Raw genomic sequence first — 52388 nt, 5'->3', positions numbered from 1 at the left:
CTTGCCGCCGACGAGCTTGCGCACCTCGGAGATGTGCAGCAGGCCGTCCTTGCCGGGCAGCAGCGAGACGAACGCCCCGAAGGTCGTCGTCTTGACGACGGTGCCGAGGAAGCGCTCGCCGACCTCGGGCATCTGCGGGTTGGCGATCGCGTTGATCGCCGCCCGGGCCGCCTCGGCCGACGGGCCGTCCGTCGCGCCGATGAAGACCGTGCCGTCGTCCTCGATCGAGATCTCGGCGCCCGTGTCGTCCTGGATCTGGTTGATCATCTTGCCCTTCGGGCCGATGACCTCACCGATCTTGTCGACCGGGACCTTGATCGTGATGATCCGCGGTGCGTAGGGGCTCATCTCGTCAGGCATGTCGATGGCCTCGGCCATGACCTCGAGGATGTGCAGCCGCGCCTCGCGGGCCTGGGTCAGCGCGCCGGCCAGGACCGATGCCGGGATGCCGTCGAGCTTGGTGTCGAGCTGGATGGCGGTGACGAACTCCTTGGTGCCGGCGACCTTGAAGTCCATGTCGCCGAAGGCGTCCTCCGCGCCGAGGATGTCGGTGAGGGCCGCGTAGCGGGTCTCACCGTCGACCTCGTCGGACACCAGCCCCATCGCGATGCCGGCGACCGGGGCCCGCAGCGGCACACCGGCGTTGAGCAGCGCGAGCGTCGAGGCGCAGACGGAGCCCATCGACGTCGACCCGTTGGAGCTGAGCGCCTCGGACACCTGGCGGATCGCGTAGGGGAACTCCTCGCGGGTCGGCAGGACCGGCATGAGCGCACGCTCGGCGAGCATGCCGTGGCCGATCTCGCGGCGCTTCGGCGAACCGACGCGGCCGGTCTCACCGGTGCTGTAGGGCGGGAAGTTGTAGTTGTGCATGTAGCGCTTGCGCGTCGTGGGCGAGAGGGTGTCGAGCTGCTGCTCCATCTTGAGCATGTTGAGCGTCGTCACCCCCATGATCTGGGTCTCGCCGCGCTCGAAGATGGCCGAGCCGTGGGCCCGCGGGACGACCTCGACCTCGGCCGAGAGCGCCCGGATGTCGGCCAGGCCTCGGCCGTCGATGCGGACGTTGTCGCGCAGGATCCGCTGTCGCACCAGCTTCTTCTGCAGCGCACGGAAGGCAGCGGACACCTCCTTGTCGCGGCCCTCGAACTCGTCCGCGAGCTTGGCCTTGACGCCGACCTTGATCTCGTCGAGCGTGTCCTCGCGCTCCTGCTTGCCGGCGATGGTCAGTGCCGCGGCGGTCTCGTCGGAGACGGCGGCCTCGACGGCGGAGTAGACGTCGTCCTCGTAGTCGAGGAAGACGGGGAACTCCTCGACCGGCTTGGCCGCCTTCGCGGCGAGCTCGGCCTGGGCCTCGCAGAGGACCTTGATGAACTTCTTCGAGGCCTCGAGGCCCTCGGCCACGACCTCCTCGGTCGGCGCCTGCTTGCCCTCGTTCTTGACGAGGTTCCAGGTCGCGTCGGTCGACTCGGCCTCGACCATCATGATCGCGACATCGTCGGAGCCGTCCTGCTTCGTGACGACGCGGCCGGCGACGACCATGTCGAAGGTCGAGCGCTCGATGTCGGAGAAGCTCGGGAAGGCGACCCACTGCCCGTCGATGAGCGAGACACGCACGCCACCGATCGGGCCCGAGAACGGCAGCCCGGAGATCTGCGTCGAGGCACTCGCGGCGTTGATGGCGAGGACGTCGTACTGGTGGTCCGGGTTGAGGGACAGGACCGTGATGACGACCTGGACCTCGTTGCGCAGGCCCTTCTTGAAGGTCGGGCGCAGCGGCCGGTCGATGAGGCGGCAGGTGAGGATCGCGTCGGTCGAGGGACGACCCTCGCGGCGGAAGAACGAGCCGGGGATCCGGCCCACGGAGTACATCCGCTCCTCGACGTCGACCGTGAGCGGGAAGAAGTCGAACTGGTCCTTGGGCTGCTTGCCTGCAGCCGTCGTGGACAGGAGCATGGTGTCGTCGTCGAGGTAGGCCGTCACGGCGCCCGCCGCCTGCCTCGCGAGCCGGCCGGTCTCGAACCGGACGGTGTGGGTGCCGAAGCTGCCGTTGTCGATCACGGCTTCGGCGTGGGTGATGTCTGGACCCTCCATCTGGGCCCTCGCTTTCTTTTCTCTTCGCGTGCCCTCGCACATCGTCGTTGTGTGCGGGGTTCCTTCGTCGCCGGCGAGACCGGCATCTATGACGAAAGGCGGTCACCGCAGCACGTGCGGCGACCGCCTTCCGTCATGAGTTCATCGACGCAGACCGAGCCGCTTGATGAGGGAGCGGTAACGCTCGATGTCGGTCGCCTCGAGGTAGCGGAGCATCCGCTTGCGGCGGCCGACGAGCAGGAGCAGGCCACGACGGCTGTGGTGGTCGTGGGCGTGGCTCCGGGAGTGCTCGGTGAGGTCCTTGATGCGCTGCGTCAGCATCGCGATCTGGACCTCGGGGGAGCCGGTGTCGCCCTCGGTCGTGGCGTACTCGTCGATGATCTTCTTCTTCACGTCAGCGTCCAAAGGCATGGATGACCGACTCCTATCTCACTCGTTGCGCGGCGCCCCGGGGCAGGTTCACCCGGGCACTCTCGATCCGCGGCCGTTCAGACGGCACCCGTCAGCCTAACAGCGCGGCGGTGCGCCGCCCTAATCGAGCAGCAGGTATGCCGCCCAGCCCGGTGAGCTGAGCGGCATACCTTCCCTTTGCGGTGCGTCAGAGGTTGATCATGTGGCCGGCGATGCCCTCGACGGCCTCCTTCATCGCCTCGCTCAGCGTGGGGTGGGCGAAGACGTTGCGGGCGACCTCGTCGGCCGTCAGGTCCCACTGCTGGGCGAGCGTGAGGGCCGGCAGCAGCTCGGTCACCTCGGGGCCGATCATGTGCGCGCCCAGGAACTCGTTGTGCTCGGCGTCCGCCACGATCTTGACGAAGCCGACACCCTCGGCCATGCCGCGCGCCTTGCCGTTGGCGGAGAAGGGGAAGCTCGCGGTCTTGACGTCGTAGCCCTTGTCGCGGGCCTGCTCCTCGGAGTAGCCGAAGGACGCGATCTGCGGCTGGCAGAAGGTCGCCCGCGGGATCATGTCGAAGTTGATCTCCATCGTCTCGGCGTCGGCGATGGTCTCGGCCGCGACGACACCCATGGCCTCGGCGGTGTGGGCGAGCATGAGCTTGCCGGTGCAGTCACCGATCGCGTAGATGTTCGGGACGTTGGTGCGACCGCGCGCGTCGACGGCGATGGCGCCGCGCTCGGTCAGCTGCACTCCCGCGGCGTCGAGGCCGAAGCCGTCGACCCGGGGGGCGAAGCCGAAGGCCGCGAGGAACTTGTCGGCCTCGATGACCTTCTCCTCACCCCCGGCGGCGGGGGCGACGGTGACCCGGACCCCGGAGCCGGTGTCCTCGACGTTCTTGACCGCCGTCGAGAGCAAGACGTTGACGCCGAGCTTCTTGTACTGCCGGGCCAGCTCCTTCGACACGTCGGCGTCCTCGGTCGGGACCATCCGGTCGAGGAACTCGACGATGGTGACGTCGACACCGAAGTTCTTGAGGACGTACGCGAACTCGACGCCGATGGCGCCGGAGCCGCCGATGATGATCGAGCCCGGCAGGTTCGCGTCGAGGATCTGCTCCTCGTAGGTGACGACGTTGGTGCTGACCTGCATTCCGGGGAGCATGCGCACCGTGGCACCGGTCGCGATGATGAGGTTGTCGAACGTGATGGTGCGCGAGGAGCCGTCGTTGAGGGCGACGTCGAGGGACGTCGGGCCGGTGATGGTCCCCCAGCCGTCGACCTCCTCGATCTTGTTCTTCTTCATCAGGTAGTGGACGCCCTTGGCGCTCGCGTCCGCGACGGAGCGGCTGCGCGAGTGGGTCGTCGCGAAGGACATCGTCGCGTCGCCCTCGATGCCGAAGGTCTTCTTCTCGTGCGTGATGATGTGGGCGATCTCGGCGTTGCGCAGCAGCGCCTTGCTCGGGATGCAGCCGACGTTGAGGCAGACCCCGCCCCAGTAGCGCTTCTCGACGACCGCAACCTTCTTGCCGAGCTGGGCCGCGCGGATCGCCGCGACGTAGCCTCCGGGACCGGCACCGAGCACAACCACATCGAAATCAGCCATGCGCGACAGCCTATCGGTGGCCCGACGACGCCCCGCACCCACCAGAGGCCGGACCGCGCCCACCCTCGCCGCACGCTCATCTCCCCAGCAGGGCTGGTGCGGGAGTAGTTTCCGAAGGGTACGGCCCCACACAAGGGACCCGGACAACGGAGTTCACCATGAGCGCAACGCCGCACCACCATGACGCTCCACCGGCCAACAAGGGCCTGCTCGTCGTGGCGGGGATCCTCATCGCCATTCCGATCGTGGCCCTGATGCTCGTCGGGACCTACGCAAAGGACGGGCCTCGTCTCGGCGACTTCCCGTTCTTCATCTGGTACCAGTTCCTCTGGGTCATCATCTGCTCGGTGCTGACCTATTCGGCCTACCGCGTCGTCCTCAGGGCACGCCCGCACCGGCCGATGAGCACCGAAGGTGACGAGTTCCTCGACGAGGAGGACAACCGATGACCGCCCTCGCCGCTGCCGGCCCGAACCACGGCGTCAACGGCGTCGGGCTCGGGGTCCTCATCTTCTTCTTCGTCCTCGTCGCGGTCGCGGGCTTCTGGGCGGCCCGCTGGCGCCGCCCCGACAACATGGCCAGCCTCGAGGAGTGGGGTCTCGGGGGCCGCTCCTTCGGCACGTGGATCACGTGGTTCCTGCTCGGCGGCGACCTCTACACGGCCTACACCTTCGTCGCGGTGCCCGCGGCGATGTTCTCGGCCGGCGCCGTGAGCGGCTTCTTCGCGGTGCCGTACACGATCATCCTCTATCCGATCATCTTCATCTTCATGTCGCGGCTCTGGTCGGTGTCGCACCGACACGGCTATGTCACGCCGGCCGACTTCGTGCAGGGCCGGTCGGGCTCGCGGGGGCTGTCGCTGGCGGTCGCCGTCACCGGGTTCCTCGCGACGATGCCCTACATCGCCCTCCAGCTCGTGGGTATCCAGGCCGTCCTCGAGGTGGCCGGCGTGGGCGGCGGCGGCAACGTGATCGCGAAGGACGCACCGATCTTCATCGCGTTCCTGGTGCTCGCGCTCTACACCTACACGTCCGGCCTGAGGGCCCCGGCGATCATCGCGTTCGTCAAGGACACGCTGATCTACCTCGTCATCATCGTCGCGGTCATCTACCTGCCGTCGAAGGTCGGCGGCTGGGGTCACGTCTTCGCCGCGGCCGAGACGAAGATGCACGCGACGAACGCAGCCACGGGCAAGCCGAACGGGACGTTCATCCCGCCGGTCGGGCAGTACTGGGCCTACGCCACGCTCGCCCTTGGCTCTGCCATGGCCCTCTTCATGTATCCGCACTCCGTCACCGCGACGCTGTCGGCCAAGGACCGCAACACGATCCGCCGCAACGCCTCGATCCTGCCGGCCTACTCGTTCCTGCTCGGGCTGCTCGCGCTGCTCGGCTGGGTCGCCATCGCCGCCGGCACGAAGCCCATCGGCCTCGACGGCAAGCCGAACCCGCAGCTCGTCGTGCCACAGCTGTTCCAGGACTTCTTCCCGTCCTGGTTCGCCGGGGTCGCCTGGGCGGCCATCGCCATCGGTGCCCTTGTCCCCGCCGCCATCATGTCGATCGCGGCGTCGAACACCTTCACCCGCAACATCTACAAGGCGTGGATGCGCCCGAACGCGACGGTCGCGCAGGAGGCGAGGGTCTCGAAGCTGACCTCTCTCGTGGTGAAGGCCTTCGCCCTCGTCTTCGTCCTCGCCCTCGACAAGACCAACGCCCTGAACTTCCAGCTGCTCGGCGGGATCTGGATCCTCCAGACCTTCCCGTCCGTGGTCTTCTACCTCTACACGAGGTGGTTCCACCGGTGGGCGCTGCTCATCGGCTGGGCCGTCGGCATGGTCTACGGGACGATCACGGCCTACGAGGTCATCAACCCGGCGACGAAGGCCCACTTCGGCGGCACCCTCGCGACCATCCCCGGCATCGGGGAGCTCGGCTACATCGCCCTGACGTCGTTCGTCATCAACGTCGTCGTCGCGGCCGTCCTCACGGTGATCTTCCGGCTCGCGAGGGCCGGCGAGGGCGTGGACGAGACGATTCCCGCCGACTACTTCGCGGACGCCGGTGACCCCAAGGTGCAGAAGCTCGAGTTGGGCGCACACGAAAGGACGCCGTCCGCCTGACCGTATGCTGCCCAGCCCCCTCCCCGGCGCCCACGCCCCACGCCTCGGCTAGTCGCGTGGGCGCTCGGGGGGCATCGCGGCAACCGCCTCGTCGACGTCCATCCCGGTCAACTGGAGCAGGTCGACCACGACCGACCGCAGCTGCGCCAGGACGGTCTCGGTCGCGAGGCTCGGGGTCCGCGGCAGCGCCGCACACGCCCGCGCGACCCGCTCGACGGCGAGGCGTCCGGCGTATGGCGCCGCGTTCTCGGCGAGGGCGCGCGCGATGACGTCCGTGGCCGCGGCGAGCTGCCGGAGCACGTCGACATACCCCTCCGGCAGTGCCTCGCCCCGGCCGACCGCGACGGTGACCCGGCGGACGAGGACACGGGTGCTCCGCATCGCCCGGTCCAGCGGCTCGACGAGATCCACCATTTTGCGCACCCCCTGGGCGTGGCCACGCGAGAAGGGGGAGCTGGTCAGCACCGAGAGCCCCTCGTCGGCGGCCGTGCGCAGGTCCCGCAGCAGCCCCTCGGTGCCGCGGGCGGATGCCAGCACCTCAGCAGCGGCCTGGACGTCACCGTCGGCGGCGCTCGTCGCAGCCCGTCGGAACAGCTCGCTCATCTTGCGCACGCCCGCCGACGCCGCGACGCGCGGACGGCGCAGAGCCGCCTGCGGGACGACGCTGGCGGCCACCAGCGCGACGCCGCCCCCGATGAGCGCGTCGGTCCACCGCGTGAAGGCCTGCCCCGGGCTCGCGATGAGCGTGGTGACGACGATGCTCTGCACCGCGGCCTGGGTCACGAGGACGCGGCCGGCGTCGAGCAGCAGGGCGATCACCATCGAGGCGATGACGATGACGGTCACCTGCCAGGGGCCGGTCCCGACGAAGTGCACGAAGACGTCGGCGGTGAAGACGCCGACCGCCACCCCGACGGCGACCTCGAGGACCCGCCGCAGGCGCTGTCCGTACGACATGCCGAGGCAGACGACGGCGACGATCGGCGCGAAGAACGCCTGCTTGTGGCCGATGACGTCGGTGGCGAACCACCAGGCGAAGCCTGCGGCGAGCGCCGACTGCAGGACGAGGAAGGCCGAGCTGCCGACCCGACGCAGCCGAGCCCGGAGGGACAACCTGCTCCGGTCCCAGGCGCGGTCGATGAGGTCCGCGACCGGGGTCTCGCTGCGAGCGCGCTCCATCACCGCATCCTCCACCCGTATCCTCCACCCGTCCTCGCGGCGGCCGGCCAACGGTGGGCTGGTCGGGGCTACAGCTCCGGGAACCAGATGCCGATCTCGCGCGTGGCGGACTCGGACGAGTCGGAACCGTGGACGATGTTCTGCTGCACCTTGGTGCCCCAGTCACGGCCGAAGTCGCCCCGGATCGTGCCGGGCGCGGCGTCGGTGGGGTTGGTCGCGCCGGCGAGGGAGCGGAAACCCTTGACGCAGTCCTGGCCCTCGATGACGGCGGCGGTCACGGGGCCGGAGGACATGAACTCGAGCAGCGGCTCGTAGAACGGCTTGCCCTCGTGCTCGGCGTAGTGCTTGGCCAGCAGCTCCCGCGTCGGCGTGAGGACGGCGAGGGCACTCAGGGTGTAGCCCTTGGCCTCGATGCGGCGCAGCACCTCCCCGGTGAGTCCGCGCTGGAATCCGTCGGGCTTGACGAGGACGAGGGAACGTTCGGTGGTCACGGCGGTCACCCTACCGGGGCCCTCAGCCGGTCGACCTTGCCGCCCTGGAGCAGCGAGACGACCCACAGCGCGAGGAAGATCAGCCCGACGAGGAACATCATCGGGACGACCAGACCCGAGAGGATCGTGAGGAGCTGGACCACCCAGCCGACGGTCACGCCATACGGCTTGCGGGTCAGCCCAGCGCCGGCGACGCAGAGCACGGCGACCGCCGAGCCGACGAGCAGGTAGCGGCCCGCCGTCGCGGGCTGGGAACCGGCCATGGCGACGCCACGCGCCACGAGCGCGCCGAAGAAGATGATGATCGACTGCCCGGCCAGCACCGTGGCGAGCATCCGCCAGGTGAACTTGCCGGTCGTGCCGTAGAAGACGAGCCGCGACATGCGATCCGGGTGCCTTTCGTGTCCGTGGTCAGTAGTCCTGGGAGGTGTCCCAGGTGCGGATGATCGCCTGGGCCTCGGTGTCGCTGGCCCCCGTGGCCGCGGCATAGAGCGCCATCGCGTCCTCGCGCCGGCCGCCCTCGACGAGGCGGCTGATCCGCGCCCGGGCCTCGGGGGTGAGCCGGCCCTCGGTCCACGACCTGGCCGCGTCCTCCACCCCCGGTCCCCGGCCGGGAACGAACCAGCTGTCGATGACTCGCCTCGCGTCCGTCAGCGCCGCCCCCGTGGCCTCGCGGTAGATCTTGATCGCGTTGACCTTGCGGCCTCCGCTGATCTCGCGGCTGATGCTCGCGCGGGCCTTCTCCGTCAGCCCGGGATAGGTCCGCTCGGTGTCGCGGCGGCCGACGGTGCGGCCATAGAGCACGACCACCACCACGACGAGCGCGACGACCAGGATGAGCTTGAGGAGCATGGCTCGAGCCTACGTGGGTGCCGGGTCAGGTCTCGTCGTGGCCGAGCAGGAGGCGCACCTCGCCCGCGGTGATGACCGAGCCCGTGGCGAGCACTCCCCCACCGATCCCGTCGGCTTCGGCGAGCGTCACCGCCTGCTCCAGCGCGTCGGGCAGGTTCGGCACGACCGTGACACGGTGCTCGCCGAAGATGTCGACGGCCAACTGGCCGAGGCGAGCCGGGTCGAGCGCGCGGTGCGAGGAGTTCCGGGTGATGACGACCTCGGAGAGCGCCGGCTCGAGGATCTCGAGGATGCCGACGGCGTCCTTGTCGGCGACCACGCTGAGCAGCCCGACGAGCCGCGTGAACGTGAAGGCCTCCTCCAGAGCGGTCACGAGCGCCCGGGCACCGTGCGGGTTGTGCGCGGCGTCGACGACGACGGTCGGCGACCTGCGCACCACCTCGAGCCGTCCCGGGGACGCCATCGCCGCGCAGGCGGCGAGGAGGACGTCATGGTCGAGCGGCTGCTCTCCCCCGCCGACGAAGGCTTCGACGGCGGCGATCGCGGTGGCGAGGTTCTGCGCCTGGTGGCCGCCGTACAGCGGCAGGAACAGGTCCGGGTAGTCACCGGCGAGCCCCCGGACGGAGACGGCCTGCCCGCCGACGGCGACGTCTCGGGACAGCACCCCGAAGTCCCGGCCCTCGAAGACGATCCGGGCCCCGACCTGCTCAGCCCGCTCCGCCAGCACCTCGGCCGCGTCGTCCTGCTGCAGCGCCGAGACGGTGATGGCGTCAGGCTTGATGATCCCGGACTTCTCCTCGGCGATGGAGACGATGTCGTCGCCGAGCAGGTGGGTGTGGTCGAGGTCGATCGGCGTGATCACCGAGACCCGCCCGTCGACGACATTGGTCGCGTCCCAGGCGCCACCCAGACCGACCTCGACGACCGCCACGTCGACGGGCGCGTCGGCGAAGGCGGCGTAGGCGACCGCGACGAGCGTCTCGAAGAAGTTGAGGCGACGCCCACCGGAGCCGAGGGACGCCCCATCGACGATGTCGACGAGGGGCTTCACGTCCTCATAGGCGGCGATGAACTTCTCGCGTGGAATCGGCTTGCCGGACAGCGCGATCCGCTCGCGCAGGTCATGCAGGTGCGGCGAGGTGAACCGTCCGGTCGAGAGGCCGAGCTCCCCCAGGATCGTGTCGATCATCCGGCTCGTCGACGTCTTGCCGTTCGTGCCGGTCAGGTGGATGACGGGGAAGCCCCGCTGGGGATCGCCCGCCAGTTCCATGACCGCACGGATGCGCTCGAGAGAGGGACCGATGTCGTTCTCGGGGGCCCGGGACAGGATCTCCTGCTCGATCTCGCGCATCCGCTTGCGCTCCTCGAGCCGGCGGGCCGCTTCGTGCGCGGCCGCATCGGGTCGCGGGCTCACCGCGTCCCCCGCTCCTGGCGCGCGGCCGAGCCGTCGACCGGCCCGGCCCCCGCGCCCCCGTCGGTGAGGTCCTTGACGAGCCAGATCTCGTCCGGCAGCCCGGAGCCGCCGGACTCACGGTGGGTATGACGGAAGCCGTTGCGCTCGTAGAAGCGGCCGGCCTGTTCGTTGCCCTCGATGTGGGACACGTGCAGCTCGGTGCGGCCCAGCTCTCTCGCCCGGGCGATGACCACGTCGAGCAGGCGTCGCCCGATCCCGCGGCCCTGGTGGCTGGGCAGGACGTAGAGCTTCCAGAGGATGAGCTGGTCGTCCTGGCTGCCGTAGGACGCCATGCCGACGACGGTGCCCTCGTCGTCGGCGACCAGGGTCCGCCCGACGCGGATCCCGGGAATCAGGGCGTCGCCGGTCCACCACTTCGCGAGGCCCATCTCGACGAACTCGGGTCCGGCGATCGGCTCGTAGGTGGCCCGCCACGTCTGGTGCCCGACGCGGAGGACGCCGTCGAGGTCGTCCCCGGCCGCCGTGCGGACCACGACGCCATCTCGTTCAGGCTGTGTGCTCATCGCTTCGCCACCATGATCCGCGCCTCCTGTCCGTCACCGACGACCACCGTCGATCCGGCCCCCTCGGGCAGTCCATGGTCCGGACCCGCCGACGAGAACTGCGTGGCCAGCGTCTCACCCACGATGAGGTCGCGGTGGGCAACGGTGGCGTCGAAGACGGCGTCCGTGCCTGTGACGGTGAGGCTGATCCGGTCGCTGACGTGCAGGCCGGCGTCGCGGCGGGCCTGCTGGACCGCCCGGACGAGGTCGCGGGCGAGGCCCTCGCTGGCGAGCTCGGGTGTCACCTGCGTGTCGAGCACGACGAAGCCGCCGCCAGACAGCATCGCGGTGGCCGACGCACCGGACTCCTGGGTGTCGACGACGGTCTCGAGGGTGTACTCACCCTCGTGCAGCTCGAGGCCGCCGGCGGTGACCACCCCATCGGGTGAGACGGACCAGCTGCCGCTCTTGGCCCCCTTGATCGCCGCCTGGACGTCCTTGCCGAGTCGGGGCCCGGCGGCCCGGGCGTTGACTGTGAGGCGCTGGGTCACGCCGTAGTCGGCACCGCTGTCGGAGCCGAGCTCGACGAGGCTCAGGGACTTGACGTTGAGCTCGTCGCGGATGATGGCCTCGAACGGTTCGAGTGCAGCGGGGTCGGGGACGACGACCGTGAGCGACGCGAGCGGCAGCCGGGCCCGCAGGCCCTGGGCCTTGCGCAGGCTGGAGCCGGTCGAGCACACCTCGCGGGCCCGGTCCATGGCCATGACGAGGGCCGGGTCGGCCGGGAGGTCGGCCGCGTCCGGGTAGTCCTCGAGGTGGACCGAGCGGCCCCCGGTGAGCCCGCGCCAGATCTCCTCGGTGACGAGCGGCAGCAGCGGCGCCACGGCACGGGTCACCGTCTCGAGCGCCGTCCACAGCGTGTCGAAGGCGGCCCTCGACTCGTCGGACTCCCCGCCCCAGAAGCGGTCGCGGGACCGTCGGATGTACCAGTTCGTCAGCACGTCGAGGAAGGTGCGGGTCGTGTCGCACGCCGCTGCGATCTCGTAGTCGTCGAGCTGCTCGCGCATCTGGCGGGCGAACTCGTGCAGCTTGGCCAGGAGGTAGCGGTCGAGAACGTCCTCGGAGGTGGTGGACCGCTTCGCCTCGTAGCCGGCGCCGCCCTCGGCGGTGTTGGCGTAGAGCGCGAAGAAGGACCACGCGTTCCACAGCGGGATGATGACCTGCCGGACACCGTCGCGGATGCCCTGCTCGGTGACGATGAGGTTGCCGCCGCGGAGGATGGGGCTACTCATGAGGAACCAGCGCATCGCGTCGGCGCCGTCCCGCTCGAAGACCTCTGTCACGTCCGGGTAGTTGCGCAGCGACTTGCTCATCTTCTGCCCGTCGGAGCCGAGGACGATGCCGTGGCTCACGCAGGACTTGAAGGCGGGCCGGTCGAAGAGCGCCGTCGCGAGGATGTGCAGGGTGTAGAACCAGCCGCGCGTCTGCCCGATGTACTCCACGATGAAGTCGCCGGGGAAGTGGTGCTCGAACCAGTCGGCGTTCTCGAACGGGTAGTGCACCTGGGCGAAGCTCATCGAGCCCGAGTCGAACCACACGTCGAGCACGTCCTCGACGCGGCGCATCGTCGACCTGCCCGAGGGGTCGTGGGGGTTGGGCCGGGTCAGCCGGTCGATGCCTGGTCGGTGCAGGTCCGTGACGGCCACGCCGAAGTCGCGCTCGAGCTCCTCGAAGGAGCCGTAGACGTCGATGCGCGGGTATTCGGGGTTGTCCGACTTCCACACCGGGATCGGGCTGCCCCAGAAGCGGTTCCGGGAGATCGACCAGTCGCGCGCGTTGGCGAGCCACTTGCCGAACTGGCCGTCCTTGACGTGCTCGGGCGTCCAGTCGATCTGCTGGTTGAGCTCGAGCATCCGGTCCTTGATCTTCGTGACCTCGACGAACCAGCTCGACACGGCCATGTAGATGAGCGGCTGCCGGCAGCGCCAGCAGTGCGGGTAGGTGTGGTCGTAGGTCTCGCGGCGCAGCAGGACCGTGCCTTCGGTCGTTGCGCCCATCTCGCCCTCGCCGCGGGTGCGCGCCTTGAGGTGGTCGATGATGTGGGGGTTGGCGTCGAAGACGTGCATCCCCTCGTACTCGGTGACCGGGTAGGTGAAGGTGCCGTCGGCCGCGACCGGCACGACGACGTCGATGCCGAACGCGTCGGTCAGCACCTTGTCCTCCTCGCCGAAGGCGGAGGCAATGTGGACGAGGCCGGTACCGTCCTCGGTGGTGACGTAGTCGGCCGGAAGGACGACGTGCCCCTTCGGGTGGCCGAGGAAGTAGGAGAACGGGGGCGTGTAGCGCCGGCCCACGATCTCGCTGCCCTTGAGCCGCCCGACGATCCGGTCCTGCAGCGTCGACGGGTCGGATCCACCCAGCTCCTTCGCATAGGCGGCGAGCCGGGCCTCCGCGATGATGTAACGCTCCGTGACACCCGTGAAGTCCGACTCGACGACGACGTAGTCGATGTCGGGGTGGACCGCCATCGCGATGTTCGAGGGCACGGTCCAGGGCGTCGTCGTCCAGATCAGGGCGAGCTCGCCGGTCTCGAGGCGGTAGCCGATCGTGACGGCCGGGTCCTGACGCATCTTGTAGACGTCGTCGTCCATGCGCAGCTCGTGGTTCGACAGCGGCGTCTGGTCGTTCCAGCAGTAGGGCAGCACGCGGAAGCCCTCGTAGACCAGGCCCTTGTCGTAGAGCGTCTTGAACGCCCAGATGACCGACTCCATGAAGCTCGGGTTCAGCGTCTTGTAGTCGTTGTCGAAGTCGACCCACCGCGCCTGCCGCGTCACATAGCTGCGCCAGTCGTCGGTGTACTTGAGGACGGAGGCGCGGCACGCGTCGTTGAACCGGTCGATGCCGAGCTCGACGATCTCCTGCTTCGTCTTCAGGCCGAGCTGGCGCATCGCCTCGAGCTCGGCGGGCAGGCCGTGGGTGTCCCAGCCGAACCGGCGCTCGACCCGCTTGCCCCGCATGGTCTGGTAGCGCGGCACGATGTCCTTGACGTAGCCGGTCAGCAGGTGCCCGTAGTGGGGCAGGCCGTTCGCGAAGGGGGGACCGTCGTAGAAGACGAACTCGTTGGAGCCGCTCTCCCCCGCCGGCCGGTTCTCGACCGAGGCAACGAAGGTGCCGTCCTCGTCCCAGTACTTGAGGATCCGCTCCTCGATGTCCGGGAACCGCGGAGAGGGGGGCACATCGCCCTGGTGCTGGGGGTCCGTGGTGACCTTCGGGTAGGTCATGTCGGTGGTCTCCTGGGTCGCTCGCTCTGTCACTCGACGAGGACGACGCCACCGGGACCACCCGGCGGTACCGCGGTACCACCTCGCTTGCCGCGTGAGCCCACCCGGCGAGCCAGGTGAGCGGCATACGACCGCTCGTTGCAGGCTGTGACGGGCCCACCCGTCCGGGTCTAGTGAGGCTCCACCGGAGTGGGGCCCGTTCTTCCGGAGGCTCGCCGCTGATGACGGCTCAGACGCCTGTGTGCCCATTCTAGCGGGTGAGCCCCTCCGCCCTCGGGAGGCGGGTCGGGCATCATGAAGCCCGGCAGATCTTCGACGAGAGGGGCAGACGCATGACCGAGGTCGACACGACGAGCTCGTGGCTGAGCCGGGAGGACCTCGACGCAGCGCGCAGCCGGCTGCCGATCCTCTACGTCCACGCCATCCCCGTCCGCACCGACGACCGTGGCGTCGTGACGCACATCGGGCTGCTGCTGCGCGCCGACTCCGACGGCGGGATCGGCCACGAGGTCGTCGGGGGTCGGGTGCTCTACCACGAGCGGATCCGCGACGCCCTCGCCCGGCACATCGAGACCGACCTCGGCCCGGTCGCCCTGCCCCGGATCCCGCTCTCCCCACAACCGTTCACGGTCGCCGAGTTCTTCCCGACCCCGGGGGTGACGCCGTACCACGACCCCCGGCAGCACGCCGTGTCGCTGGCCTACGTCGTCGCCGTGATGGGCGACTGCCGGCCCCAGCAGGACGCGCTCGAGCTGGCCTGGGTCTCGCCCGAGGACGCTGCGGCCATGGCACAGCGCGGTGAGATGACGGGCGGCCACGGCGTGCTCGTCCGGCAGGCGCTCGCCCACATCGGTCACCCGGTCTGACCCCAAGGCCCGGTGGGTCGAGGTATTTACCGGACAGTGCTGTCCGGCGATTACCTCGACCGAAGGCAAGGCACGGGCCCGCCGCGGTCAGCGCTGCTCGACGAGCTCGCCGCGTCGCTGCCCGAGGACGGTCAGAGGCAGCAGCGTGCGGCCGGTCGGGCCGGTCTCGATCTCGGTGCCCATCTGGGGGCAGACACCGCAGTCGAAGCACGGCGTCCACCGGCAGTCGTCGACCTCGCGCTCGTCGAGCGCGTCCTGCCAGTCCTCCCAGAGCCAGTCCTTGTCCAGGCCCGAGTCGAGGTGGTCCCACGGGAGCACCACGTTATGCTCGCCCTCTCGGGTCGTGTACCACGCGACGTCGACCGGGCCACCGGCGAAAGCCTCCTCGGCGCAGCGCATCCACCGCTCATAGGAGAAGTGCTCGCTCCACCCGTCGAAGCGGCCACCGTCGCGCCAGACCGCCTCGATGACGCGCCCGACCCTGCGGTCCCCGCGCGAGAGCAGGCCCTCGACGGCCCCGGGCTGACCGTCGTGGTAGCGGAACCCGATCGACGAGCCGTAGTTGCGGTCGGCGCGGATCGCCTCGCGCAGCCTGAGCAGGCGCGCGTCGGTCTCCTCCGGCCCGAGCTGCGCGGCCCACTGGAAGGGCGTGTGCGGCTTGGGGATGAAGCCGCCGATGGACACGGTGCACCGGATGTCACGCCGCCCGGACACCCGACGGCCGGTCTCGATGACCCGACGCGCGACCTCGGCGATCTGCAGGACGTCCTCGTCGGTCTCGGTGGGCAGGCCGCACATGAAGTAGAGCTTGACCTGGCGCCACCCGGCCCCGTAGGCCGCCGCGACGGTGTTGATCAGGTCCTCCTCGGTCACCATCTTGTTGATGACGCGGCGGATCCGCTCCGAGCCGCCCTCCGGCGCGAACGTCAGGCCGGAGCGCCGGCCATTCCGGGTCAGCTCGTTGGCAAGGTCGATGTTGAAGGCGTCGACCCCGGTGGACGGCAGCGACACCCCCGTCTGCGTGCCCTCGTAGCGGTCGGCGAGGCCCTTGGTGATGTCGGCGATCTCGGAGTGGTCCGCCGACGAGAGCGAGAGGAGGCCGACCTCCTCGAACCCCGTCGCGGCGAGGCCCTGCTCGACCATCTCGCCGATGCCGGTGATCGACCGCTCGCGGACCGGGCGGGTGATCATCCCCGCCTGGCAGAAGCGGCACCCGCGGGTGCACCCGCGGAAGATCTCGACGGACATCCGCTCGTGCACCGACTCCGCGAGCGGGACCAGCGGCTGCTTCGGGTAGGGCCACGCGTCCAGGTCCATGACGGTGTGCTTCGAGACGCGCCACGGCACGCCGGGAGCATCCGGCGACGGCGCGACGCGCTGGATCCGCCCATCAGGCAGGTAGCTGACGTCGTAGAACGACGGCACGTAGACCCCGCCGGTGCGGGCGAGCCGCAGGAGCAGCTCACGGCGGCCGCCGGGCCGGCCCTGCGCCTTCCACTCCCCGACGATGTCGGTGATGGTCAGCACGGCCTGCTCGCCGTCTCCGATGACGGCCGCGTCGATGAAGTCGGCGATCGGCTCGGGGTTGAACGAGGCGTGGCCCCCCGCGATGACGATGGGATCCTCGAGAGCCCGCTCGGCGGCATACAGGGGAATCCCGGCGAGGTCGAGCGCGGTGAGCAGATTGGTGTAGCCGAGCTCCGTCGAGAACGACACCCCGAAGAGGTCGAAGTCGCGAACCGGGCGGTGCCCGTCCACGGTGAACTGCGGCAGCCCCGTCTCGCGCAGCTGCGCCTCCATGTCGGGCCAGACGGCGTAGGTGCGCTCGGCGAGCGCGTCCGGCCGCTCGTTGATCACCTCGTAGAGGATCATGACGCCCTGGTTGGGCAGCCCCACCTCGTACGCGTCGGGGTACATGAGCGCCCACCGCGTGGTGAGCTCCTCGCCGGCGGGCCCGAACCCGCCGACGTGCCAGTCCTTCACCGTGGAGTTGAGCTCGCCGCCGACGTACTGGATGGGCTTGCTGACCCGCTCGAGCAGCGGCTCGAGGGCATGGAAGATCGACTCACCGGACATCCGCCCAGTTTAGATGGCGTATGGCGCTCGCCCGCTCCCGCGGGTGAGCGCGCGCCCGGTCCGGGACGTCCGGTGGGGGTCAGGCCTCCTCGTACATCGCGTCGAGCTCCGGCCGGTACTTCTCCGTCACGGACTTACGACGCAGCTTCATGCTCGGGGTGAGGTCGCCCTCCTCGATGGTGAGGTCGCGCTCGAGGATCGTGAACTTCTTGATCGTCTCCCAGCGGTTGAGGCCGGCGTTGAGCTCGTCGATCGCGCCCTGCACGAGCGCGTGCGCCTCCGGGGACGACACGATCTCGGCGTAGCTCCTGCCGGCCATCCCGTTCGCCGCGGCCCACGCGGTGATCGCGTCCGGGTCAAGGGTGACCAGGGCCGTCGCGTAGTTGTGGCCTGCGCCGTGGACGACGAACTGGCTGAGGTAGGGGAACATCCCCTTGAACTTGGCCTCGATGGCGGCCGGCGCGACGTACTTGCCCCCGGAGGTCTTGAAGACGTCCTTCTTGCGGTCCGTCACGTAGACGAACCCCCGCTCGTCGATCCGCCCGATGTCGCCGCTGTGGAACCAGCCGTCCTCGGTGAGCACCTCGGCCGTCGCGTCGGGGTTGTTGTGGTAGCCGCGCATCACCCCCGGACCCTTGATCAGGATCTCGCCGTCCTCCTCGGCGATGCGCACCTCCGTCTCGGGCATGGGCCAGCCCACGGACCCGAAGACGTAGGTGCCCGGCTCGGACCGGTTGACCGTGGTGCCGGACGACGACTCCGTCAGGCCGTAGCCCTCGAGGACGAGCAGGCCCACGGCGCCGAACCACTTGGCGACGTCGGCGCCCAGGGGGGCCGAGCCGCTGATCATGAACCGGACCCGCCCCCCGAAGCGCTCCTGGACCTTGCCGAGGACCAGCTTCGTCGCCACGGCGTGCTGGAGCGACAGGAGCGCGGACGGGGAGTCGCCGCGCTCGCGCACGTCGCGCATCCGGCCGCCGACTCCGAGGGCCCAGTCGATCAGGGACTTCTTGAGGCCCGTCTCGGACGCGAACATCATGGCGATCTTGCCGTGGGCCTTCTCGAAGATCCGGGGAGGGCCGGCCATGAAGGTCGGCCGGACGATCGCCATGTTGTCGACGATCTTGTCGATCCGGCCGTCGACCGCGGTCGGGAAGCCGATCTGCAGGGCGGTGGCGACGAGCATCTTGCCGAAGACGTGCGACAGCGGCAGCCACAGGAACTGCAGGTCGTCCGGGCCGATCATGCCCCCGGCCTCGATGACGGCCCCCTCGTAGACGACGCTGTCCTGGACGAGGCGGACACCCTTGGGACGGCCGGTGGTGCCCGACGTGTAGATGAGGGTCGCGAGGTGCTCGGACTTGATCTCGTCGATCCGGTCGCTGACGAGGGTGGGCCGAGCCTCGAGCGCGGCGCGTCCCCGGGCCTCGAGGTCTGCGAGGGTGATCACCCAGCCGTCGTCGGACGCCGCGCCCGTGAAGACGACGACGTGGCGCACCTCCGGGATCTCGGCGCGGCGTTCCATGAGCTTGGCGACCTGGGCGTCGTCCTCGGCGAAGACGATGCCGCTGCCGGAGTCCGTGAGGATGTAGGCGACGTCCTCGCCGATCGTCGTCGGGTAGACCGTCGTCGTGGCACCGCCGGCGCACACGATGGCGAGGTCGGCGATGACCCATTCGTACCGGGTCTGCGAGGCGAGGGCGACCCGGTCCTCGAGCCCGATGCCGAGGTCGATGAGCCCGGCGGCGAGGGCCGCGACGAGGTCGTAGGCCTGCGCCCACGTGACCGTGGTCAGCTCGCTGCTCTCGGGGTCGCGGAAGTACTGGAATGCCGGGTTGTGAGGGGTGGCCTCGACCCGCCTCCGGAGGAGGGCTCCGACGCTCGGGGCTCGGCCCTCGAGGACCGACCAGTCGACCTTCTCGTCGGGCGCGGCGAGACGGGGCATGACGACACTCCTTCGGGTCTGGGGTGGCCCCGGCGCGGGCCCCTTAGCAGCGGATGATGCCACGGAGGTGGGCCCGGGTCACCCCTTCCTCCGGTGATGAGATCGCACCGTGACGGACGGGTCGCTCCGGCGGCGTGGCGCCGGACGTGTCAGGCAGCGGATCAGGAGGGCACGATGGCCGACAGGATCTGCCGGCATCGCTCGACGTCCTCGCTCATCTGCTCGGTGAGCGCGTCGATCGAGTCGAACTTGAGGGTCGGCCGCAGCCGCTCGACGAACTCGTAGGAGACGGCCTCGCCGTAGAGGTCGAGGTCGGTCCGGTCGAGCACGTAGCCCTCGACGCGCCGCTGGTTGCCGTCGAAGGTCGGGTTGGTGCCGATCGAGATCGCGGCCGGCAGCATCCGGTCGGGGTGACCGGCGTCGAGGTCGCGGCGCACCAGCCAGCCGGCGTAGACGCCGTCCGCGGGGACCATGCCCTCCTGGTCGGCGCTGAGGTTCGCCGTCGGGAAGCCCAGCTCCCGCCCTCGGTGGTCCCCGTGCACGACGGTGCCGGAGACCCGGTGGGGCCGTCCGAGGATCTGGGTGGCGTGGGACACGTTGCCTGCCTCGAGCTCGGAGCGCAGCTGGGTCGAGCTCCACCGGGCGCCCTCCCCGATGTCCTCGAGGGCGATGACGTCGAAGCCGTACTTCTCGCCGAGCTCCCGCAGGGTCTCGACGTCCCCGGAGTTCTGCACGCCGAACCGCGTGTCCTTGCCGACGACGACGGCGCACGCCCGGAGCGCCTCGACGAAGGTGGTCCGGACGAACTGGTCCGGCGTCTCCTGGGCGAACTCGCGGGTGAACTCGATGACGAGGACCGCCTCGAGACCGACGGCCTCGAGCTCCTCGAGCCGCTGCTCGAGGGAGGCGATCATCGTCGGCGCGCGGTCCGGGTAGAGGACCGCGATCGGGTGCGGCTCGAAGGTCACCGCAACGGGAACCGCACCGCGCTGGCTGGCCTCGGTCACGACCTGCGTGAGCACCGCACGGTGCCCGCGGTGGACTCCGTCGAAGTTGCCGAGGGTGACGACGGTCGCCCCGAGGCCGTCGGGGATGTCGTCGGTTCCGTACCACCGTTGCACGGCGACCACTGTAGTGGTCGGTCCACCGGCCTCCCGACCATCCGTCAGGTGACGGGGAACACGACCTTCGGCCGGGCGGTGGCCCGGGTCTCGTCGAGGATCGCGACGAGTCGGCCGTCGGGAGCGATCGCCGCGACGGCGTCGTGGCCCCCAGGCCCGGACGAGATGCGTTGCCCGTGGCTGATCCGCGTCGCGTCCTCCGTCGTGACCTCGTGCACGGGCAGCTGGGCGCGCGCGGCGTCGGACATCGAGATCAGCGGTATGCCGCTGACGCTGTCACCTTCGCACCGCTCGGTCAGCTCGTGGAGCCCCACCGCCTGCTCGACGGTGAAGGCACCGACCCGGGTGCGGCGCAGGGCGGTCAGGTGGGCCCCGACACCCAGGCTGGCGCCGAGATCGCGGGCCAGCGCGCGCACGTAGGTGCCGGAGGAGACCTCGACCTCGACGTCCACGTCGACCACCTCGATCGGCTGCCCGGAGTCGGTCTCGGTGTGCGCGGGGGTGGTCCGCAGCACGTCGAACCGGCTCACCGTCACCGTCCGCGACGGCAGGTCGACCTCGTCGCCGGCGCGCACACGGGCATAGCTGCGCACCCCGCCCACCTTGATGGCGCTGACGGCGCTCGGCACCTGCTCGATGGTGCCCGTGAGCAGGGACACGGCGTGTGGGAGGGCCGCCTCGACCCTGGGCCAGTCGGACACCCCGAGCGAGTCGATGGCCTCACCCTCGGCGTCGTCCGTCACCGTGGTCTGGCCGAGCCGGATGGTCGCGGTGTACGCCTTGTCGCAGCCGACGAGGAAGGTCAGCAGCCGGGTCGCCCGGCCCACCCCGAGGATGAGCACGCCCGTCGCCTTGGGGTCGAGGGTGCCGGCGTGGCCGACGCGCCGGGTGCCGGCCAGACGTCGGCTCCTCGCGACGACGTCGTGGCTCGTCCAGCCGGCCGGCTTGTCGACGACGAGGAGGCCGTCAGGCATCGGTCGAGCCGGACTCCTCGTCGGCGTCGTCCGTGGCGGACGCCGGCTTCTTGTAGGGGTCGGGCTCCCCCGCATGACGTGCCCCGGCCGCCGCGCGGGCGAGCTCGTCGTCACGGGCGCGAGTGCGCGCGACCAGGTCCTCGAGGTGGGCCGCGCCCTCGGGCAGGGCGTCGGCGATGAACTCGAGCGACGGCGTGAGGCGGATCCCGATCTGCTTGCCCACCGCGGAGCGGATACGTCCCCGGTAGGCCTCGAGCACGTCGGCCGTGGCCCGGCGGGCCTCGTCGTCACCGAAGACGGTGTAGAAGACGGATGCGTGCTGCAGGTCGCCGGTGACACGGGTGTCGGTGATGGTGATGAAACCGAGCCGCTCGTCCTTGACCCGGTGCTCGAGGTACTCCGCGACGATGACCTTGATCCGGTCGGCGATCTTTCGGGCGCGGGCAGGGTCAGCCATGACGACCTCCTGGGCTCGGGGGGAAGGGGGCGACGGGCCGGGTGCGGCCCGACTCATCACCCTAGTCGGCGCGCTCCCCCAGGGCTCACGGCGACCCCTCCCTCCCGGTCGAGAGCTCGATCCCGATCGAGAGTGTGCTTCGCCCGATCGAGAGTGTGCTTCGCCCGATCGAGAGTGGAGACGCGCGAAGGGCCGGTGCCCGGGGCGTTCCAGCCCCGGTCACCGGCCTTTGTGCACCGCACGATCAGTCGCGCGGCTTCTCGCGCATCTCGAAGGTCTCGATGACGTCGTCGATCTGGATGTCGTTGAACGACCCCAGGTTGATGCCGCACTCGAAGCCCTCCCGGACCTCGGTGACGTCATCCTTGAACCGGCACAGCCCGGCGATCTCGGCCTCGCCCACGACGGTGCCGTCGCGCACGAGGCGGGCCTTGGCCCCACGCTTGATCTCGCCCGACCGGACGAGCGAACCCGCGACGTTGCCGAACTTGCTGGAGCGGAAGACCTCGCGGACCTCGGCGGTCCCGAGCTGCACCTCTTCGTACTCCGGCTTGAGCATGCCCTTCAGCGCCGCCTCGACGTCGTCGATGGCCTGGTAGATGACCGAGTAGAAGCGCATGTCGACGCCCTCCCGGTCGGCCAGCTCGGCGACCCGCTCGGCGGGCCGGACGTTGAAGCCGATGATGATCGCGTCGTCCACCGTCGCGAGGTTGACGTCGTTCTGCGTGATCGCACCGACACCGCGGTGGATGATCCGCAGGTCGACCTCGTCGCCCACGTCGATCTTGAGCAGCGCGTCCTCGAGCGCCTCGACGGAACCCGAGACGTCACCCTTGAGGATGAGGTTGAGGGTGTCGACCTTGCCCGCGGCGAGGGCCTCGTTGAGGTCCTCGAGCGAGATGCGCTTGCGGCGCTTGGCGAGCGAGGCGGCACGCGCGGCGGCCTCACGACGCTCGGCGATCTGACGGGCGGTCCGGTCGTCCGGAGCCACGAGGAACGTGTCACCGGCGCCCGGCACGGACGTGAGACCGAGCACGAGGACGGGACGCGAGGGCGCGGCCTCGTCGACGTTGGTGCCGTGCTCGTCGAGCATCGCCCGGACACGACCGTGGCCGTTGCCCGCGACGATCGCGTCCCCGACCTTGAGCGTGCCGGACTGGACGAGCACCGTCGCAACGGGGCCACGGCCCTTGTCCAGGTGCGCCTCGATGGCGACACCGCGTGCGTCCTTGTTGGGGTTCGCCCGCAGGTCGAGCGCCGCGTCGGCCGTCAGCAGGACCGCCTCGAGCAGACCGTCGATGTTGGTCCCCTGCTTCGCCGAGACGTCGACGAACATCGTGTCGCCGCCGTACTCCTCGGCGATGAGGTTGTACTCGGTCAGCTGCTGGCGGATCTTGGCCGGGTTGGCCTCCGGCTTGTCGACCTTGTTGACGGCCACGACGATCGGCACACCGGCCGCCTGTGCGTGGTTGAGCGCCTCCACGGTCTGCGGCATGACACCGTCGTCCGCGGCGACGACCAGGATCGCGATGTCCGTCACCGACGCACCACGGGCACGCATGGCGGTGAAGGCCTCGTGACCCGGGGTGTCGATGAAGGTGATCGCACGCTTCGCGCCCTCGTGGCTCGTGACGACCTGGTAGGCACCGATGTGCTGGGTGATGCCACCCGCCTCGTCCTCCGCCACGTGCTCCGAACGGATCGCGTCGAGAAGCTTCGTCTTGCCGTGGTCGACGTGTCCCATCACGGTGACGACCGGTGGCCGCGCCTCGAGGTCCTCGTCCTCCTCGGCCTCGAGCTCGGCGTCGAGGTCGATGTTGAAGGAACCGAGCAGCTCGCGCTCCTCGTCCTCCGGCGAGACGACCTGGACGTCATAGCCCAGCTCGGCACCGAGCAGCTTGAAGGTGTCCTCGTCGAGTGACTGCGTCGCCGTCGCCATCTCACCGAGGTGGAACAGCACGGTCACGAGCGACGCCGGGTTGGCGTTGATCTTGTCGGCGAAGTCGGTGAGGGACGCACCACGACGCACCCGCACCACCGTCGAGCCGTCACCGCGCGGGACGGTGACGCCGCCGACGGTCGGCGCCTGCATCTGCTCGAACTCCTGGCGCTTCGCCCGCTTGGACTTGCGCCCACGGACGGGCCGACCGCCACCGCGACCGAAGGCACCGGCCGTCGAGCCACGACCGCCGCCGCCACCGCGGGGACCGCCGAAGCCGCCGCCGCGGGGACCGCCGCCGCCACCACCGGGGCCGCCGCCGAAGCCGCCACGACCGCCGCCAGCGCCGGCGCCACCACGACCGGGCGCGCCCGGCCGGGAGCCGGGACGACCGATGGTGCTGCGCTCCGGCATCATGCCCGGGCTCGGGCGCGGACCACCGGGACGGGGCCCGGCGCCGGGTGCACCGGGACGCGGCCCGGCGCCGGGCGCACCCGGACGAGGCGCCCCCGGACGGGGACCGCCGGGACGCTGCTGCGGCCGCGGCATGCCCTGGCTGGGGCTGAACGGGTTGTTGCCCGGACGCGGACCGGCGTCGCCGGCACGAGAGCGCTGCTGCTGCATGCCCTGGCTCGAGCTGAACGGGTTGTTGCCCGGACGCGGACCACCGGGCCGCGGCGCCGGACGAGGCGACGAGCCAGCCGGGGTGGCACCGCGACCGCCGTCACGCGACGCCGGCTTCGGACCGGCGGGCTTGGGGCCGGGTCGGGCGGGAGCGCCCTGTCCGGCCTGCGCGGCCGGGGCCGCAGGGGCGGGAGCCGGTGCTGGCGCTGGTGCCTTGGCGGCGGGGGCCTGCGGAGCAGGAGCGGGTGCCTGCGCAGCGGGCGTGGGCGCCGGTGCGGCAGGAGACGGCGCCGGCTGGCTCGGCGCGGAGGGCGCCGCCGGTGCCGGGGTCGGCGTGGGACCGGCCGGGGCGCTCTTGGGAGCGGGTGCCTCGGCCTTTGCAGGCGCGGGCGGCGCGGTCTTGACGGCCGGCCGGTTGGCCGGTGCCTTCCCGCCGGAGGCCAGCTCCTGGGGGAAGGTCTCCTTGATCTTGCGGACGACGGGGGGCTCGATGGTCGACGACGCCGACCGGACGAACTCTCCCTGGCTCTTGAGGTGTGCGAGCAAAACCTTGCTCTCGACTCCGAGCTCCTTCGCGAGCTCGTAGACTCGGACCTTGGCCACATTTCTCCTGTCTCGGTCCGACCGACAGGAGTGGCCGAACCGTCGTTACAACTGGGGCTTGCTCATCGCTGAGTACTCATCGGGTGCACATCGCGTTTCAACCCGCCTCATGTGCGTTTGACCGTTCTTCTGACGTGATGGTCGCCGGTGTGACGACCGCTTACTACGGGTGCTGGATCCCGAGCTGGTGGGCGACTGGGTGGAGATCGACCGGGGCCTGCAGGCGCAGGGCACGTCCGAACGCCTTCCGGCGCACCGCCAGCTCGAAGCACTCGGGTGTCGGGTGCAACCACGCACCCCGCCCGGGCATCCGGTGCCCCGGGTCGGGACGGAGGATGATCGCTCCACGGGTGGGGCTCTCGTCCTCTGCCTGATCCGCGACGACTCGCAGCAGTGCCGACCAGCTATCCGTGCGTCGACATCCCACACAGGTGCGAGACGGGTCAGCTCGGAGTCCAGTCCGGTCGGCCACGAACAAGTCTACCGCGTGCGGCGGCATGCTCGCTGCCTGGCCCGCGCCGCGGCGTTGCCCCGGCCGCGTCACTCCCGCTCGGTGTCCGGCCGGATGTCGATGCGCCAGCCCGTCAGCTTTGCCGCGAGGCGGGCGTTCTGGCCCTCCTTGCCGATGGCGAGACTGAGCTGGTAGTCGGGCACGGTGACCCGCGCCGTCCGGGCGACGGGATCGACCACCTCGACCGCCTGCACGCGGGCGGGGCTGAGCGCCGCCGCGACGAACTGGGCGGGGTCGTCCGCGTAGTCGACGATGTCGATCTTCTCGCCCCGCAGCTCGGTCATGACAGCACGCACCCGGGCACCCATCGGCCCGATGCAGGCGCCCTTGGCGTTGACGCCGGGCACGGTCGAGCGGACCGCGATCTTCGTCCGGTGACCCGCCTCACGAGCGAGGGCGGAGATCTCCACGGTGCCGTCCGCGATCTCGGGGACCTCGAACCGGAACAGCTGCCGGACCAGGTTGGGGTGAGTGCGCGAGAGGCCGACCTGGGGCCCCTTCTGGCCCCGCTTCACGCTGACGACGTAGCAGCGCAGCCGCTCGCCGTGCACGTACCGCTCCCCCGGCACCTGCTCGGCGAGCGGGAGCAGCCCCTCGACGGCTCCGAAGTCGACGTGCACGTTGCGCGGGTCCTGGCTCTGCTGGATGACGCCCGAGATGACGTCGCCCTCGCGGCCCTTGAAGTCGCCGAGGACGGCCTCGTCCTCGAGGTCGCGCAGTCGCTGGACGATGACCTGACGAGCCGTCGAGGCCGCGATCCGACCGAAGCCCTCCGGGGTGTCGTCGAACTCGGGGCCGGGTTCGCCGCGCTCGGGCCGCTCACCCTCCTCGGCGGGCAGCAGCTCGCCCTCCTCCCGAGCCCAGACGATGACGTGGCCGGTCTTGCGGTCCAGCTCGACCCGGGCCAGCCGGTAGCTTCCGTCGGTGCGGTGGTATGCCACGAGGAGCGCCTGCTCGATGGCGGGGATGAGCACCTCGAGGCTGATGTCGCGCTCACGCTCGAGGGCGCGTAGTGCAGCGAGGTCGATGTCCATCAGCTCTCCTCCTCCGCATCCGACGCCTCGTCCGATGCCTCTTGGTCGTCGTCGGCGATCCGCTTGAACTCGACCTGCACGGTGCCCTTCCGGACGTCACCGAGGTCGAGGGAGACGGTTCGCTCCGGGGTCTTCTTGGTGGCGGGCACCTCGAGGGCGAGCGTGTCGGCTCCCACCTCGACCAGCCGACCCGTGAGGTCGGCGCCGGCGTGCTGGACCGTGACCAGGCGGCCGACGTTGCGCCGGAAGTGGTCGCGCGTCGTGAGCGGGCGCCCCACCCCGGGTGAGGACACCTCGAGCACGTATGGCGCGTCGCCGAGCACCGAGGTCCCGTCCAGGGCCTCGCCGACGAGATGCGTCGCCTCGGCGACCCGGTCGAGGGAGAGTGGCTGGACGACGCTCGTCGTGTCAGCGTCGTCGAGGCCGGCGAGGTCGGTGTCGACGAGGACCCGGACGACCCGGCGCTTGCCGGCGGGAGAGACGGTGACGTCCTCGATCACGAGGCCGAGGGGTGCGATGACCGGCTCGAGCGACTCCCTCACCTGATCGGCCGCACTCATGTGACCGTGCCTCCTGCTCTTCTCGAATCGGTGCCCGTGGACACCCGTGAGCACCAACTCTAGGGGACGCCGCGCCGTCCCTGCGCCCCGCGCCGGACATGCCATGATCTCGCCATGGGCGCCGGCGGCAGGAGGGAGACAGTCCCGTCCAGTTCTGCGGTCCGATCAGTGCCCACCGTCTCCCGACGCGCCGTCCTCGCCGGCCTGGTCGCGTCTGGGGGCCTGCTCGCCGGATGCGGGCTGCGGCTGGACCTCCCGCAGCCTCCGCCACCCGTCCCGACGAGGGAGTCGGTACCGGACGAACACCTCCTCGTGGGCTTCGTCCATGACGTCCGGGGCCTCCTCGCGCTCGGAGAGCTGCTGTCCAAGGCGGATCGGGCCGGAGCCCCGGTCGGCGATGCACTGCGACTGCTCCGTGAGCAGGACACCGTGCTGACGGGCCGGCTCACCAACGAGGGCGTCCCGACCTCTGTGATCGACGCGGCGCAGGGTCCGGCCACGAGCGGGGCCACGAGTGCTGCCCCCGGGCCGGCGTCGGGACCGGCCGCCTTCGGCAGGGTGCTCGTAGCCGTACCGTCCGGACGCTGGGAGTCGATCGCCTCGGCAAGTGCGAACAACCGGACCGTCCTGCTCTCCGCCACCTCGGCCCGCCTCGCCGTGGCAGCCGGGCTCGGCACCACGGTCCCGCTCTCGCGGACCGGCCCGCAGACCCTCCACACGGCTCTCGTCGAGCACACCGCACCACTGGTCTACGGCTTCGAGGTGGTGGCGGCCCAGTCCGTCGACGCGGCCCGCAAGGCGGCACTCGGCACTCTTGACGCCGTCCGGCGCCTGCTGGCCGACCTCGGCCCTGAGCTGCCGGGAGGCGCGCTGCCCGGTGGGTGGCAGCTGCCCTACCCGGTCACCACGCCCGAGGCGGCCGCCAGACTCGCCAAGGACCTCCTCGCTCACGCGATCGACGCGACGACCACCCTGCTGCAGACCTCCGTGACGGCAGCTGGTCTGGCAGAGGTCGCCACCTGGAGCGCCCGCGTCCAGGCGCTCGGCCCAGCACACGGCATACCTCTTATGGCCTTCCCCGGTACGAGCGGAGCCGCGCGGCCGTGATCGACCTCATCCCAGCCCACTTCGCGCACCGGATCAGCACCTATCCCGCCGACGGCCACCTCTCGGGAGAGGACTGGATCGCCGAGCTGCCGCGCCTGCTGGCCGACCTGCTCGACGAATGGGAGCTCGAGCCGATCGGGCCCACCATGACGGGCGTCTGCTCGATCGCCCTGCCGGTCCGCCTCCTCGGCTCGCACCGCGAGCTGGCCGGCGTAAGCGGCGAGGCGGTCCTCAAGGTCAGCTGGCCCCATCCGGAGGCGGCGACGGAGTCGCTCGCACTCCAGGTGTGGAACGGACATGGCGCGGCCCGTCTCTACCGGGCCGATCCCGCACGTTTCGCGATCCTGCTCGAACGCCTCCACCCAAGGGACCTGAGCCGCGTCGACATCGACACTGCCTGTGAGGTCATCGGCGGTCTGCTGGCGACACTCCGCCGCCCGCCGCACCCGCGCATCCCACGACTCGACGACTATGCGGAGCGGCAGGCCGTCGAGCTGCGGGAGGCGCGCCCGGTCATCCCGCGACGCTACCTCGACCAGGCGGCCGCGCTCGCCCGGGAGCTGGTGGTCCGTCCACCCGGCGAGGACCGGCTGCTGCACAGCGACCTGCACTACTTCAACGTCCTCGGTGCCTATCGCTCGCCGTGGCTCGCGATCGACCCCAAGCCGATGGCGGGTGACGTGGCGTTCGAGATCGCACCGTCCCTCTGGAACCGCGCCGAGGAGCTCGGCACCGGATCCGAGATCCGGTGGTCCCTGCGACGCCGGCTCGAGATCATCTGTGAGCGCGCCGGCATCGACGAGGGTCGCGCCCGGGCGTGGACGATCGTCCGGGAGGCCGACAACGCCCTGGAGGCCGCGGACGACCCCGACGGCCATGACCGCGTGAGCCTGGCGGTGGTCATCATCAAGGCCATGAACGACTGAGCCATGAGGCGCCGACGGAGCCAAGGCGTGAGGACACGAGCGACGAAGGAGCGAGGCCGCCGCTGCGGTCAGTCCTGCGGCACGCCACCGATTCTCTGAGTCACTGTGTGGACGGCGGCGAGGAGATCCTTGCCGATCTGTTGCCAGCCGTCCGGTGTTGTCGCTCCGGTCGGCCCGGCCGCACCGAGCGTCAGCGTCACGGAACCCATGTGGTCGAAGACCGGTGCCGCCAGGGCCGTGACCCCTTCTTCGAGGGTGTCCTCCACGAGGGCGAACCCGGTCTCGTGGATGCGCCGGAGCTCGCGGTCGAGTGTCTGGGGACTGGTGAAGGTGCGGGAGGCCATTTTCGGCAGCCCGCCGGCCTTGACCCGGTCGAGCAGGGAGGGAGAGTGCGCGAGAAAGACCAGTCCCGAGGCTGAGGCGTGGAAGGGTATCGGGGTGCCAAGGGGCGCGAACTCCCCACCCCCGTGCCGAGGCAGTCGGGCGGCTTCGATGACGCTGTTGGATGCAGCGACATTGACCGTGACCACGACGGGGTGCCGACCGGCGAGGCGCTCGCCCTCGCCGATGGCCGCGTTGATGGCATCGGCCGATTCGAGGGCGCGGTGTCCGAGGGTGATGAGACGGGGACCCAGGTTGTAGCGCTTCGTCTGGGGGTCCTGGACGACCATGTCATGTTCGACCAAGGTGGCCAGCACCCGGTAGATCGTCGCCTTGTTGGCCTCGACTGCCTGGGCGATCTCGGCGAGGGTTGCGGGCTGGTTCTGCGCCAGCGCGTCAAGGGTGCGCATCGCCCTGGAGACCGCCTCGATCGTGTAGCCGTTCACGCGGGGACCTCCTCGGTCGAGGCGATGCAGCCGTTGCGGAACACGGCCTGGATGCGCCCGAGTGTGGAGAGATCCTCACGGGGGTCCGCGTCGAGGGCCAGCAGGTCCGCGGCGTATCCGGGGGCGAGTCGGCCGACGTGCTCGCCGAGCCGACAGGCGGCTGCAGCTGTCGTGGTGGCTGCTGCCCAGAGCTGTACCGGAGAGAGTCCTGCGTCCTCGAGAACCTGGAGCCCGGCGAGATGGTCACCGGGCATGACGCCCGGGATGCCAGTGTCCGTCCCGAGGGCGATGGGTACGCCGGCTTCGTTCAGACGGCTGATGACCTCGACCGCCTCATCCCGGGTGGCCCAGGGCAGCGGCTGGTTCCACACGGAGCTCACGGTGGGAATGGCGATGGTGCCGTTCTCGACGAGCAGGTCCAGTGCTGCGCGGTCGACATCCACGCCGCCCGGGGTGGCCATCGAGCAGTGTTCGATGGTGTCGACTCCGGCCATGGCTGCCACGATGATCCCCCTTGTCCCGTGGGCATGGGCCGCGACCGCCATGCCCTGGTCGTGCGCGGCGGTGACGACGCGTTCGAGCGTGTCGAGATCGTAGACGGAACGGTAGGGCGTGTCGCCTTCTGCGTGCATGAAGCCGCCGGTGAGCATCACCTTGATGACCGCGGCCCCTTCGCGATGGCGCCGGCCGATCGCCCCCAGCAGCTCGTCCAGGCCATCGCACTCGGTGGCCATGTAGGAGCAGTGGCCCCCGGTCGCGGTGAGCGGTTCGTTGGCCGCGACGACTCTGGGATAACGAGGGTCACTCCCCCAGCCCGCGGCGAGCTCGGTCACGGTCGTCCCGATGCAACCCAGGTCGCGCACCGTGGTCACTCCGGCCCTGACCATCGCGGCAGCGTTGCTCCTGATGAGGTCACCGAGCGCGGCACGGTCGCCGGAGCACATGGTCCTCTCCGGATGTGCGCTGCCGTCGAACCCGAGGTGGACGTGTGCGTCGATGACGCCCGCAGTGACGACCGCGTCGCCCAAGTCGTGGACGCGAGCGCCAGCGGCCACGAGTGCCGCGGGGTAGACGCGAACGATTCTCCCGCCGCGCACCTCGACGACATGGTCGCTCAGGGCCCTCGAGAACGGGTCGGCGACCACCGTGGCGGCTCTGAATCCGATTGTCTCGCAGGTCATTTCACTATGCATCAGCTCGACAGACCCCTTCGTCTCGGCTTGGCCCGCTGGGGGCAGCGCAACGTCTGCCGGGGCTCGTTGACCCCTTGACAGTTGCTCGGCACTCCTGCAGTGTTCTGCATCACCCAGTGATATCGCATCTCACTGAGTGAAACAACCCTCAGGACCAGCGCGTCTTCCGAGCCAAAGGAGCCATCGTGAAGCGATCCCTTTCTGCCCTCGCTCTTGCCGCAGCCGCCTCGCTTGCCCTCGCGGCCTGCGGCTCGGCAGCCGACGGCTCGACCCAGAAGCCAGGCGCCTCCGCGGCACCGGGCGCACAGGTGCCCGCGGCGGTCGCACAGGCGGGCAAGTTCACCGTCTGCGTGAACATCGCGTACCCGCCCTACGAGTTCTTCAAGACCGGCACTCAGGAGCCGGACGGCAGCGACATCGAGATCGCTGCCGCGGTCGCCAAGCACTGGGGCGTCCCGGTCGAGTACTCGAACATCGGCTTCGAGGGACTCATCGCCGCGGTCAATGCACGCAAGTGCCACGCCTCGATCAGCGGCATGTCGCCGCTGCCGAAGCGCCTCGAAGGTGCGAGCTTCGTCGTCTACCAGCAGAACGGCAGCCTCATCATGGTCCCGAAGGGCAACCCAGGAGGGGTGACCGACCTGGAGACGCTGTCGGGCAAGCGGGTCGGCGTCATGCTCGGGAGCAGCCAGAGCAAGGTGCTCGAGGAGGCCAGTGCGGACCTCGAGAAGGCCGGCAAGGCAAAGATCACGATCGCCACCTACCCGAAGGACACGGACGCGCCGGCCGCGATGGTCGCGGGCAAGCTGGACGCCTACTTCGCCGCCGGTCCCTCGATCATGGGCCGGGTCAAGCAGGCCCCGGACTCGTTCGAGGTGGTCGGCGACCTGCAGCGCCCCGAGCTCCTCGCCGCGGTGACCCGCAAGGACGACAAGGAGATGCTGGCGGCACTCAGCACGACGTTCAAGCAGCTCTACAGCAACGGGCGGATGGCCGAGATCCTCGAGAAGTGGGACATGAGCAAGGAAGCACTGCCTGACTCGCTGCAGGGCGAGATCCGCGAGTGACCTCGATGGTTGCCACCCTCCTCCACACCGCCACCGGCCCCGACCAGATCGACTGGGGCCTGCTCGTCAGCCGGATCTTCAACCCCGGTGAGGCGTTCTGGCCGGCGCTCGTGCGCACGGTCATGATCGCCGTCCTCGCGCAGCTCCTCGGCATCGCGCTCGGGCTGGTGTCCGCCTTCATGCAGCGCTCGCGGCACCGGGTGCCCCGAGCACTGGCGGGGACGTACGTCTACCTGGTCCGCGGGACCCCGGTGATCGTGCTGGTCTTCTTCATCTACTACGGCGGCAGCATGCTGGTCGGGGTCGACCTGTTCCCGGACCAGGTGAGCTTCGGCCTGTTCACGGTGAGCGGCGCCGTGCTGGCCGGCATCGTCGGGCTCGGCTTCGCCGAGGGGGCCTACATGAGCGAGATCATCCGCTCGGGCATCAGCTCGATCGACACCGGGCAGTTCGAGTCGGCAGCGGCCATCGGCATGGACCGGGCGATGACGATGCGCCGAATCATCCTGCCGCAGGCTGCCCGGGTGATCGTGCCGCCGTTGGGCAACCAGTTCAACGGAATGATCAAGATGACCTCCCTGCTGGCGTTCATCGGCGTCTACGAGATCTTCCTCGACACCCAGGTCCACTACTCGAACACGTTCAAACCGGTCGAGAACTTCGCCGCCGTGGCTGTCTGGTACATCGTGCTGACGACGATCTGGAACGTGGTCCAGCGGCTCATCGAGCGCCGTCTCGGACGGAGCGACCACGGTCCCCGTGTGACGACCGAGCCCGTCAAGCAAGCCGAGGAGGCTCTGCTGTGAAGACTCCCGATGATCGACCCGTCGTGTCGGCGCAGGATGTCCACAAGTCCTTCGGGGACCTCGAGGTGCTCCGCGGTGTCTGCCTCGACGTGCACCCCGGTGAGGTCGTGTGCATCATCGGGCCGTCCGGGTCCGGAAAGACGACCTTCCTGCGGTGTCTCAACGCACTGGAGACCCACGAGGGTGGGCGCGTCCTCGTCAGCGGGGAGCTCGTCGGCCAGGTCGAGGACCGCAACGGCCGGCTGGTCCCGGCCAAGGGTCGAGATCTGGCCCGACAGCGCCGGAGCATCGGATTCGTCTTCCAGCGGTTCAACCTGTGGCCTCACAAGACGGTGATGGAGAACATCGTCGAGGGCCCGACCCGGCTGCTGGGCGTCCCCGAGCAGGAGGCACATGAGCGGGCCAGCAAGCTGCTCAAGCAGGTCGGCATGCTCGACAAGTCCGCTGCCTACCCGAACACGCTCTCGGGCGGACAGCAGCAGCGGGTCGCGATCGCGCGGGCGCTGGCGATGCAGCCGGCCGTGATGCTGTTCGACGAGCCGACCAGCGCGCTCGACCCGGAGACCGTCGGCGAGGTGCTCGCCGTCATGAAGGAGCTTGCAGCGCAGGGTACGACGATGGTCGTGGTCACGCATGAGATGCAGTTCGCCCGCGAGGTCGCCGATCGCGTCGTGATGATGGACCACGGGGTCGTGCTCGAGCAGGGACCACCTGCGCAGATCTTCGGCGCCCCGCAGCACGAGCGGACCAAGCGCTTCCTCAGCCGCATGGGTGGGCACGAGAGCTGTGCCTGCGCCCCGGCCTGACGTGCATGACGCATTGATACGAGCAACAGGAGAAGGACGATGACTGAGCACGACTACGGCTTCACCACGCGCGCCATCCAGGCCGGAGAGACCACGGACCAGGCGACCCGCGCGCTGAACACGCCGATCTACATGACCTCCACGTTCGCGTTCGAGTCCGCCGCTGACAAGGAGGCCGCGGTCGACAACGCACTCGAGTGGATGCCGGACACCTTCTTCTACACCCGGACGGGCAATCCCACGACGGACGCGCTGGAGAAGAAGCTCGCCTCCCTCGAGAGCGCCGAGACGGCCGCCGTCGGGCCGGCCGGCATGGCCGCCTGCGCGACCGCGCTGCTCAGCGTGCTGGACGCCGGTGACCACTGTGTCGCCAGCGAGGACGTCTTCATCATCACCCGGTTCCTGCTCGACGACTTCCTGAGCAAGAAGGGCATCGAGGTGACCCGGGTCGACGTACGCGACCCCGAGATGGTCCGCGCCTCGATCCGCCCCAACACGAAGGCCTTGTTCATCGAGTCGCTGTCCAACCCGCACATGCACGTCGCGGACATCCCGGCCCTGGCAGACATCGCGCACGCCGCGGGACTCTGCTTCATCGTCGACAACACCTTCCTGTCCCCGGCCGTGCTGAGGCCCCTGGAGCTTGGCGCAGACATGGTGGTGCACTCGGCGACGAAGTACATCGGCGGTCACGGCGACGCGCTCGGCGGCGTCGTGTCCGGCTCCCGCGAGGTGATCAACGGGGTGCGCTACCAGATGGACACCCTGGGGGCGGCCATCAGCCCCTTCAACTCATGGCTCATGCTTCGGGGGCTGCGGACGCTGTCGCTCCGCATGAAGGCCCACTCGGCGAATGCAATGGCGGTGGCGAAGTTCCTCGAGGGTCGCGACGAGGTCGAGTCCGTCTGGTACCCGGGCCTGCCCAGCCACCCGGGTCACGCCGTGGCTACGTCGATGGGGATGACCGAATTCGGCGGCATGATGTCGATCCGGCTGCACGGCGGCGTCGAGGCGATGGAGCGGTTCGCGGCCGCGCTGCGCCTGTCCGCGATCGCGGTCAGTCTCGGAGACGTGCGGACGCTCGTGTACCCGATGCCCAAGCGCGACAACCTCATTCGCCTGTCCATCGGGTGCGAGGACATCGAGGACCTGGTCGCCGACTACGACCAGGGCCTCGTCGCGGCCAGTGCGCCTCTGCAGATGGCACTGTCATGACGGCCGAAGCGACGATGCCGGCTGTCGGGTCAGCCACCCTGCAGGCGGTCGAGGACCGGGTCCTGTGGCTCGCAACCGCGATGATCGACCATGCCAACCGGGTTCGGCCCAACAGCTCCGGACTCAAGGTGGGCGGACACCAGGCGTCCAGCGCGTCGATGGTGACCATCATGACGGACCTGTGGTTTCGCCATCTCCGTCCGGAGGACCGTGTCTCCGTCAAGCCCCACGCCTCGCCGGTCCTCCACGCGATCAACCACCTGATCGGCGAGCTCGATGCCTCATACCTGACCACCCTGCGCCAGCTGGGTGGCCTGCAGTCCTACCCCTCCCGTGCCAAGGACCCCGACCCGGTCGACTACTCGACCGGGTCGGTGGGGATCGGCGCGACGGCACCGATCTGGGGGGCGCTCTCTCGACGCTACGTGGACGGCTTCCGGGGTACCGCCGGGCGAGGCCGGCAGTACTCACTGGTCGGTGACGCAGAACTGGACGAGGGCGCTGTCTGGGAAGCCGTGCTCGACCAGCACGTGGAGAACCTCGGCGAGGTCGTCTGGATCGTCGACCTCAACCGCCAGTCGCTGGACCGGGTGGTGCCACGGATCGCCACTGGGAAGCTGAACGGCATGTTCGCGGCCGCCGGCTGGCAGGTCCTGACGGTCAAGTGGGGTCCGCTGCTGGAGGGCCTCTTCGCCCGGCCCGGCGGGGCGGCTCTCCGAGCGCGGCTGGACGACATGTCGAACGCCGAGTACCAGCGTCTGCTGCGTCGAGACGTGGTCGGCCTGCGGGAGCACCTCCCGGCGGGCGACCCGGGCATCAGCGCGCTGCTGGCAGAACTGGCAGACGACCAGCTGACGGCGGCGGTCCGGGACCTGGGCGGGCACTCGTTCGAGGCGCTCGACGAAGCGTTCGCGCAGATCGACGACTCCCGACCGACGGTCATCTTCGCCTACACGGTGAAGGGCTACCGCCTGCCCACCCAAGGACACCCCCAGAACCACTCGGCGCTGCTCAACGGCCAGCAGATGGTGGAGCTCGCCGCTGCCCTTGGTACCGATCTCGATGACCCTTGGGCTCCTCTGGAGCCCCACTCCCCCGCGGCCGACCTGTGCCGACTCGTGGGGCGCCGGCTTCGCCGTGATCCCGTCGTCCCGATCGAACCGCCCCGGGTGCCCATGGACTTCGGGCGAACCCCGTCGGGTGTCGCCACCACCCAGGCTGCTCTGGGACGCGCCCTGCTCGACCTGACCCGGGAGGCGCCCGCTGCCGCGAGCCGGGTCGTCACGGTCAGCCCGGACGTGTCGTCCTCGACGAACCTTGGCGGCTGGGTGAACAAGGTCGGCGTATGGTCCACCGAGGGCGAACGCACGAACTGGTTCGCCGACGACGCCGAGACCATCCTGCACTGGCAGGAGCAGGCCGAGGGCCAGCACATCGAGCTCGGCATCGCCGAGGTCAACCTCGTCAGCCTCCTCGGCGAGCTCGGCGCGACATGGTCGCGCTGGGGCGAACCCCTGTTCCCCATCGGGGTCATCTACGACCCGTTCGTGCATCGCGCGCTGGAGCCATGGACGTATGGCGTGTACGCCGGCGGCCAGTCAATCCTCGTCGGCACCCCCTCCGGAGTGACGCTGGCCCCGGAGGGCGGCGCGCACCAGTCGATCACCACGCCCTCCGTCGGGCTCGAACAGCCTGGCGTGCTCACCTACGAGCCTGCCTTCGCCCTCGACGCCGAATGGACCGTGCTGGAGTGCCTGTCACGTCTCGGCAGACCCGATGGCACCGCGGCATACCTTCGACTCTCGACGCGGCCGGTCGACCAGAAGCTCGCCTCCGTCCCCACGGACCCGGCCGCCCGGGAGCGCCGTCGCCGCCAGGTCGTCGCCGGCGCCTACCCACCTCGGCGCACCACCGCGCCACGGCTCACCATCGCCGTCATGGGTGCCCTCGTCACCGAGGCGCTGGCCGCCGCGGACCGGCTCACGAACGAAGGGATCGCCACCGATGTCGTCTGCGTCACGAGCCCTGACCTGCTCTACCGGGCGGTTCAGGGACGCCACGGCCGCGAACGGGCTTCCTCATGGGTGCTCGAGCAGTCATTCCCGGCGGACCGGGCGACCCCGATGGTGACGGTTCTCGACGGTCATCCACATACCCTGGCGTTCCTGGGCACGATCAACCACGTGCCCGTCACGTCACTGGGCGTCACGCAGTTCGGCCAGTCCGGCACCTTGGAGGAGGTCTACCGTCTCCACGGCATCGACACCGACAGCATCGTCATCGCGGCGCTGGACCTGATCGGTTAGCGGTCCCCGCGATCGACGACGGACGACTACCCTCGACGTCGGTGTGGTCGCCGCCGCGTAGCGTGGCTGCATGGCCAACCGCCTTCAGGACGCGACCTCTCCCTACCTCAGACAGCACGAGGACAACCCGGTGCACTGGCAGGAATGGGGCGATGCCGCCTTCGCGGAGGCCCGGGACCGGAACGTCCCGGTGCTGCTGAGTGTCGGCTACGCGGCGTGCCACTGGTGCCACGTCATGGCGCACGAGTCCTTCGAGGACGAGGGCGTCGCGGCGGTGCTCAACGAGGGCTTCGTCTCGATCAAGGTGGACCGCGAGGAGCGGCCCGACATCGACGCCGTGTACATGGCAGCGACGACCGCGACGACCGGTAGCGGCGGCTGGCCGATGACGTGCTTCCTCACCCCCGAGGGCGAGCCCTTCTTCTGCGGGACCTACTTCCCGCGGGAGCAGTTCCTGCGGTTGCTCGCCGCCATCGAGGACGCGTGGCGCACCCGACAGGCCGAGGTCCGGGCCAGTGGGACGCACATCGCGACCGCCCTCGCCCAGGCGACGACTGCGCCCGGCACGGCCGGCATCGACGAGCAGGTGCTCGCGACGGCGACCGCCCGGCTCGCGACCACCTTCGACGACGCGAACGGCGGGTTCGGCTCGGCCCCGAAGTTCCCGCCGTCCATGGTCCTAGAGTTCCTCCTGCGCCACCACGCCCGGACCCGCACACCGATGGCGCTCGACATGGCCACCCGGACCCTCGAGGCGATGGCACGGGGGGGCATCTACGACCAGCTCGCCGGAGGGTTCGCCCGCTACGCCGTCGACGCGTCCTGGGCGATCCCGCACTTCGAGAAGATGCTCTATGACAACGCCCTCCTGCTGCGGGTCTACCTGCACTGGTGGAAGGCGACGGGGTCGGCCCTAGCGCTGAGGGTGGTCGAGGAGACGGCGGAGTTCCTGCTGCGCGACCTCCGCACCGACGAGGGTGGCTTCGCCGCCTCGCTCGACGCCGACACGGAGGGGCACGAGGGCCACACCTACGTCTGGACCCCGGCGCAGCTCGTCGAGGTCCTCGGCGAGGAGGACGGGCGAGCGGTCGCGGACGTCCTCGGCGTGACACCCGCCGGGACCTTCGAAGGCGGCACGTCGACGTTGCAGCTGACTCAGGATCCCGTGGATGCACACTGGTTCGGGGACATCCGGGCCAGGCTGAAGCAGGCCAGGGCCGGCCGCCCACAACCGGCGCGCGACGACAAGGTCGTCACCTCCTGGAACGGCCTCGCGATCGCGGCGCTCGCCGAGGCCGGCGCCGTGCTCGGACGCCCCGACTGCGTAGCGGCGGCCCGGGACTGCGCGTCCCTCATCGTGTCCGAGCACCTCGTGGAGGGACGCCTGCGACGCGCATCGCTGGGAGGGAAGGTGGGCGCGGCCGCCGGGGTCGCGGACGACTACGGCAACCTCGCCGAGGGACTCCTCGCCCTGCACCAGGCCAGCGGCGAAGTCCAGTGGCTCCACGTGTCCGGCGAGCTGCTCGACCAGGCACAGACGCGCTTCGCGGATCCCGACGGCGGTTTCCATGACACCGCCTCGGACGCGGAGCAGCTCTACCTGCGGCCCCGGTCGGGCTCCGACAACGCGGAGCCGTCAGGACAGTCGGCCCTCGCAGGGGCCCTCGTCACCTTCGGCGCGCTCACCGGCAGCAGCGCGCATCTCGAGGCCGGCCGACGGGCCGTGAACGCATCCGGTGAGATCGCCGTGCGCGACCCCCGGTTCGCAGGGTGGACCCTCGCCGTCGCGGAGGCCCTGGCCGCCGGCCCGCTCGAGGTGGCCATCGTCGGCACGGACGACGTGGCCGCCGAGCTGCTGTCCGTGGCCCGGGCCTCGACCAGCCCCGGTCTCGTGCTCGCGTCCGGCAGCCCCGACGCCCCCGATGTCCCGCTGCTGCAAGGACGGCCACTGGTGCGGGACGCCTCGGCGGCGTACGTCTGCCGCGGGTTCGTCTGCGACGTCCCCGTGACAGATGCGCCGGGCCTGCGGGCCCGACTGGGTGGGGCTGCCGTCAGAGACTGAAGGCCCGGTAGGCGGGAGCGGACCGGGCGAAGGCCTCCTGCGCCGACTCACCCCCGACGAAGAGGGCCGTCGCCCAGATGTCCGCCCACAGCAGGGTCGGCCCGACGACCGTGACGGAACCCGGTCGACCGACCATCTCCCCCGACAGGGGGTCGTAGAGGTGGGCCCCTCGAGCAGCCGTGCCCGACGTCGCGACCGCTCCGCAGGTCAGCTCGACGGTCCTCGCGAGCATCGTGCGGTCTCGCGGGTCCTCGATGCCGACGGTCCAGCTGATCGCCCGCTCGCCTTCGCTGGGCAGCTCCGGGTGCGCGCCGACGAGGAGGTCGCCGCCGGCGTTGATGCAGAACGAGGTATCGGGCAGCTGCGCCAGGGTCGCTGCGGCGCGGTCGACGGCCCACCCCTTGACCAGGCCGGTCGGGTCGAACGCCAGGTCTCCCTCCCCGAGGGGCAACAGGGTCGTGAACGCGCCGGCAGTCAGTCGCTGGGCATCCTCCCCCAGACGCCACGCCTCCGCGACAAGCGGGACGCAACCGTCGAGGGTGACCTCATCGCGGCGCAGCCGCATCACGTCTGAGTCGGGACGGTACGTCGAGAAGATGTGGTCCATCTCCCGCAGCGAGGCGTATGCCGCTGAGACGGCCTCCGCGGCGTCCGGCCCGCGGACGTCGTCACCCTTGAGGTGGATGCTCATCGGCATCCCCATGATGTTCTCCACCCATCCCCGACGCTCGGGCAGGCGGTGACGGCTCGGTGAATCGACGCTCATGGCCTCGCTCCTCACAGGTGCGCCCTGTCGATCGCGGACTGCAGCGACTGCGTGTAGCCCTCCCACGTGTAGGTCGCCCCGGAGACGACGTCGATGTGCGCGGACTGCGCCTTGACCGCCTCGTCGTTGTACACCGGCACGGCCTGCGAGTTGATCATCTGGTCGTGCCGGTCCTCCATCGGCACCTGCGTCACGTTCGCCGCGGTGATCTTGCCCTTGCTGACCGTGATCTGCACCTGGACGTTGCCGTAGCGTGTCATGACGGCCTCACCGGTGACGCTCCGAGTGGCCGACGAGCCGCTCGCTGACGCGCCGCTCGAGCTTCCGGAGCCGGACGAGCCGCCCGACCTGGACGAGCTGGACGAGCCGGACGCGCTGGACGCGCCGGACGCGCCGGACGAGTCGCTGGAGCCCGAGCAGGTGGAGCCGCTCGACGAAGCGGTCGGCAGCGCTCCTGGCCGGGTCTCTGCGGTCACCGCCGTCGCGTTCCGGGAGGTCGGATAGGTGAGGAGCAGGACGACCACCGTCAGCGTGCTCATCACCCAGTAGACAATGCGTCTCATCGAGTCTTCCTTCGGTCACGAGGTCTACAGGGAGCCGGCCGGCGCCGGCGGTCGGGCATGGCCGCCCGATCAGGAATCAGTAGGCGAACTGCTCCGTGTGGAGGGCCTCGTCGGGGACGCCGCACTGGCGCGCCGCGGCGACGACGGCGTCCATCCAGGCGGTTGGCCCGCAGACGTAGACGTCCCGCTCGGCGATGTCCGGGACGAGGTGGCGCAGCGCGGTCCCGTCCGCCCACCTCGAGTACTGCTCGGGCAGCCAGCTCTCGCGCTCCTGGATCCGCGGTCCGGCCAGCATGTAGAACCGGCCCCCGCGGGAGCGGGCCAGGTCCTCGAGCTCGCGCCCGAGGACGTCCTCGCCGGAGCGGACCCGCTGGATCACGACCGTCCGGTCCGGCCCGGCGGGCAGCGACTCGAGCAGCGCTCGGAGCGGCGTGATCCCGATACCCGCGCCGATCAGGACGGCCCGGTCGCTCGTCGCGACCCCCTCATGGAGCCGTCCGTACGGCCCCTCGATCGCGACCGGGACACCCGGGCGCAGCCCCGCCAACCGCCCGGTCGAGTCGCCGACCACGCGAGCCGTGATCCGCAGGCTGCGTCCGTCCGGTGCGGCCGAGAGCGAGTAGGGGTTCGCCCGAGTCCAGCCCGGCCCGTCGAGGAACCGCCACTGGAAGAACTGCCCGGCACGCACGGGGAGCCTCTGCAGGTCGCGCCCGGTCACGTGGACCGAGACGAGCCCGGGGGCCTCCGGGACGACACGATGCACGACCAACCGGTGGCGCCGGGAGCGGAGGAACGGCAGGAGCAGGCGGAAGACGACGACGGCAGCGAGCACGGCGGCATACAGGCCCCACCAGAAGATGGTCGACACGGCGCTGGCCCGGAAGTCGGTGCCCGTCCAGAGCTGGTGCGGGAGGGCCAGCCCCGCCCCGAGGTACGCGTAGAGGTGGAGCAGGTGCCACGACTCGTAGCGCAGCCGATGTCGCGCGCGGCGTATGGAGGTCACGACGACCATCCCGAGGGCCAGCGTCCCGGCGAGCGCGAGCAGCATCCCGCCCGAATGGAGGACCTGGTCGACGAACGTCCCGACCACCCCGAGGGTGGTCCCATTGGCGTAGCCGAGGGTGACCAGCACGATATGGGCGAGCATCAGCCAGATCGAGGTGAAGCCGACGAGGCGGTGCACCCGTGCGAGCTCGTCCTGCCCCCACGCCTGCTCGACGAGCGGGACGCGGGCCATGAGGGCCACCTGGATGAGGAGGAGCACCGAGGCGAGCAGGCCGGTCAGGCGCCCCACGCTCGTGAGGCCGTCCCCCCAGCTCGTGAGGTCCCCGAGTCCGCCGCCGTGGACCCACAGGGCGACGACGAACAGCACGAGCGCCCACGCGGTCGCCCCGGTGAGGTCCCGCCACCACAGCGGGGTGGCACCCCGGCGGACCCGACCAGGGGCGGGGTCGGAGGTCGTCGTGAGGGACACGGTCGGGCTGGTCATGTCGACGAGCATCGTGGCGCGACCTGTCCGCCTGCTGTGAGCGTCGCTGGGGCCGCGTATGAGCGAGAACACAGCGTATTTTCAGGCTGGCTGGGTACCTATGGCCGAGGACCACGGCGGGAGGTACGTCGCGGCCATCATCTGAACGGGGCGGCACATGATGAACAGGACTGACTCCAGGTCGCTGCGGCACCTGGCCAACGAGCTGGCGCGGGTCGAGGAGGGCATCCGCCGGACGCGCGGGATGATGGGCCCGGTCGAGGCCGAGCACGACGAGGGACTGCGGGCCCTCATCGCGAGGCGTGACGAGCTCGTCCGGCTCGTGGGTGTGCGCCGCGCGTCGGCCCATGGGCCGAAGCAGCGGGTCGCCGTCTAGACCCCGTCACGGCTGGTGGGCTCCGGCCCACCAGCCGAGCATGCTTCCGGTGATCTTGACGATGAAGGCCGTCACGATCACGACGAAGACGGCTCGGACGAAGCCACTGCCCTTCGCGACCGCGGTGCGCGCGCCGGTGTAGCCGCCGAGCAGGTTGGCCCCGGCGATGACGAGGCCGACCTTGACCATGACCAGTCCCATCGGCGCGAAGAGGGTCAGGGCGCCGAGGTTGGTCGCGAAGTTGGCGATCTTCGCCTTGGCGCTCGCCTCGAGGAAGGCGTAGCCGAGCAGCCCGACGAGCGCGAAGACGAGGAACGAGCCCGTTCCCGGGCCGAGCGCCCCGTCGTACACGCCGATCACGAAGCCGGTCGCCATCGCGAGGACGGTGTGCTTCGGGCCGTGGAAACGGCGGATCGACTCGCGCCCGAGGTCGGGCTTCAGCAGGGTGTAGGCGCCGACGACGACGAGCAGCACGAGGATGATCGGGTTGAACATCGACTTGGGGATGTGCAGCCCGATGAGCGCTCCCCCGATCGACCCGACATAGGCGACGGCCGCCATCGGCAGGGCGGTCTTCAGGTCGGGCCGCACCCGGCGGTAGTACGTCAGGGAGCTCGTCGCCGTACCGAAGATCGAGCCGAACTTGTTCGTCGCGAGCAGCTGGGCGGGGCTCGCACCCGGGAGGCCGATGAGCAACGCGGGCAGCTGGATGAGCCCGCCGCCGCCCACCACGGCGTCGATCCAGCCGGCCGCGAAGGCCGCCACCGCGAGGAAGAGGAAGGTCGTGAGGGTCGGGTCCGTCATCGGACCGTGTCGCCCCACGAAGCGACGATCGTGGCGATGTCCGCGAGCTCATGGGCGACGGCGTCAGGCGTCGCCTCGTGGGACACCTGCTGAGAGACGGGGATCCGGGAGTGCGGGATCCAGATCGCTCGCATGCCGACCTGCTGCGGGCCGTGGACGTCCTCGTAGGACCGGTCACCCACGTAGACGCACTCCTCGGGCGCGACCCCGATCGCCTCGGCGGCGTGCCGGAAGATCTCGGCCTGTGGTTTCACCCAGGGCGTCTCGCTCGAGTACACGTCGCCATCGATGAGGTGCAGGACGCCGTCCCGCTCGAAGATCGACCGGTGGTAGTCCCGGTCCCAGATGGTGTTCGACAGCACGCCGACCCGCAGTCCCGCTCCCCGAAGGCCTTCCCAGAGGGGCGCCACCGCCGGGTCGGTGAACGTGTGCGGCTCCCAGAACGAGCGGTATGCCGCCGTGCCGGCCTCCGTCAGCTCGTGACCTCGGGCGAGCCCGCAGGACTCCAGGATCTCGTGGAGGCGGGCGCTCGCCCCGTGCGAGCGGCCGCGCTGCCACGCGAGGTCCTCAGCGGCATACAACCGGGCGGCGAGGTTGTCGCGCGCACAGGCGAGCGTCCCGACGCCATCGGCGAAGGCGGCCCACTGCGCCAGCAGGTCGACCTCGTGCCAGGGGGTGATCGTGCCGCCCCAGTCGAAGATCACGGCCCGCACGGGGGCGCCGGGACTGCTCGTCACGCGCGACCGACCTCGGCGAGGATCTCGGCAACGGCTCCGGTGACCGGCACCTCGCGGCGCTCACCGCTGCGGCGGTCCTTGACCTCGACGACGCCGTTTCCGAGGCCCTTGCCGACGACGACGATGGTCGGGACGCCGACGAGCTCGGAGTCCTTGAACTTCACGCCCGGGCTCACGCCCTTGCGGTCGTCGACGATGCAGGTGAGGCCACGGCCCTCGAGGTCGGCGGCCAGCTGCTCCGCGGCGGCGAAGACCTCCTCGTCCTTACCGGCGGCGACGATGTGGACGTCCGCGGGCGCGAGCTCACGCGGCCAGACGATGCCGGCCTCGTCGTGGTTCCCCTCGACGACGCAGGCGACCGCGCGGGAGACGCCGACGCCGTAGGAGCCCATGGTGACGGTGACGAGCTTGCCGTTCTGGTCGAGCACCTTGAGGTCGAGGGCCTCGGCGTACTTCGTGCCGAGCTGGAACACGTGTCCCATCTCGATGCCGCGGGCGCTCTCGAGGACGCCGTCGCACGCGGGGCAGGGGTCGCCCGCGCGCACCTCCGCGGCCTCGATCGTGCCGTCGGCGGTGAAGTCGCGGCCGGCCACGAGGTCGATGACGTGGCGGCCGGGCTCGTTGGCGCCGGTGACCCACGAGGTGCCCTCGCTGATCCGCGGGTCGAGCAGGTAGCGGATCCCGGTGGTGCCCTCGAGCCCGAGGGCACCGGGGCCGATGTAGCCCTTGACGAGGCCGGGGTTCGCGGCGAAGTCGGCGGCCTCGAAGGCCTCGACCTCGGCCGGCGAGACCTGCGCTTCGAGCCGCTTCTCGTCGACCTCGCGGTCGCCGGGGACACCGACGGCGAGCGGCTCCCGCGTGCCGTCGGGGTGGACGAGCATGACGACGACGTTCTTCAGGGTGTCCGCGGCGCTCCACGGACGGTCGTCCCGGGGGAACCGGTCGTTGAGATGGTCGACAAGCGTCTCGATCGTGGGGGTGTCCGGCGTGTCCTCGACGTGGGCGGCGGGGGCGTCCTCGTACGGCACCGGGCGCGGAGCCGGCACGCGCACCGCCTCGACGTTCGCGGCATACCCGCAGCTCGTGCAGCGGACGTAGGTGTCCTCACCGACCTCGGCGGTGGCGAGGAACTCCTCGCTGCGCGAGCCTCCCATCGCGCCCGACATGGCCTGGACGATGACGTAGTCGAAGCCCAGCCGGTTGAAGATCCGGACATAGGCGTCGCGATGTGCCTGGTAGCTCTTCTCGAGCCCGGCCTCGTCGATGTCGAAGCTGTAGGAGTCCTTCATGACGAACTCGCGGCCGCGCAGCACCCCGGCGCGCGGGCGCGCCTCGTCGCGGTACTTCGTCTGGATCTGGTAGAGGCTGACGGGCAGGTCCTTGTAGGAGCTGTAGAGGTCCTTGACGGTGAGGGTGAACAGCTCCTCGTGCGTCGGCCCGAGCAGGTAGTCCGAGCCCTTGCGGTCCTTGAGCCGAAAGAGGTTGTCGCCGTACTCCGTCCAGCGGTTCGTCGCCTCGTAGGGCTCGCGCGGCAGCAGCGCCGGGAAGATGAGCTCCTGCGCCCCCATCGCGTCCATCTCCTCGCGGACGACCCGCTCGACGTTGCGCAGGACCCGGAGGCCGAGCGGCAGCCAGGCGTAGATGCCGGGGCTGACCCGACGCACGTAGCCGGCGCGGACGAGGAGCTTGTGGCTCGGGACCTCGGCGTCCGCCGGGTCCTCGCGCAGGGTGCGCAGGAACAGGGACGACATGTGCAGGGCCACCGGGTCTCCTTCGAGGTACGTGAGGCGAACCACCGAAGGATATCTTCCGTATGCCGCTCACCTCCCGCCCGTTTCGTCCGCCCTGCCACTGCCGCCCGCATCGCGAGTGCGATCCCGACGATCGAGAGGGCGATCGCGACGATCGAGAGTGCTGTACTTCGGCTCGAGAGCGCGGCTTCCGGACGTTCCCTGCGGCCGCCGGACGGCGGCTGCGGCCCCGGGACGATCACGCTGGGCCTCGCCGAGAGAGTCGGCTCCGGCACGGTCATCGGCATCGATGCCGTGGAGGCGCCCCTGGCCGCCGCGCGTCAGTTCGCAAGCGAGCGCGGCGACGACCGGACGCGCTCGCGATCACCCACGGCGAGATCATCGCCCGGGTCTAACGCGACAGCGTCGCCGCCGCGTCCAGCCGGGCGAGCTTGTCGGGGTTTGCCACGGAGTAGATCCGCGTGATCCGCCCGTCCTCGACCGTGACGGAGAGGGCGGCGGCCAGCGCACCGTCGACCTCGACGAGTGCGCCGAGCCCGCCGTTGACCCAGGCGGGGCTCGCCACCGGACGCATCCCGAACTTCTCGAAACCACCGAGCACGTAGGCCACGAGCCTGGCGGCACCGACGACGGGCCGCCTCGCCGCGCCCCGGACCTTTCCGCCACCGTCGGCGACCGCGACCACGTCGGGCGCGAGGACGTCCATGAGTCCCTGGAGGTCGCCGGTGTTGAATGCTCGCAGGAACCGCTCGAGCACCTGCTGCTGTTCCGTGCGGTCGACCTCCACGCGCGGCCGACGCGCGGCGACGTGCTGCTTCGCTCGATGGGCGATCTGCCGGACGGTGGCCGACGGCTTGTCGACCGCCGACGCGATGTCGGTGTAGGGCATGTCGAAGACCTCGCGCAGCACGAAGACGGCTCGCTCGGTCGGTCCGAGGGTCTCGAGCACCGTCAGCGTGGCCAGCGACAGGCTCTCGGCAAGCTCGACGTCCTCCGCGACATCCGGGCTCGTGAGCAAGGGCTCTGGGAGCCACTCCCCCGGGTACTCCTCGCGCCGGCGGGAGACGGTCCGCAGGTGGTTCAACGCCTGCCGCGTCACGATGCGCACGAGGTAGGCGCGAGCGTCACGGACCTCGTCGTGGTCGACAGCGGCCCACCGCAGCCAGGCCTCCTGCACGACGTCCTCGGCGTCGGCGGCCGAGCCGAGCATCTCGTAGGCGACCGTGAAGAGGAGGCCGCGGTGGGTGACGAACGCGTCGACGTCCATGACGCTCACTCTAGGAGGCGTGGGGCACCGCGGAGCGCGCCGCCAGCGGCGGCAGGCCGCAGGCGTCCGAGAAGTGCTCCGAGCTGATCCCGAGAGCGATGTTCGAGCGTGCGGTGGCGTTCATCAGGCCGACCCGTGCGCTGAGCTCGAGCAGACCCGCAGGGCCGAGGTCGGCCAGGAGCGCGTCCGAGAGCTCGTCGGTGACGGCAACCGGTGTCTGGCACATCGCCTCGGCATACTCCATGACCCGTCGCTCGACCGGCGAGAAGGCGTCCGACTCGCGCCAGCGCGGCACCTCGCGGGCCTTCGCCTCGTCGAGCCGATGGTTGTGAGCCATGAAGTAGTGCAGGTCGAGGCAGAAGCTGCACCCGATCGACGCAGCCGCCGCCATCGTCGCGAACGAGGCGAGGTTGGAGTCCAGGGCGTCCCACTTCTCGGACTTGCGCCCGATCGACATGAGGTCGAGCATCACGCGGCGGTGGTGCCACATGACGCCGACGGAGTCCGGTACCTTCCCGAGCATCCTGCGAGCGCCCACCTTCACCAGCCCTCCGTACAGGCCCGTGACCTCGGCGGCAGGGATCCTCGTCTTCTCAGCCATCTCTCCTCCAGGTTTCTCGGTGTGGATCGTCGACATGAAGACACCGGCCGGGTGCCATCTGTGACACGTGGCCGGGGACAGAACGGACAAGTGGGGTGACGCTGACCATCGGCGGCTGGGAGATTGGGCCGTATGCCGCTCACTTCCACCACGTTCACGTGCACCGCCGATCCGGCCGAGGCGCGCGAGTGGGTGGCCCCACTCGTGTCGCGGGAGCCGATGTGGCTCAGCGTGACCGCCAGCAACATCGAGGCCCTCGTCGGCGACCCGAGCCGCTGCGAGAACCCCCGCTGGTGGGTCGGGCGGGACGAGCACGGCGGCGCGGTTGCCGCGTTCATGCACACTCCCCCACACCCGCTCCACGTCGGTCTCGCAACCGCTGAGCAGGCCTGCAACCTCGCGGGTCTGCTGCTGTCAGAGCCGGGTTCGCTCCCCGGGGTGGGTGGGATACGGATCGCGGCGGAGGCGTTCGCCGCCGAATGGGCACCCTCGAGGGACCTCGCCGTCCAGACGCAGATGGAGCTCGGCGTCTACGACCTGCCAGTTCGGCCGCGGCTGCGCTTCGCAGTTCCGGGTCGCTACCGCCGCGCTACGGTCGACGACCTCGGCGTCACGGACGGGTGGGCGCGCGACTTCCACGCGGCGGTGGAGGCGACTGGCGCGGCGCCCTCCACTGGTCGATACATCGATGCCGGTCGTGTGGGTCTGTGGGAGGACGAGTCCGGGCAGCCTGTCTCGATGGCGTACGCCTCGGTGGCCAGCGGTGGGGTGACGCGCGTCTCCGGCGTGTGGACGCCGCCCGAGCGGCGCGGCCACGGCTACGCGTCGGGTGTCGTCGCGGCCCTCAGCGCCGAACGGATGGACGACGGGGAGCAGTGCATGCTCTACACCGACCTCGCCAACCCGACGAGCAACGGCATCTACCAGGCGCTCGGCTACCGCCGCATCGGTGACAGCATCACGCTCGCGTTCCAGTGAGCCTCCATGCGGGGACTCAGAGCAGGATGGTGCGGAACTCCCCGACCTGCTCGAACCCGCATCGGGCGTAGGTCGCTCGGGCCGGCGCGTTGTAGTCGTTGACGTAGAGGGAGACCTCGTCGGCGAGGCGGTCGAGGACCTGCTCGACGACGGCGGCCATGGCAGGGACCGCGAGCCCCTGCCCGCGCAGGCCCGGGTGGACCCAGACGCCCTGGATCTGCGCGCAGCCGAGGGCCAGCGACCCGACGTCCGCCTTGAAGACCACCTCGCCGTTCTCCACGCGCACGAAGGTGTGCCCCTGCCGGATGAGGGCCGCGATGCCGGAGCGGTAGCCGCGGTCGGAGCCGAAGTAGGGTGGATAGCCGATCTCCTCGGTGAACATGTGGGCGGCCGCGGGCAGGACGATGTCGACCTCGTCGGGCCGTGCGGGCCGGACCCGCTCGTCGATGTCCACCTCGAGGCGGGACGGCGGGGTGGAGGTGGTGAGCAGCGGTTGGCGGGCCCGGACGGCCCGGACCGGACCCCAGACGGGGGCTAGCTGCTCCCAGAGGGCAGCGACCTCGTCGCTCGGCCCGAAGATCGAGGCGCAGAGGCGCCGCATCTTGCCGATACGGGCCGCCAGCGCCGACACGCCGTCGTCGTCGAGCCCGACGGGCACGATGTTGGCCGAGACCCAGGCGAGACCGTCGAGGTCGCCGTCGCGGTAGTGACCCAGGAGCGCCCCCGGGTGCCGGCGGAGCGCGCCCTCGGCGATGCGGGCCGCGACGAAGACGCCCGCGGCGCGGTCTCGCGCGCAGACCTCCATCGCCGCGTCCTGGTCGGCGAGCCCGAGCGGTCGCACGGGCACACGTTGGCGGAGCACATCCACAGCCTGCCGCCCCAACCTCACGCTGTCACCTCGGCGCGCTCCACCATTCACCCTTCGGACACACCATCATCCCCCACGGCGCTCGCCGTTCGCGCGTTCAGACGGCGTGACGGCGGCGCCGCAGAGGGAAACGATCGAGGTCGGCTGCCGCCGCGACCTCCGCCCCGCCGGCGCACGCGACCGCCTGGCGGCGCAAGGCGTCGAGGTCGAGGTAGCGCGACGAGAAGTGGGTGAGCACGAGGCTTCGGGCACCGGCGGACGCCGCCAGCGCACCCGCCTGCCCGGCCGTGAGATGGAGGTATGCCGCTGCCAGCTCGCTCTCCTCGTCGGCGAAGGTGCACTCGGCGACGAGGAGGTCGACGTCCTGCGCCAGCACCTCGGCGCCATGGCACGGCGCCGTGTCCATGACAAAGGCGAACTTCTGCCCGGGTCGCACGACGCTGACCTCGTCGATCCGGACCCCGGCGAGCCGCCCCTCCTGCTGCAGCCGTCCGACGTCGGGTCCGGAGATGCCCACTGCGCGGAGTCGCTCGGGGAGCATCGTGCGACCGTCGGGCTCGACGAGCCGGTAGCCATAGCACTCGACACGATGGCGAAGCGGCGCCACGGACAGCCCAGGCGCGACCTGCCCCGCAGCGCCGTGCGGGTGCAGACGGAGGTCGAGTGCTCCCGTGGCGAGCGAGACGAGCGCCCGCACCAACGGCTCGCCCGAGGCCGGGTAGTGCAGGTCGACGCGGTGCTCCGCGCCGTCGAGCGCCATCCGGGAGAGCACACCGGGCAGGCCGTAGGAGTGGTCGCCGTGGACATGGGTGAGGCAGATCCGGGTGACCTGGCTGGCCGACACACCCGCGAGGATCATCTGCCGCTGGGTTCCCTCGCCCGGGTCGAAGAGGAGCCCCTCGCCGTCCCACAGCAGGAGGTAGCCGTTGTGGTTGCGCGTCCGGGTCGGGACCTGCGACGAGGTGCCGAGGACGACGAGTTCACGCATCGGCGCGAACCGTCAGTCGCGGCCGGTCGAGGTCGGTGTTGTCGAAGACCCACGTCGCACGCTCCCGAGGCCGTGCCTCGGCGACGTACAGCCGCTGCCCATCGACGTAGCGGCGGTTCGTGGACGCCTCCGGGTCCGGGTCGTGGGCTCCGGGGAACCGGGCGTTCCCCCGGGGGACGGAGACCTCGAAGGGGACGTCGACGAAGATCGCCCCGTCCCACACGTCGGCGAGCCCCGGCCGCTGGAGAAAGATCCCGTCCACGACGAGCACGGAGTCCTCTCCGACCGGCACGGCCGGCACCTCGATGCGCAAGTCCTGCTCCACGTCATTGACGGCGGGCGTGACCGGCTCACCGCGCCGGAAGGGGTCGAGGACGGCGGCACGGAACGCGTCGTAGTCGTAGGAGTCGCGGTAGAAGGACTCCGGCCCCGTCCCGTTGCGGTAGCGCTCGGACCGTGGCCGATGGAAGCCGTCGATCGAGACCCGCACGACGTCTCGCTCCCGCACGAGGAGCCCGGCGAGCTCGTCCGCGAGCACCGTCTTGCCGGCCCCGTCGACCCCGTCCACCGCGATCGCAATGCGCTCCGACGGGAGGAGCTCACGGACGCGGTCGGCGAGAGCGCGCACGGCGGCATACCGCTCGGGTGAGCGGAACCCGGCCATGCCTGAAGGTCAGCCGACCGTGACGGTCGGCGCGCCTGCCGTCTCGTCGTCGACCGGCTCGCCCATCTCCTCGGCGATCCGCATGGCCTCCTCGATGAGCGTCTCGACGATCTGGCTCTCGGGGACGGTCTTGATGACCTCGCCCTTGACGAAGATCTGGCCCTTGCCGTTGCCGGAGGCCACGCCGAGGTCGGCCTCGCGCGCCTCGCCGGGGCCGTTGACGACGCAGCCCATGACGGCGACGCGGAGCGGGACGGTCAGGCCCTCGAGCCCCGCGGTCACCTGGTCGGCGAGCGTGTAGACGTCGACCTGCGCGCGGCCGCACGAGGGGCACGAGACGATCTCGAGCTTGCGCGGGCGCAGGCCGAGGGACATGAGGATCTGGTTGCCGACCTTGACCTCCTCGACCGGCGGGGCCGAGAGAGAGACGCGGATCGTGTCGCCGATGCCCCTCGAGAGCAGCGCGCCGAATGCGGTCGCCGACTTGATGGTGCCCTGGAAGGCGGGTCCGGCCTCGGTCACGCCCAGGTGGAGCGGCCAGTCGCCGCGCTCAGCCAGCAGCTCGTAGGCCCGGACCATGGTCACCGGGTCGTTGTGCTTGACCGAGATCTTGAAGTCGTGGAAGTCATGCTCCTCGAAGAGGCTCGCCTCCCAGACGGCCGACTCCACCAGGGCCTCGGGCGTGGCCTTGCCGTACTTCTCGAGCAGGCGCTTGTCGAGCGAGCCCGCGTTGACGCCGATGCGGATCGACGCGCCGTGGTCCTTGGCCGCCCGAGCGATCTCCTTGACCTGGTCGTCGAATCTCTTGATGTTGCCGGGGTTCACGCGAACCGCCGCACAACCCGCCTCGATCGCCGCGAACACGTACTTCGGCTGGAAGTGGATGTCCGCGATCACCGGGATCTGCGAGTGCTGGGCGATCTGCGGCAGCGCGTCCGCGTCGTCCTGCGAGGGGCAGGCGACCCGCACGATGTCGCACCCAGCCGCCGTCAGCTCGGCGATCTGCTGGAGCGTGGTGTTCACGTCCGCGGTCAGGGTCGTGCACATCGACTGCACCGAGATCGGCGACTCGCTGCCGACCCCGACCTTGCCCACCTTGATCTGACGCGTGGGCCGCCGAGGAGCAAGAACGGGCGGCGGCGGGGCAGGCATACCCAAGGAAACCGAGGTCATGCACCCATCGTATGGGGCTAGGAGATGGAGACCGGCGCCACGATGTCCGCGTAGATCAGCACGACACTGATCAGGAGCAGCAGCGCGGCCATCGCATAGGTCAGCGGCAGCAGCTTGCCGGCGTCGATGACACCCGGATCCGGTCGACCTCGCAGGCGAGCCCACCGACTCCGGACGGCCTCGACCAAGGCGGTTGCTACGCCGGCACCGTCGAAGGGCGGCAGCGGAACCAGGTTCACCAGTCCGAGGAACAGGTTCAGCCCACCGAGCAGCAGGATCAGGGCCACCAGCTTGTCGGTGACGCTGAAGGCCTGCTGGGACGCAACCTCGCCGGCCACGCGCCCGGCGCCGACAACACTCATGAGGCTGTTGGGGT

General features: G+C 70.3%; 48 protein-coding genes. 14 read left to right on the top strand and 34 right to left on the bottom strand.

Going from position 1 to position 52388, the window contains the following annotated elements; genetic code table 11:
- The 3 genes from ACTHJJ_RS11825 to lpdA all read right to left on the bottom strand — a co-directional run.
- The coding region (locus ACTHJJ_RS11825; protein ID WP_440303145.1) for a polyribonucleotide nucleotidyltransferase at positions 1 to 2088 on the bottom strand (2088 nt) is incomplete at its 3' end.
- 141 nt (positions 2089 to 2229) lie between these two features.
- Positions 2230 to 2499, bottom strand: coding sequence for a 30S ribosomal protein S15 (rpsO, locus tag ACTHJJ_RS11820; protein ID WP_440303144.1), 270 nt, complete (start codon positions 2497 to 2499; stop codon positions 2230 to 2232).
- 187 nt (positions 2500 to 2686) lie between these two features.
- Positions 2687 to 4084, bottom strand: a complete 1398-nt coding sequence (gene lpdA / locus ACTHJJ_RS11815; RefSeq protein WP_440303143.1) for a dihydrolipoyl dehydrogenase — start codon at positions 4082 to 4084, stop codon at positions 2687 to 2689.
- Between the two features lie 158 nt (positions 4085 to 4242).
- Here lpdA and ACTHJJ_RS11810 point away from each other — a divergent pair, with 158 nt between their 5' ends.
- Both ACTHJJ_RS11810 and mctP read left to right on the top strand, forming a co-directional pair.
- Positions 4243 to 4533, top strand: a complete 291-nt coding sequence (locus tag ACTHJJ_RS11810; protein ID WP_440303142.1) for a DUF3311 domain-containing protein — start codon at positions 4243 to 4245, stop codon at positions 4531 to 4533.
- Positions 4530 to 6203 (top strand): monocarboxylate uptake permease MctP, encoded by a 1674-nt coding sequence (mctP, locus tag ACTHJJ_RS11805; protein WP_440303141.1) that lies wholly within the window; start codon positions 4530 to 4532, stop codon positions 6201 to 6203. The genes ACTHJJ_RS11810 and mctP overlap by 4 nt, the downstream gene beginning before the upstream one ends.
- A 48-nt stretch (positions 6204 to 6251) precedes the next feature.
- On the opposite strand, the gene ACTHJJ_RS11800 is transcribed toward mctP, so the two are convergent.
- The 7 genes from ACTHJJ_RS11800 to ileS all read right to left on the bottom strand — a co-directional run bounded on the left by ACTHJJ_RS11800 (position 6252) and on the right by ileS (position 13962).
- Entirely contained in the window at positions 6252 to 7382 is a 1131-nt protein-coding gene (locus ACTHJJ_RS11800) for an FUSC family protein (RefSeq protein WP_440303140.1), read from the bottom strand.
- A gap of 68 nt (positions 7383 to 7450) precedes the next feature.
- On the bottom strand, positions 7451 to 7873 hold the full coding sequence (gene ndk, locus ACTHJJ_RS11795) for a nucleoside-diphosphate kinase (RefSeq protein ID WP_440303139.1): 423 nt from the start codon (positions 7871 to 7873) through the stop codon (positions 7451 to 7453).
- 5 nt (positions 7874 to 7878) lie between these two features.
- On the bottom strand, positions 7879 to 8256 hold the full coding sequence (locus ACTHJJ_RS11790; protein WP_440303138.1) for a DUF4233 domain-containing protein: 378 nt from the start codon (positions 8254 to 8256) through the stop codon (positions 7879 to 7881).
- 28 nt (positions 8257 to 8284) lie between these two features.
- The gene (locus ACTHJJ_RS11785; protein ID WP_440303137.1) at positions 8285 to 8725 is read right to left on the bottom strand and encodes a hypothetical protein; all 441 of its coding nucleotides are present in this window, start codon (positions 8723 to 8725) and stop codon (positions 8285 to 8287) included.
- 25 nt (positions 8726 to 8750) lie between these two features.
- Entirely contained in the window at positions 8751 to 10139 is a 1389-nt protein-coding gene (locus ACTHJJ_RS11780; protein ID WP_440303136.1) for a bifunctional folylpolyglutamate synthase/dihydrofolate synthase, read from the bottom strand.
- Complete coding sequence (locus tag ACTHJJ_RS11775; RefSeq protein ID WP_440303135.1) at positions 10136 to 10702, bottom strand: GNAT family N-acetyltransferase; 567 nt, start codon at positions 10700 to 10702, stop codon at positions 10136 to 10138. The genes ACTHJJ_RS11780 and ACTHJJ_RS11775 overlap by 4 nt, the downstream gene beginning before the upstream one ends.
- Positions 10699 to 13962: an isoleucine--tRNA ligase gene (gene ileS / locus ACTHJJ_RS11770; RefSeq protein ID WP_440303134.1), complete on the bottom strand. Its 3264-nt coding sequence runs from the start codon at positions 13960 to 13962 to the stop codon at positions 10699 to 10701. The genes ACTHJJ_RS11775 and ileS overlap by 4 nt, the downstream gene beginning before the upstream one ends.
- Positions 13963 to 14294: 332 nt before the next feature.
- Between ileS and ACTHJJ_RS11765 the strand changes: the two genes are divergently transcribed.
- On the top strand, positions 14295 to 14828 hold the full coding sequence (locus ACTHJJ_RS11765; RefSeq protein ID WP_440303133.1) for an NUDIX hydrolase family protein: 534 nt from the start codon (positions 14295 to 14297) through the stop codon (positions 14826 to 14828).
- Positions 14829 to 14915: 87 nt separating this feature from the next.
- Here ACTHJJ_RS11765 and ACTHJJ_RS11760 read toward each other — a convergent pair whose 3' ends face one another.
- From ACTHJJ_RS11760 to rimP, 9 genes are all read right to left on the bottom strand, one after another.
- The gene (locus ACTHJJ_RS11760; RefSeq protein ID WP_440303132.1) at positions 14916 to 16904 is read right to left on the bottom strand and encodes a TIGR03960 family B12-binding radical SAM protein; all 1989 of its coding nucleotides are present in this window, start codon (positions 16902 to 16904) and stop codon (positions 14916 to 14918) included.
- A gap of 79 nt (positions 16905 to 16983) precedes the next feature.
- Entirely contained in the window at positions 16984 to 18849 is a 1866-nt protein-coding gene (locus tag ACTHJJ_RS11755; RefSeq protein WP_440303131.1) for an AMP-dependent synthetase/ligase, read from the bottom strand.
- Positions 18850 to 19010: 161 nt separating this feature from the next.
- Positions 19011 to 19970, bottom strand: coding sequence for a bifunctional riboflavin kinase/FAD synthetase (locus ACTHJJ_RS11750; RefSeq protein WP_440303130.1), 960 nt, complete (start codon positions 19968 to 19970; stop codon positions 19011 to 19013).
- A 44-nt stretch (positions 19971 to 20014) separates the two neighbouring features.
- Entirely contained in the window at positions 20015 to 20944 is a 930-nt protein-coding gene (gene truB, locus ACTHJJ_RS11745) for a tRNA pseudouridine(55) synthase TruB (RefSeq protein WP_440303129.1), read from the bottom strand.
- Entirely contained in the window at positions 20937 to 21401 is a 465-nt protein-coding gene (gene rbfA / locus ACTHJJ_RS11740) for a 30S ribosome-binding factor RbfA (protein ID WP_440303128.1), read from the bottom strand. Before rbfA ends, truB begins: the two co-directional genes overlap by 8 nt.
- A gap of 244 nt (positions 21402 to 21645) precedes the next feature.
- Entirely contained in the window at positions 21646 to 24567 is a 2922-nt protein-coding gene (infB, locus tag ACTHJJ_RS11735; protein ID WP_440303127.1) for a translation initiation factor IF-2, read from the bottom strand.
- Positions 24568 to 24730: 163 nt separating this feature from the next.
- The gene (locus ACTHJJ_RS11730) at positions 24731 to 25066 is read right to left on the bottom strand and encodes a YlxR family protein (RefSeq protein ID WP_440303126.1); all 336 of its coding nucleotides are present in this window, start codon (positions 25064 to 25066) and stop codon (positions 24731 to 24733) included.
- A gap of 41 nt (positions 25067 to 25107) precedes the next feature.
- A complete protein-coding gene (nusA, locus tag ACTHJJ_RS11725) occupies positions 25108 to 26112 on the bottom strand; it encodes a transcription termination factor NusA (protein ID WP_440303125.1) in 1005 nt (334 codons plus the stop codon).
- Positions 26112 to 26672, bottom strand: a complete 561-nt coding sequence (rimP, locus tag ACTHJJ_RS11720; protein ID WP_440303124.1) for a ribosome maturation factor RimP — start codon at positions 26670 to 26672, stop codon at positions 26112 to 26114. Before rimP ends, nusA begins: the two co-directional genes overlap by 1 nt.
- Before the next feature lie 168 nt (positions 26673 to 26840).
- Here rimP and ACTHJJ_RS11715 point away from each other — a divergent pair, with 168 nt between their 5' ends.
- Both ACTHJJ_RS11715 and ACTHJJ_RS11710 read left to right on the top strand, forming a co-directional pair.
- Positions 26841 to 27779, top strand: coding sequence for a hypothetical protein (locus ACTHJJ_RS11715; RefSeq protein WP_440303123.1), 939 nt, complete (start codon positions 26841 to 26843; stop codon positions 27777 to 27779).
- On the top strand, positions 27776 to 28705 hold the full coding sequence (locus ACTHJJ_RS11710) for an aminoglycoside phosphotransferase family protein (RefSeq protein ID WP_440303122.1): 930 nt from the start codon (positions 27776 to 27778) through the stop codon (positions 28703 to 28705). Before ACTHJJ_RS11715 ends, ACTHJJ_RS11710 begins: the two co-directional genes overlap by 4 nt.
- Before the next feature lie 68 nt (positions 28706 to 28773).
- On the opposite strand, the gene ACTHJJ_RS11705 is transcribed toward ACTHJJ_RS11710, so the two are convergent.
- Both ACTHJJ_RS11705 and ACTHJJ_RS11700 read right to left on the bottom strand, forming a co-directional pair.
- On the bottom strand, positions 28774 to 29532 hold the full coding sequence (locus tag ACTHJJ_RS11705) for an IclR family transcriptional regulator (RefSeq protein WP_440303121.1): 759 nt from the start codon (positions 29530 to 29532) through the stop codon (positions 28774 to 28776).
- A complete protein-coding gene (locus ACTHJJ_RS11700; protein ID WP_440303120.1) occupies positions 29529 to 30713 on the bottom strand; it encodes an amidohydrolase family protein in 1185 nt (394 codons plus the stop codon). The genes ACTHJJ_RS11705 and ACTHJJ_RS11700 overlap by 4 nt, the downstream gene beginning before the upstream one ends.
- Before the next feature lie 197 nt (positions 30714 to 30910).
- Here ACTHJJ_RS11700 and ACTHJJ_RS11695 point away from each other — a divergent pair, with 197 nt between their 5' ends.
- The 6 genes from ACTHJJ_RS11695 to ACTHJJ_RS11670 all read left to right on the top strand — a co-directional run bounded on the left by ACTHJJ_RS11695 (position 30911) and on the right by ACTHJJ_RS11670 (position 38987).
- Positions 30911 to 31792, top strand: a complete 882-nt coding sequence (locus tag ACTHJJ_RS11695; protein WP_440303119.1) for an ABC transporter substrate-binding protein — start codon at positions 30911 to 30913, stop codon at positions 31790 to 31792.
- 5 nt (positions 31793 to 31797) lie between these two features.
- Entirely contained in the window at positions 31798 to 32598 is an 801-nt protein-coding gene (locus tag ACTHJJ_RS11690) for an amino acid ABC transporter permease (RefSeq protein ID WP_440303118.1), read from the top strand.
- Complete coding sequence (locus ACTHJJ_RS11685; protein WP_440303117.1) at positions 32595 to 33404, top strand: amino acid ABC transporter ATP-binding protein; 810 nt, start codon at positions 32595 to 32597, stop codon at positions 33402 to 33404. Before ACTHJJ_RS11690 ends, ACTHJJ_RS11685 begins: the two co-directional genes overlap by 4 nt.
- A 39-nt stretch (positions 33405 to 33443) precedes the next feature.
- Entirely contained in the window at positions 33444 to 34619 is a 1176-nt protein-coding gene (locus ACTHJJ_RS11680; protein WP_440303116.1) for a trans-sulfuration enzyme family protein, read from the top strand.
- Entirely contained in the window at positions 34616 to 36925 is a 2310-nt protein-coding gene (locus tag ACTHJJ_RS11675) for a transketolase-like TK C-terminal-containing protein (RefSeq protein WP_440303115.1), read from the top strand. The genes ACTHJJ_RS11680 and ACTHJJ_RS11675 overlap by 4 nt, the downstream gene beginning before the upstream one ends.
- 70 nt (positions 36926 to 36995) lie before the next feature.
- Positions 36996 to 38987 carry a thioredoxin domain-containing protein gene (locus ACTHJJ_RS11670; RefSeq protein WP_440303114.1) on the top strand — a complete coding sequence of 664 codons (1992 nt, stop codon included), beginning with the start codon at positions 36996 to 36998 and terminating at the stop codon, positions 38985 to 38987.
- Here ACTHJJ_RS11670 and ACTHJJ_RS11665 read toward each other — a convergent pair.
- The gene (locus tag ACTHJJ_RS11665) at positions 38977 to 39753 is read right to left on the bottom strand and encodes an FAD:protein FMN transferase (RefSeq protein WP_440303113.1); all 777 of its coding nucleotides are present in this window, start codon (positions 39751 to 39753) and stop codon (positions 38977 to 38979) included. The genes ACTHJJ_RS11670 and ACTHJJ_RS11665 overlap by 11 nt on opposite strands.
- 11 nt (positions 39754 to 39764) lie before the next feature.
- Positions 39765 to 40013, bottom strand: coding sequence for an FMN-binding protein (locus ACTHJJ_RS11660; RefSeq protein WP_440303112.1), 249 nt, complete (start codon positions 40011 to 40013; stop codon positions 39765 to 39767).
- On the opposite strand from ACTHJJ_RS11660, the gene ACTHJJ_RS11655 reads away from it, so the two are divergent.
- The gene (locus ACTHJJ_RS11655) at positions 40012 to 40257 is read left to right on the top strand and encodes a hypothetical protein (protein WP_440303111.1); all 246 of its coding nucleotides are present in this window, start codon (positions 40012 to 40014) and stop codon (positions 40255 to 40257) included. The genes ACTHJJ_RS11660 and ACTHJJ_RS11655 overlap by 2 nt on opposite strands.
- A 135-nt stretch (positions 40258 to 40392) precedes the next feature.
- On the opposite strand, the gene ACTHJJ_RS11650 is transcribed toward ACTHJJ_RS11655, so the two are convergent.
- Positions 40393 to 41805, bottom strand: coding sequence for a ferredoxin reductase family protein (locus ACTHJJ_RS11650; RefSeq protein WP_440303110.1), 1413 nt, complete (start codon positions 41803 to 41805; stop codon positions 40393 to 40395).
- Between the two features lie 157 nt (positions 41806 to 41962).
- Here ACTHJJ_RS11650 and ACTHJJ_RS11645 point away from each other — a divergent pair, with 157 nt between their 5' ends.
- Positions 41963 to 42181, top strand: coding sequence for a hypothetical protein (locus ACTHJJ_RS11645; protein ID WP_440303109.1), 219 nt, complete (start codon positions 41963 to 41965; stop codon positions 42179 to 42181).
- Between the two features lie 6 nt (positions 42182 to 42187).
- Here the strand turns inward: ACTHJJ_RS11645 and ACTHJJ_RS11640 are convergent, their stop codons facing one another.
- The 5 genes from ACTHJJ_RS11640 to ACTHJJ_RS11620 all read right to left on the bottom strand — a co-directional run bounded on the left by ACTHJJ_RS11640 (position 42188) and on the right by ACTHJJ_RS11620 (position 47341).
- Positions 42188 to 42985: a TSUP family transporter gene (locus ACTHJJ_RS11640; RefSeq protein WP_440303108.1), complete on the bottom strand. Its 798-nt coding sequence runs from the start codon at positions 42983 to 42985 to the stop codon at positions 42188 to 42190.
- Positions 42982 to 43722, bottom strand: coding sequence for an HAD family hydrolase (locus ACTHJJ_RS11635; RefSeq protein WP_440303107.1), 741 nt, complete (start codon positions 43720 to 43722; stop codon positions 42982 to 42984). The genes ACTHJJ_RS11640 and ACTHJJ_RS11635 overlap by 4 nt, the downstream gene beginning before the upstream one ends.
- Entirely contained in the window at positions 43719 to 45485 is a 1767-nt protein-coding gene (locus ACTHJJ_RS11630) for a proline--tRNA ligase (RefSeq protein WP_440303106.1), read from the bottom strand. Before ACTHJJ_RS11630 ends, ACTHJJ_RS11635 begins: the two co-directional genes overlap by 4 nt.
- A gap of 379 nt (positions 45486 to 45864) precedes the next feature.
- Positions 45865 to 46740 (bottom strand): RNA polymerase sigma-70 factor, encoded by an 876-nt coding sequence (locus ACTHJJ_RS11625; RefSeq protein WP_440303105.1) that lies wholly within the window; start codon positions 46738 to 46740, stop codon positions 45865 to 45867.
- Positions 46741 to 46750: 10 nt separating this feature from the next.
- Entirely contained in the window at positions 46751 to 47341 is a 591-nt protein-coding gene (locus ACTHJJ_RS11620; RefSeq protein WP_440303104.1) for a carboxymuconolactone decarboxylase family protein, read from the bottom strand.
- 132 nt (positions 47342 to 47473) lie between these two features.
- Between ACTHJJ_RS11620 and ACTHJJ_RS11615 the strand changes: the two genes are divergently transcribed.
- Positions 47474 to 48319, top strand: coding sequence for a GNAT family N-acetyltransferase (locus ACTHJJ_RS11615; RefSeq protein ID WP_440303103.1), 846 nt, complete (start codon positions 47474 to 47476; stop codon positions 48317 to 48319).
- 16 nt (positions 48320 to 48335) lie between these two features.
- Here the strand turns inward: ACTHJJ_RS11615 and ACTHJJ_RS11610 are convergent, their stop codons facing one another.
- From ACTHJJ_RS11610 to ACTHJJ_RS11590, 5 genes are all read right to left on the bottom strand, one after another.
- On the bottom strand, positions 48336 to 49160 hold the full coding sequence (locus ACTHJJ_RS11610; RefSeq protein WP_440303102.1) for a GNAT family N-acetyltransferase: 825 nt from the start codon (positions 49158 to 49160) through the stop codon (positions 48336 to 48338).
- A gap of 124 nt (positions 49161 to 49284) precedes the next feature.
- Entirely contained in the window at positions 49285 to 50175 is an 891-nt protein-coding gene (locus ACTHJJ_RS11605; protein ID WP_440303101.1) for a ribonuclease Z, read from the bottom strand.
- Positions 50168 to 50839: a uridine kinase gene (locus ACTHJJ_RS11600; RefSeq protein WP_440303100.1), complete on the bottom strand. Its 672-nt coding sequence runs from the start codon at positions 50837 to 50839 to the stop codon at positions 50168 to 50170. The genes ACTHJJ_RS11605 and ACTHJJ_RS11600 overlap by 8 nt, the downstream gene beginning before the upstream one ends.
- Before the next feature lie 9 nt (positions 50840 to 50848).
- Entirely contained in the window at positions 50849 to 52012 is a 1164-nt protein-coding gene (ispG, locus tag ACTHJJ_RS11595; RefSeq protein WP_440303099.1) for a flavodoxin-dependent (E)-4-hydroxy-3-methylbut-2-enyl-diphosphate synthase, read from the bottom strand.
- A gap of 17 nt (positions 52013 to 52029) precedes the next feature.
- A partial coding sequence (locus ACTHJJ_RS11590; RefSeq protein WP_440303098.1) for a site-2 protease family protein occupies positions 52030 to 52388 on the bottom strand: 359 nt, incomplete at its 5' end.

This window comes from Intrasporangium sp., assembly GCF_051961875.1.
Taxonomy (GTDB): Bacteria; Actinomycetota; Actinomycetes; order Actinomycetales; family Dermatophilaceae; genus Intrasporangium_A.
Note: the sequence above shows the minus strand (reverse complement) of the source record. Positions and strands in the feature narration are given on the sequence as shown.

Excerpts from the sequence above, each read along its gene's own strand:
- ACTHJJ_RS11675 (WP_440303115.1), top strand. The coding sequence starts at position 34,616 with ATGACGGCCGAAGCGACGATGCCGGCTGTCGGGTCAGCCACCCTGCAG.
- lpdA (WP_440303143.1), bottom strand. The coding sequence starts at position 4,084 with ATGGCTGATTTCGATGTGGTTGTGCTCGGTGCCGGTCCCGGAGGCTAC.
- ACTHJJ_RS11800 (WP_440303140.1), bottom strand. The coding sequence starts at position 7,382 with ATGGAGCGCGCTCGCAGCGAGACCCCGGTCGCGGACCTCATCGACCGC.
- ACTHJJ_RS11775 (WP_440303135.1), bottom strand. The coding sequence starts at position 10,702 with ATGAGCACACAGCCTGAACGAGATGGCGTCGTGGTCCGCACGGCGGCC.
- ACTHJJ_RS11700 (WP_440303120.1), bottom strand. The coding sequence starts at position 30,713 with ATGACCTGCGAGACAATCGGATTCAGAGCCGCCACGGTGGTCGCCGAC.
- ACTHJJ_RS11670 (WP_440303114.1), top strand. The coding sequence starts at position 36,996 with ATGGCCAACCGCCTTCAGGACGCGACCTCTCCCTACCTCAGACAGCAC.
- ACTHJJ_RS11640 (WP_440303108.1), bottom strand. The coding sequence starts at position 42,985 with ATGACGGACCCGACCCTCACGACCTTCCTCTTCCTCGCGGTGGCGGCC.
- ACTHJJ_RS11755 (WP_440303131.1), bottom strand. The coding sequence starts at position 18,849 with ATGCCCCGTCTCGCCGCGCCCGACGAGAAGGTCGACTGGTCGGTCCTC.
- ACTHJJ_RS11765 (WP_440303133.1), top strand. The coding sequence starts at position 14,295 with ATGACCGAGGTCGACACGACGAGCTCGTGGCTGAGCCGGGAGGACCTC.
- rbfA (WP_440303128.1), bottom strand. The coding sequence starts at position 21,401 with ATGGCTGACCCTGCCCGCGCCCGAAAGATCGCCGACCGGATCAAGGTC.
- ACTHJJ_RS11665 (WP_440303113.1), bottom strand. The coding sequence starts at position 39,753 with ATGAGCGTCGATTCACCGAGCCGTCACCGCCTGCCCGAGCGTCGGGGA.
- ACTHJJ_RS11760 (WP_440303132.1), bottom strand. The coding sequence starts at position 16,904 with ATGTCCGGTGAGTCGATCTTCCATGCCCTCGAGCCGCTGCTCGAGCGG.
- ACTHJJ_RS11680 (WP_440303116.1), top strand. The coding sequence starts at position 33,444 with ATGACTGAGCACGACTACGGCTTCACCACGCGCGCCATCCAGGCCGGA.
- ACTHJJ_RS11600 (WP_440303100.1), bottom strand. The coding sequence starts at position 50,839 with ATGGCCGGGTTCCGCTCACCCGAGCGGTATGCCGCCGTGCGCGCTCTC.
- truB (WP_440303129.1), bottom strand. The coding sequence starts at position 20,944 with ATGCCTGACGGCCTCCTCGTCGTCGACAAGCCGGCCGGCTGGACGAGC.
- rpsO (WP_440303144.1), bottom strand. The coding sequence starts at position 2,499 with ATGCCTTTGGACGCTGACGTGAAGAAGAAGATCATCGACGAGTACGCC.
- ACTHJJ_RS11660 (WP_440303112.1), bottom strand. The coding sequence starts at position 40,013 with ATGACACGCTACGGCAACGTCCAGGTGCAGATCACGGTCAGCAAGGGC.
- ACTHJJ_RS11810 (WP_440303142.1), top strand. The coding sequence starts at position 4,243 with ATGAGCGCAACGCCGCACCACCATGACGCTCCACCGGCCAACAAGGGC.
- ACTHJJ_RS11645 (WP_440303109.1), top strand. The coding sequence starts at position 41,963 with ATGATGAACAGGACTGACTCCAGGTCGCTGCGGCACCTGGCCAACGAG.
- ACTHJJ_RS11690 (WP_440303118.1), top strand. The coding sequence starts at position 31,798 with ATGGTTGCCACCCTCCTCCACACCGCCACCGGCCCCGACCAGATCGAC.
- ACTHJJ_RS11785 (WP_440303137.1), bottom strand. The coding sequence starts at position 8,725 with ATGCTCCTCAAGCTCATCCTGGTCGTCGCGCTCGTCGTGGTGGTGGTC.
- nusA (WP_440303125.1), bottom strand. The coding sequence starts at position 26,112 with ATGGACATCGACCTCGCTGCACTACGCGCCCTCGAGCGTGAGCGCGAC.
- mctP (WP_440303141.1), top strand. The coding sequence starts at position 4,530 with ATGACCGCCCTCGCCGCTGCCGGCCCGAACCACGGCGTCAACGGCGTC.
- ACTHJJ_RS11650 (WP_440303110.1), bottom strand. The coding sequence starts at position 41,805 with ATGACCAGCCCGACCGTGTCCCTCACGACGACCTCCGACCCCGCCCCT.
- ispG (WP_440303099.1), bottom strand. The coding sequence starts at position 52,012 with ATGACCTCGGTTTCCTTGGGTATGCCTGCCCCGCCGCCGCCCGTTCTT.
- ACTHJJ_RS11605 (WP_440303101.1), bottom strand. The coding sequence starts at position 50,175 with ATGCGTGAACTCGTCGTCCTCGGCACCTCGTCGCAGGTCCCGACCCGG.
- ACTHJJ_RS11730 (WP_440303126.1), bottom strand. The coding sequence starts at position 25,066 with ATGCCGCCGCACGCGGTAGACTTGTTCGTGGCCGACCGGACTGGACTC.
- ACTHJJ_RS11655 (WP_440303111.1), top strand. The coding sequence starts at position 40,012 with ATGACGGCCTCACCGGTGACGCTCCGAGTGGCCGACGAGCCGCTCGCT.
- rimP (WP_440303124.1), bottom strand. The coding sequence starts at position 26,672 with ATGAGTGCGGCCGATCAGGTGAGGGAGTCGCTCGAGCCGGTCATCGCA.
- ACTHJJ_RS11620 (WP_440303104.1), bottom strand. The coding sequence starts at position 47,341 with ATGGCTGAGAAGACGAGGATCCCTGCCGCCGAGGTCACGGGCCTGTAC.
- ACTHJJ_RS11790 (WP_440303138.1), bottom strand. The coding sequence starts at position 8,256 with ATGTCGCGGCTCGTCTTCTACGGCACGACCGGCAAGTTCACCTGGCGG.
- ACTHJJ_RS11625 (WP_440303105.1), bottom strand. The coding sequence starts at position 46,740 with ATGGACGTCGACGCGTTCGTCACCCACCGCGGCCTCCTCTTCACGGTC.
- ACTHJJ_RS11615 (WP_440303103.1), top strand. The coding sequence starts at position 47,474 with ATGCCGCTCACTTCCACCACGTTCACGTGCACCGCCGATCCGGCCGAG.
- ileS (WP_440303134.1), bottom strand. The coding sequence starts at position 13,962 with ATGACCTACCCGAAGGTCACCACGGACCCCCAGCACCAGGGCGATGTG.